Annotated in this window: 48 protein-coding genes and 6 pseudogenes; 18 read left to right on the top strand and 36 right to left on the bottom strand. The window is 37.6% G+C overall.

Features of this window, described 5'->3' with window-relative positions:
* The first annotated feature begins 17 nt into the window (after window positions 1-17).
* Window positions 18-110 (top strand): IS3 family transposase, encoded by a 93-nt coding sequence (locus ACFX4X_RS17850; protein WP_375540555.1) that lies wholly within the window; start codon window positions 18-20, stop codon window positions 108-110.
* 80 nt (window positions 111-190) lie between these two features.
* On the opposite strand, the gene ACFX4X_RS17845 is transcribed toward ACFX4X_RS17850, so the two are convergent.
* Complete coding sequence (locus ACFX4X_RS17845; RefSeq protein WP_002094998.1) at window positions 191-499, bottom strand: cupin domain-containing protein; 309 nt, start codon at window positions 497-499, stop codon at window positions 191-193.
* A 90-nt stretch (window positions 500-589) separates the two neighbouring features.
* Here ACFX4X_RS17845 and ACFX4X_RS17840 point away from each other — a divergent pair, with 90 nt between their 5' ends.
* A complete protein-coding gene (locus tag ACFX4X_RS17840; protein ID WP_377385080.1) occupies window positions 590-1,483 on the top strand; it encodes a LysR family transcriptional regulator in 894 nt (297 codons plus the stop codon).
* Between the two features lie 824 nt (window positions 1,484-2,307).
* Here the strand turns inward: ACFX4X_RS17840 and ACFX4X_RS17835 are convergent.
* On the bottom strand, window positions 2,308-2,550 hold the full coding sequence (locus ACFX4X_RS17835) for a hypothetical protein (RefSeq protein ID WP_377385078.1): 243 nt from the start codon (window positions 2,548-2,550) through the stop codon (window positions 2,308-2,310).
* Window positions 2,551-3,184: 634 nt separating this feature from the next.
* On the opposite strand from ACFX4X_RS17835, the pseudogene ACFX4X_RS17830 reads away from it, so the two are divergent.
* Window positions 3,185-3,471 (top strand): annotated as a pseudogene (locus tag ACFX4X_RS17830) (D-Ala-D-Ala carboxypeptidase VanY); the annotation flags it as partial.
* Between the two features lie 96 nt (window positions 3,472-3,567).
* A complete protein-coding gene (locus tag ACFX4X_RS17825; RefSeq protein WP_377385076.1) occupies window positions 3,568-4,065 on the top strand; it encodes a VanZ family protein in 498 nt (165 codons plus the stop codon).
* A 420-nt stretch (window positions 4,066-4,485) separates the two neighbouring features.
* On the opposite strand, the gene ACFX4X_RS17820 is transcribed toward ACFX4X_RS17825, so the two are convergent.
* The 12 genes and pseudogenes from ACFX4X_RS17820 to ACFX4X_RS17765 form a co-directional block, all read right to left on the bottom strand.
* Window positions 4,486-4,902: a hypothetical protein gene (locus ACFX4X_RS17820; protein WP_284471056.1), complete on the bottom strand. Its 417-nt coding sequence runs from the start codon at window positions 4,900-4,902 to the stop codon at window positions 4,486-4,488.
* An 827-nt stretch (window positions 4,903-5,729) separates the two neighbouring features.
* A complete protein-coding gene (locus ACFX4X_RS17815) occupies window positions 5,730-6,509 on the bottom strand; it encodes a sulfite exporter TauE/SafE family protein (protein WP_284471057.1) in 780 nt (259 codons plus the stop codon).
* 50 nt (window positions 6,510-6,559) lie between these two features.
* Window positions 6,560-6,787 carry a sulfurtransferase TusA family protein gene (locus ACFX4X_RS17810; protein WP_089363273.1) on the bottom strand — a complete coding sequence of 76 codons (228 nt, stop codon included), beginning with the start codon at window positions 6,785-6,787 and terminating at the stop codon, window positions 6,560-6,562.
* Window positions 6,788-6,824: 37 nt separating this feature from the next.
* Window positions 6,825-7,952: an MBL fold metallo-hydrolase gene (locus ACFX4X_RS17805; RefSeq protein ID WP_377385073.1), complete on the bottom strand. Its 1,128-nt coding sequence runs from the start codon at window positions 7,950-7,952 to the stop codon at window positions 6,825-6,827.
* A gap of 43 nt (window positions 7,953-7,995) precedes the next feature.
* A pseudogene (locus ACFX4X_RS17800) lies at window positions 7,996-8,390 on the bottom strand (DsrE/DsrF/DrsH-like family protein).
* Window positions 8,391-8,417: 27 nt separating this feature from the next.
* Window positions 8,418-8,990, bottom strand: coding sequence for a sulfurtransferase TusA family protein (locus ACFX4X_RS17795; protein ID WP_284471059.1), 573 nt, complete (start codon window positions 8,988-8,990; stop codon window positions 8,418-8,420).
* Window positions 8,991-9,044: 54 nt separating this feature from the next.
* The gene (locus ACFX4X_RS17790) at window positions 9,045-9,341 is read right to left on the bottom strand and encodes a rhodanese-like domain-containing protein (protein WP_377385071.1); all 297 of its coding nucleotides are present in this window, start codon (window positions 9,339-9,341) and stop codon (window positions 9,045-9,047) included.
* 18 nt (window positions 9,342-9,359) lie between these two features.
* On the bottom strand, window positions 9,360-9,728 hold the full coding sequence (locus tag ACFX4X_RS17785; RefSeq protein ID WP_284471060.1) for a rhodanese-like domain-containing protein: 369 nt from the start codon (window positions 9,726-9,728) through the stop codon (window positions 9,360-9,362).
* A 27-nt stretch (window positions 9,729-9,755) separates the two neighbouring features.
* Window positions 9,756-10,235, bottom strand: a complete 480-nt coding sequence (locus ACFX4X_RS17780) for a DsrE/DsrF/DrsH-like family protein (protein WP_061462784.1) — start codon at window positions 10,233-10,235, stop codon at window positions 9,756-9,758.
* Window positions 10,236-10,379: 144 nt separating this feature from the next.
* Window positions 10,380-10,553: pseudogene (locus ACFX4X_RS17775) on the bottom strand (YdhR family protein); the annotation flags it as partial.
* Between the two features lie 35 nt (window positions 10,554-10,588).
* On the bottom strand, window positions 10,589-10,849 hold the full coding sequence (locus tag ACFX4X_RS17770; RefSeq protein ID WP_284471062.1) for a metal-sensitive transcriptional regulator: 261 nt from the start codon (window positions 10,847-10,849) through the stop codon (window positions 10,589-10,591).
* Window positions 10,850-11,455: 606 nt separating this feature from the next.
* Window positions 11,456-12,190, bottom strand: coding sequence for a polysaccharide deacetylase family protein (locus tag ACFX4X_RS17765; protein ID WP_377385068.1), 735 nt, complete (start codon window positions 12,188-12,190; stop codon window positions 11,456-11,458).
* Window positions 12,191-12,569: 379 nt separating this feature from the next.
* Here ACFX4X_RS17765 and ACFX4X_RS17760 point away from each other — a divergent pair, with 379 nt between their 5' ends.
* The 3 genes from ACFX4X_RS17760 (at window position 12,570) to ACFX4X_RS17750 (ending at window position 16,266) form a co-directional block, all read left to right on the top strand.
* Complete coding sequence (locus ACFX4X_RS17760) at window positions 12,570-13,757, top strand: DUF2515 domain-containing protein (protein WP_377385066.1); 1,188 nt, start codon at window positions 12,570-12,572, stop codon at window positions 13,755-13,757.
* Window positions 13,669-14,130, top strand: a complete 462-nt coding sequence (locus ACFX4X_RS17755; RefSeq protein WP_284471064.1) for a CBO0543 family protein — start codon at window positions 13,669-13,671, stop codon at window positions 14,128-14,130. Before ACFX4X_RS17760 ends, ACFX4X_RS17755 begins: the two co-directional genes overlap by 89 nt.
* 345 nt (window positions 14,131-14,475) lie before the next feature.
* Window positions 14,476-16,266, top strand: a complete 1,791-nt coding sequence (locus ACFX4X_RS17750) for a S9 family peptidase (protein ID WP_377385064.1) — start codon at window positions 14,476-14,478, stop codon at window positions 16,264-16,266.
* A 270-nt stretch (window positions 16,267-16,536) separates the two neighbouring features.
* On the opposite strand, the gene ACFX4X_RS17745 is transcribed toward ACFX4X_RS17750, so the two are convergent.
* The 8 genes and pseudogenes from ACFX4X_RS17745 to ACFX4X_RS17710 form a co-directional block, all read right to left on the bottom strand.
* Window positions 16,537-16,938, bottom strand: coding sequence for a YybH family protein (locus tag ACFX4X_RS17745; RefSeq protein WP_377385062.1), 402 nt, complete (start codon window positions 16,936-16,938; stop codon window positions 16,537-16,539).
* A 346-nt stretch (window positions 16,939-17,284) separates the two neighbouring features.
* Window positions 17,285-17,485: pseudogene (locus ACFX4X_RS17740) on the bottom strand (IS110 family RNA-guided transposase); the annotation flags it as partial.
* A gap of 148 nt (window positions 17,486-17,633) precedes the next feature.
* Complete coding sequence (locus ACFX4X_RS17735) at window positions 17,634-18,125, bottom strand: GNAT family N-acetyltransferase (protein ID WP_377385088.1); 492 nt, start codon at window positions 18,123-18,125, stop codon at window positions 17,634-17,636.
* A gap of 570 nt (window positions 18,126-18,695) precedes the next feature.
* A complete protein-coding gene (gene menC, locus ACFX4X_RS17730; RefSeq protein ID WP_284471068.1) occupies window positions 18,696-19,811 on the bottom strand; it encodes an o-succinylbenzoate synthase in 1,116 nt (371 codons plus the stop codon).
* A 110-nt stretch (window positions 19,812-19,921) separates the two neighbouring features.
* The gene (locus ACFX4X_RS17725; protein ID WP_377385060.1) at window positions 19,922-20,758 is read right to left on the bottom strand and encodes a GNAT family N-acetyltransferase; all 837 of its coding nucleotides are present in this window, start codon (window positions 20,756-20,758) and stop codon (window positions 19,922-19,924) included.
* A 153-nt stretch (window positions 20,759-20,911) separates the two neighbouring features.
* Window positions 20,912-22,396, bottom strand: a complete 1,485-nt coding sequence (locus tag ACFX4X_RS17720) for an amino acid permease (protein ID WP_089363260.1) — start codon at window positions 22,394-22,396, stop codon at window positions 20,912-20,914.
* A gap of 93 nt (window positions 22,397-22,489) precedes the next feature.
* Window positions 22,490-22,683: pseudogene (locus tag ACFX4X_RS17715) on the bottom strand (M20/M25/M40 family metallo-hydrolase); the annotation flags it as partial.
* Window positions 22,684-22,802: 119 nt separating this feature from the next.
* Window positions 22,803-23,657, bottom strand: a complete 855-nt coding sequence (locus tag ACFX4X_RS17710) for a MurR/RpiR family transcriptional regulator (protein WP_061462761.1) — start codon at window positions 23,655-23,657, stop codon at window positions 22,803-22,805.
* Window positions 23,658-24,171: 514 nt separating this feature from the next.
* Between ACFX4X_RS17710 and ACFX4X_RS17705 the strand changes: the two genes are divergently transcribed.
* The gene (locus ACFX4X_RS17705) at window positions 24,172-24,588 is read left to right on the top strand and encodes a PaaI family thioesterase (RefSeq protein WP_061462759.1); all 417 of its coding nucleotides are present in this window, start codon (window positions 24,172-24,174) and stop codon (window positions 24,586-24,588) included.
* Between the two features lie 894 nt (window positions 24,589-25,482).
* Here the strand turns inward: ACFX4X_RS17705 and ACFX4X_RS17700 are convergent.
* The 4 genes from ACFX4X_RS17700 to ACFX4X_RS17685 form a co-directional block, all read right to left on the bottom strand.
* The gene (locus ACFX4X_RS17700) at window positions 25,483-26,919 is read right to left on the bottom strand and encodes an amino acid permease (protein WP_377385058.1); all 1,437 of its coding nucleotides are present in this window, start codon (window positions 26,917-26,919) and stop codon (window positions 25,483-25,485) included.
* Between the two features lie 93 nt (window positions 26,920-27,012).
* A complete protein-coding gene (locus ACFX4X_RS17695; protein ID WP_377385056.1) occupies window positions 27,013-28,467 on the bottom strand; it encodes an aldehyde dehydrogenase family protein in 1,455 nt (484 codons plus the stop codon).
* A 54-nt stretch (window positions 28,468-28,521) separates the two neighbouring features.
* A complete protein-coding gene (locus ACFX4X_RS17690) occupies window positions 28,522-29,562 on the bottom strand; it encodes a homoserine dehydrogenase (RefSeq protein WP_377385054.1) in 1,041 nt (346 codons plus the stop codon).
* Window positions 29,552-30,814, bottom strand: coding sequence for a cystathionine gamma-synthase family protein (locus ACFX4X_RS17685; RefSeq protein ID WP_377385052.1), 1,263 nt, complete (start codon window positions 30,812-30,814; stop codon window positions 29,552-29,554). Before ACFX4X_RS17685 ends, ACFX4X_RS17690 begins: the two co-directional genes overlap by 11 nt.
* A 781-nt stretch (window positions 30,815-31,595) precedes the next feature.
* Between ACFX4X_RS17685 and ACFX4X_RS17680 the strand changes: the two genes are divergently transcribed.
* Entirely contained in the window at window positions 31,596-32,240 is a 645-nt protein-coding gene (locus ACFX4X_RS17680; protein ID WP_377385086.1) for a GntR family transcriptional regulator, read from the top strand.
* 864 nt (window positions 32,241-33,104) lie between these two features.
* On the opposite strand, the gene ACFX4X_RS17675 is transcribed toward ACFX4X_RS17680, so the two are convergent.
* The 3 genes from ACFX4X_RS17675 to ACFX4X_RS17665 all read right to left on the bottom strand — a co-directional run bounded on the left by ACFX4X_RS17675 (window position 33,105) and on the right by ACFX4X_RS17665 (window position 37,133).
* Window positions 33,105-33,533, bottom strand: coding sequence for a hypothetical protein (locus tag ACFX4X_RS17675; RefSeq protein WP_377385050.1), 429 nt, complete (start codon window positions 33,531-33,533; stop codon window positions 33,105-33,107).
* Window positions 33,534-34,439: 906 nt separating this feature from the next.
* A complete protein-coding gene (glsA, locus tag ACFX4X_RS17670; protein WP_377385084.1) occupies window positions 34,440-35,381 on the bottom strand; it encodes a glutaminase A in 942 nt (313 codons plus the stop codon).
* Between the two features lie 156 nt (window positions 35,382-35,537).
* Entirely contained in the window at window positions 35,538-37,133 is a 1,596-nt protein-coding gene (locus ACFX4X_RS17665) for an FMN-binding glutamate synthase family protein (RefSeq protein WP_089363253.1), read from the bottom strand.
* A gap of 167 nt (window positions 37,134-37,300) precedes the next feature.
* On the opposite strand from ACFX4X_RS17665, the gene ACFX4X_RS17660 reads away from it, so the two are divergent.
* From ACFX4X_RS17660 to ACFX4X_RS17650, 3 genes are all read left to right on the top strand, one after another.
* Window positions 37,301-38,935 (top strand): acetolactate synthase large subunit, encoded by a 1,635-nt coding sequence (locus ACFX4X_RS17660; RefSeq protein WP_284471077.1) that lies wholly within the window; start codon window positions 37,301-37,303, stop codon window positions 38,933-38,935.
* Between the two features lie 26 nt (window positions 38,936-38,961).
* Window positions 38,962-40,395 carry an aldehyde dehydrogenase family protein gene (locus tag ACFX4X_RS17655; RefSeq protein WP_377385048.1) on the top strand — a complete coding sequence of 478 codons (1,434 nt, stop codon included), beginning with the start codon at window positions 38,962-38,964 and terminating at the stop codon, window positions 40,393-40,395.
* A gap of 305 nt (window positions 40,396-40,700) precedes the next feature.
* Window positions 40,701-40,904, top strand: a complete 204-nt coding sequence (locus ACFX4X_RS17650) for a DUF554 family protein (RefSeq protein WP_284471079.1) — start codon at window positions 40,701-40,703, stop codon at window positions 40,902-40,904.
* 241 nt (window positions 40,905-41,145) lie between these two features.
* On the opposite strand, the gene ACFX4X_RS17645 is transcribed toward ACFX4X_RS17650, so the two are convergent.
* Window positions 41,146-41,712 (bottom strand): hypothetical protein, encoded by a 567-nt coding sequence (locus ACFX4X_RS17645; RefSeq protein ID WP_377385046.1) that lies wholly within the window; start codon window positions 41,710-41,712, stop codon window positions 41,146-41,148.
* A gap of 883 nt (window positions 41,713-42,595) precedes the next feature.
* On the opposite strand from ACFX4X_RS17645, the gene ACFX4X_RS17640 reads away from it, so the two are divergent.
* The 3 genes and pseudogenes from ACFX4X_RS17640 to ACFX4X_RS17630 all read left to right on the top strand — a co-directional run bounded on the left by ACFX4X_RS17640 (window position 42,596) and on the right by ACFX4X_RS17630 (window position 44,700).
* Entirely contained in the window at window positions 42,596-43,342 is a 747-nt protein-coding gene (locus ACFX4X_RS17640; protein ID WP_377385044.1) for a hypothetical protein, read from the top strand.
* A gap of 57 nt (window positions 43,343-43,399) precedes the next feature.
* Window positions 43,400-43,647 (top strand): annotated as a pseudogene (locus ACFX4X_RS17635) (glutamate synthase); the annotation flags it as partial.
* Between the two features lie 645 nt (window positions 43,648-44,292).
* Entirely contained in the window at window positions 44,293-44,700 is a 408-nt protein-coding gene (locus ACFX4X_RS17630; RefSeq protein WP_061462741.1) for an Hsp20/alpha crystallin family protein, read from the top strand.
* 72 nt (window positions 44,701-44,772) lie between these two features.
* Here ACFX4X_RS17630 and ACFX4X_RS17625 read toward each other — a convergent pair whose 3' ends face one another.
* The 6 genes from ACFX4X_RS17625 to ACFX4X_RS17600 form a co-directional block, all read right to left on the bottom strand.
* Window positions 44,773-47,904, bottom strand: coding sequence for an AAA family ATPase (locus ACFX4X_RS17625; protein ID WP_377385042.1), 3,132 nt, complete (start codon window positions 47,902-47,904; stop codon window positions 44,773-44,775).
* Window positions 47,901-49,046, bottom strand: a complete 1,146-nt coding sequence (locus ACFX4X_RS17620; protein WP_377385040.1) for an exonuclease SbcCD subunit D — start codon at window positions 49,044-49,046, stop codon at window positions 47,901-47,903. The genes ACFX4X_RS17625 and ACFX4X_RS17620 overlap by 4 nt, the downstream gene beginning before the upstream one ends.
* Before the next feature lie 162 nt (window positions 49,047-49,208).
* On the bottom strand, window positions 49,209-49,637 hold the full coding sequence (locus tag ACFX4X_RS17615; RefSeq protein WP_089363245.1) for a DUF2621 domain-containing protein: 429 nt from the start codon (window positions 49,635-49,637) through the stop codon (window positions 49,209-49,211).
* A gap of 80 nt (window positions 49,638-49,717) precedes the next feature.
* Window positions 49,718-50,023: a DUF3219 family protein gene (locus ACFX4X_RS17610; protein ID WP_377385038.1), complete on the bottom strand. Its 306-nt coding sequence runs from the start codon at window positions 50,021-50,023 to the stop codon at window positions 49,718-49,720.
* A gap of 155 nt (window positions 50,024-50,178) precedes the next feature.
* Entirely contained in the window at window positions 50,179-50,655 is a 477-nt protein-coding gene (locus tag ACFX4X_RS17605) for a CcdC family protein (protein ID WP_377385037.1), read from the bottom strand.
* A gap of 385 nt (window positions 50,656-51,040) precedes the next feature.
* Window positions 51,041-51,748, bottom strand: coding sequence for a cytochrome c biogenesis protein CcdA (locus tag ACFX4X_RS17600; protein WP_284471086.1), 708 nt, complete (start codon window positions 51,746-51,748; stop codon window positions 51,041-51,043).
* Between the two features lie 264 nt (window positions 51,749-52,012).
* Here ACFX4X_RS17600 and ACFX4X_RS17595 point away from each other — a divergent pair, with 264 nt between their 5' ends.
* The 3 genes from ACFX4X_RS17595 (at window position 52,013) to ACFX4X_RS17585 (ending at window position 54,068) form a co-directional block, all read left to right on the top strand.
* Window positions 52,013-52,186, top strand: coding sequence for an aspartyl-phosphate phosphatase Spo0E family protein (locus ACFX4X_RS17595; protein ID WP_076368851.1), 174 nt, complete (start codon window positions 52,013-52,015; stop codon window positions 52,184-52,186).
* Window positions 52,187-52,771: 585 nt separating this feature from the next.
* Window positions 52,772-53,512: a polysaccharide deacetylase family protein gene (locus ACFX4X_RS17590; protein WP_377385082.1), complete on the top strand. Its 741-nt coding sequence runs from the start codon at window positions 52,772-52,774 to the stop codon at window positions 53,510-53,512.
* A 157-nt stretch (window positions 53,513-53,669) separates the two neighbouring features.
* Window positions 53,670-54,068: a DoxX family protein gene (locus tag ACFX4X_RS17585; RefSeq protein WP_377385034.1), complete on the top strand. Its 399-nt coding sequence runs from the start codon at window positions 53,670-53,672 to the stop codon at window positions 54,066-54,068.
* Window positions 54,069-54,261: the final 193 nt, after the last annotated feature.

Here is a 54,261-nt window from a genome sequence, read left to right as displayed (position 1 = left end):
TCGAATTTGGAGACTATGTGAACTGGTTTAATAAGTTGCGAATTCATGGAACTTTAGGCTACGTAAGCCCTCTAGAATTTAAAAAGTTGTCCCTTAAAAAGGTTGTTTGATTTAGTGTTGACAATCCAGTTTGCATGAAAACAATAAAAATTAATTATTTCCTACACAAAAAAACAGAAACAGAAAAACACTATCCTGCATTACGTTCCATTACAAGAACCAAACAACCCTTTTCAGACCATGGTTCATGTTCTGTATTAGGTCCATAACAGAGATAAGAACCTGCTCCATACTCAACATCATTGCTGATAAGAGCCCCATCTAATACGAATAATTCCTCGGTATCCTTATGCGTATGTTGAGGGAATTTTGCCCCCGGTGCAAATCGCACGACATAACGCAGTTCACCATTCTCATCTCGTAATGGAATTTGTTCTATACCATCCATAACAAATTTCCACTCACTGTTTGTGATATCAACGGAAAATAAATCTTTCATGTTATCATCTCCTTCTATACAAATAGTAATTTACGATGATATATTAGTCAATATGAACAAAAATGAACTATTCTTCAGGAGGAATGAATTATGGAAATTCGTTTGTTACAGACATTTCAAGCTGTTGTCCAATGTGGTAGTCAGATAAAAGCAGCAAATCAGCTACAATACGCACAATCTACCATCACCCTACACATCAATCAATTAGAAGAAAAACTCGGCATCGAACTGTTTGAGCGTAAAGGAAAACAAATGGTGCTAACCGAAGCCGGAAGACTTGTGAAAGAACAGGCAGATATTTTATTAAATCAAGTGGATGTAATCACCGAAACCGCAAAAGAATTTTCAATCGGTCAGAAAGGACTTATTCGGATTGGAGCAATTGATTCCATTGGCAAAACAAATTTGATTTCCGTACTAACAACGTTTATGAAAGAACATCCACAAATTTGTCTTTCCATCGAAAGTGGCGTAACCCAACAATTTAGTCAACGGATTATCGCTAACGAACTTGATATTGCCTTATGTCCCCCTCCATCACCAGAATTAAATCTTGAATTTTATCCGCTATTTGAAGAAAAGCTTTGTTTGATACTGCCAATCGACCATCCATTATCTACACAAGAAAAAATTTACATGTGTGATTTGGAAGATGAAAATTTCATTTTAACTGGACAATTGTGTGTTTATCGGCGAAAAATAGAGCATGTTTTTCTTCATCATGGCTTTCATTTACACTCTAATTACGATGCAGCAAACATGGAGATGGTTTTAAATCTTGTATTACAAGGGTTTGGTATTGCTATGCTACCTAGCAATTTCGTTGCCAATTCACACCAATACGCTATTCGTGACATCGATGATATTTCATTCGCTTTACCTGTTGGATTAATCCGCAAAAAAAATAAAGTCCTCAGCCCTGCTACAGAAAAATTGGTAGCTAACATATTTTCATCCTGCAAAACAAGCACAAAAACCAGCTAATGTTTGTCAAGCAGATCTGCCTTGGTACCTAAAAGATTTTTTGTTATAATGTTTATGGAAATGACAAATAAACCTCCATCGACGTGGAGGTTTATGGAATTTATTGATTATGTGCGATAGGGCTCGCCTCGGGTAAGGATGGCATAAACGTGATGTAGAAGCTAAGTGGGCGCAGGCGATCACGGCCACCTTGTAGGGCTTGCCCTCTTTCTTTGAAGTTCCCCGTGTATTCACCACATCTTCCTTCAAATAAGTTCCGTTAGGAATTGTTTGCTTCTTCGCAGATAACGAACGCCTAGTATTCATCCTCCTTAATCTGTTCGGTCCTTCCTTATCTTCTCGAGTAGACAAGTACTATGACCTCTGTTGACTTCTGATGATTCAGCTGTCACCAAGTGTACTTGGCTGTCATCAGACCTCCCCGGGTAAGAGTGCAATCTTTCCCTCCATCTATCTGCTTCATTTACTCTGTACCACCTTAGGCAGTAAGGACTTTGTTTTGTTTCGCAAACTCATCCAATGATACCTAGCCTTATATGAATTTCGTGTTCCTCAGACCGAAGGTTTGCCGCTTGCTTCCTTCAGATTCCACGTCAACGTGGACACCCTCGCATTAAGTTAACCACTACTACTGCCTTCATAGTTCGGGACTTTCACCCTATAGATTGCACCCATGCCGTGCCCACGAAAAAGCTGCCTTAAAGACAGCTCTGATCTTCAGCTAACGCACCTGATAGTTTAAGTACAATATTTCACAAACTTTCGCATTAATATTAGATGTATAATTAGTAAATGAAATACCAGTAAAACACATTCAAACCGTATTAATAAATATCCCCATAATCACAAGACCAATAAGGATAGCTGCAAGTGATAATATTAAAGCAAGACCTTACTAATTCACCACCAGTACCAAAAAAAGTATCAAGTATTCCTAAAACTAAAAAAATCACCTTATTTGAAGTTTTAGATTCATCTGCCTTAAAATCTTTATAGCCATAAATCAATAGGGATATAAAAGAAACCAGACCTATAAAAAAGAGAATGAACCCACCGAACATTTTCATAAAAAATTTCCCCTTCGTTACAAGTTTAACCAGAAATCTAACGGAAATATATTATATCTTTAATATAATACATTATCTGTTATTCCTAATCGTTGTGAAGGGGGTAATTCTTTTATTATCTTCTTATTTCTCTTTATTAAACTAAAGCACCCGTAAGTTTATTAAGAAAAGCGATTCTTATTTTATCTACGTGATTACATATTTCACTGGCGATATGTCAAAATCCATCAATTATTGGTGTTGGTTTTGAATAAAGTTTGATTAAAAATTTTCTGTAAACCCACAAGCTATGGCTAATAAAAGGAAACCATTTTGAAAAAAGATTAATCATAATGGTTTCCTTTCTTTTTGAATGGACTCTCCAGTTTTCTAAAAAAGTTTAATCAAAGTATCACAACTTTATTCAAAACTTCGCATCTTTCTTACAAACATCGCAATTTTATTTTAAAGACACAATTACCAATGGCGGATTCTTAAGAAGATTAATAATAAAATCCAAGTGAAAATTTAAGAAAAATTTAATATTTACCCCACTTTTTATTTTAAAAGTTTTTCCTATCCTATAAACAAGTGACATCAAGGAGGAGACTAAAAATGAAAAAGCGGGGATTTTGGTGCATTATTTCTAGTTTTTATTTTTAATATATTACCGATATCCCAAGATAAAGTAGGGGATTGAAAATATGAACAAAATGATAATACAGCTACTGAAAATTCCTAAAAGATTGAGATTACGAAGAGCAGATCTATCAAGGGAATCTGCTTTTGTTAAACAGTGAATATGCTGTTCAACAAGCTGGTATAAAATCGGATATCATAAATTTATTTACACACAAAGATTTAACAACCGGATACCAGTTACTTAATAGTGAAATAAAATTATCAGAAGAAATAGCTGAAAACCTATCGGAGATGATAGCGTAGTGTAAAGTAGGAATAAAGCTTAGATTAAAAATTTGAAAAAGAATTAGGAATTGAGGATTTATATGGAAAAATCAAAATAAAATAACTGCTGGCTTGTTGGCCGTATATTTATTTACATTAACATGGATTATAGTCTTTAAAATGCAATTTTCATTTCAAGGCTTGCCGGATTTTAGGGAAATCAACTTAATCCCTTTTGCTGGTTCAGCTAATATTAATAATCAAATAGATTTTAATGAAATAATCTATAATGTACTTGCATTTATCCCATTTGGAATTTATATCAGTATGCTAAAACCAATTGGGTCTTTCTTGAAAAAGATTGCAGTAATAGCAGGAGTTAGTTTGTTATTTGAAGTATTGCAATTCCTCTTTGCTATAGGAGCTAGCGATATAACTGACTTTATGGGAAATACATTAGGTGGAATTATTGGAGTTGGAGTTTATATTGTATTTTGTAAGCTGTTTAGTACAAAAGCAAATAAAATCCTTAATGTTTTAGCTTCAATCGGAACGATATGCATTGTTGCATTATTGCTGTTATTAATATATCTCAGGATTAGTGGTGTTATTATTTATAAAGTTTCCTAAGTAATTGGAGAATTGCTGTTCATGAAAATTAACAGAGGGTATACTATCAATGACTTTGATAAAGCAGGTTCTTTATTTATAAACAAGAATGACAAATATCACAAGCCACCTATTTTGAGGGTGGCTTTTTTACCAAGGCCATAAATCCATACGACTAATAAAATCATTGCTAATAAGACCTGCGCAGCCAATAACTTCACCAGAGTCCTCCATTAAACACCAAATAGGAAACGGACTATCCGTTGTTATGCTGTGTGTAATACAGTTCTCATATACTTTCATAGTGTTTTCGTTTGCCCATTTGCACTGAAAATATTTTATTGCTTTTTCTTTATACTCTGGATGTTCTCTAACACTAATAATTTGCGCTTCTTTTTCTTGTTTTAGTTTAAAGTCGGGTCTCCATTTTCTTAGAGTACATTAATTTATTAGCATTTTATCTAATTCACGAACTTTATCATATGACTCCAATAGTTGTTCAGGTATTAATGTTCTCCCATATTCCCAAGCATTAGTTTCTATTTCAGATTTTAGCTTTTCTTTTTCTTCTTCGTTACCATACATCAAAATCCTTAAATCATGTTTGTTTTTCTTAAAATCTAAATAATAACCAATCATACGATAAAGAATAATTTTAACAAAGTCTTCCTCTGTCTCTTTAATTCTAATTTTCCCTTTATAACCGTTAACTTGAAGGTAATTGAATTTTATAGTATTGGTCGATACGTTATAACTCATAGGTGCACTTAGATTATTGTCAAACTCATGAATAATATCCAAATTGTGCTCATTTAATGTGTTATTAATTATCTTTTCGATATCGCTTATATAAATCATTTAACTATCACTTCCCTTTTAAAGACTCTTCATTATAGTAGTAGATTAAGTTATTCTTCCTTTATCAATATAATAAACTGTTGAGATATTAAAATCACATAGTAAAAAATAAAGGAAATATTTACTATATAATACTAAAGTGGAGGGTAAGTCCTACGAGAAGTGTGATTAATCCCTAATAGAACCCCTAAAGGAATTTGCTTTAAATTACTCTTTCATACTTTCCTCCCTCTATTTATTTCACTTTAAAACTTACTATCATTGGTTGTAATTCTTCTTGAAATTGTTCTACCATCATTTCAGGTGAAGGCATTTTATTATACTTTTCAATCCAAGAAACGTAATGAAGTGCTACATTATGCGCAATATCAAAGTAGGGGACAGGTTCGTTGTAACCACACACTCTCTGTGAGCTGGAAATTTATCTCTGAAGTCTTACATCGTTTGCCGTTATTTTACATATTCTTCATGCGTCATGCTCAGAGCTTCCAAGAAGTATTCCCGTGCATGGTATTTGGTAGTAAAGGTAATCCAACACATTATAGTAAATTGGGTTTTACCGAAGAATATGATTATGCACCTTTTAAAGAAAAGCCAAAAATACGGTCTTATTTTTAACCTCAATCGTTAGCTGAATAAGCAAAAGACTTATCCAAAGTTCCTTGAAATATTAATTATTACCAATTATTGTCCCGTAATACGTTTTACTCCTTCTCTATCCAGAAAAAAGGCCCAAACCCCTGTGATATCAAAGATTTGAGCCTTTGTTAGTTGATGACCTGTGAGGGATTCGAACCCACGACCCCTTCCCTGTCAAGGAACGTGCCTCAATACAAAATCCCTATCCATGTTTTCACAGCCGTCGCTAGAATCAATAGAGCCAATATGACTTGCAGGACTTTTACATTCATCTTTTTACCGGCCATCGCCCCAAGCGGAGATGCTATTAAACTAGCAACAACCATGATCAATGCCGGATAGAAATCAACTTGCCCTGTTGAGATTTTCCCTGCTGTTGCACCAATGGATGAAATGAATGTGATTGCTAATGAAGACGCGATCGTAACCCTGGTTGGAATTCTTAAAACGATGAGCATGATGGGAACTAATAGAAAGCTCCCTCCAGCCCCGACTATTCCAGACCCTAATCCAACGATTAATGCAAGTATGGCCGCAAGCCATTTGTTAAAGGTAACTTGATCCAAGGGAATGTCATCTATGCCTTTCTTCGGAATGAACATCATGACAGCCGCTATCAAAGCCAAAATGCCATAGACGATATTCACTCCGTCTTCCGACATCGATTGTGATCCAAAGCTTCCAACCACGCTTCCGATTAGAACGCTGATCCCCATATAGAAAATGAGCGTTTTATTTAAATGTCCGCTCTTACGATAGCTCCATACACCTCCGATGGAAGCGAATAAGACTTGTACAGCACTTATCCCTGTTACATCATGGGCACTAAATGCCACTAAACCGAAGATGGGGGGAATAAACAGAAGCATTGGATAATTTATAATCGAGCCCCCGATGCCGAGCATTCCAGAAACATATGAACCTATAAAACCAATTAAAAAGATGGTAATGATAAAGATGATATCCATTGTACCTGCCTCCCTTAAAAGAAGGGAACCCTAATGGTTCCCTTCTCTTATCAGCCTTTCCTGATCCAAAATTTCAGTATATCATTTTCTTCTGCCGTTTCCACTAGTTCATGACCACCGGATCTTGACCAAGCAGCTAAGTCGGCTTTAGCTCCTTTATCGGTTACATGTATTTCCAGCACTTGTCCGGTTTGCAAATCATTCATCGCTTTTTTCGTCTTAACAATCGGCATTGGACATGCAAGTCCCCTAGCATCTAACACTTTATCTGAAATCATTTTTCATCTCTCCTATTGGCTTCATTTTTTATCAGGTTTAGCGAACCGCACAACGATTTGGTCCGATTTCCATTTCGCGCTGTTTTTCATCATCGGGCTCGATTTTCCCCATATTGGTTTCGCGAATGTCTTGATAAGCGTTCGGTTGAGGTGGTAAATTACCTGTTACCAGCTCTCTGAATTCTATTTCATCGGCAATGTTCATTCCATGATTTTCAGCAAACAGCGTTCCCAACTTTTTAGCGACACTTCCGTCTTCATTCAATTCATCAATGATCATGAAATGTGATGGCAATACGATTAACTCGTCCGATAGTTCCCTATAACGTGTATACAGTGTTTCTCTCAAGTCCCCTACCCAATCTTCAGCCAATCCCGCTAGGTCCGGTCTGCCAATGGAATCGATGAATAGTATATCTCCGGAAAGCAGGTATTTTCCATCGACCACAAAAGATGTGGAGCCAATGGTGTGGCCAGGGGAGTATAATGCTTCGATATCAATCGCTGAATGACCGATCTTTATCACTTTACCGCTTTCTAATGGCTGATATTCAAAAGTTACCTCAGCTGCATCTTTTGGCGGCAGCCAGTAATCTGCTTTTGTCCTTTCCGCTATTCGTCTTCCTCCTGAAATGTGATCGGCATGTAGGTGTGTATCTAGAACATGTGTAATTTTCACTCCGATACCATCGGCGAAATCAAGGTAGGCATCAATCATTCTTGTGGAATCAATAACGGCTGCTTCACCATTGGAAACGACCATGTATGATAAACAGCCTTTACCAAGTCGCACAAATTGGTAAATTTCTCCGACATTGGTCAACTCGCCGATTTTCACCGGTTCCAAATGTTCACTCCATGTTTTCATTCCACCCTTTAAGTAAGAAACATCCAATCCAGCTTCAAAAAGCATCTCAGCTACCATAACGGATGAGCCTTCCTTTGCACATACAACCAGGATTTCCTTATGTGCCGGAATTTGATCGATGATTTCTTCAACGCCATCCAGTAAATCGAAGTAAGGGATATTAAGGAATTCAAAATTCTCCCCTTCCATTTTCCAATCGTTAAAATCACTTTCATTTCGAACATCCAAAATGAATAAGTCCGTTTTATTGATTACTTTCTTTGAAACCTCCGCCGCTGTCATTGGATTAACTGCCATTCTTTATACCCCCTATAGTATTTAACATTTCAATTTTTTTACATTAAAAGGATAAGGTTACATCAGCATCCTTAGCGAACTCTAAAAATGTGACCGCTCCACCCACTTCGATGCCGTCAACGAAAGCTTCTTTTTCCAACCCCTTAACATCCATAGTCATTTGACACCCAATAAACTTAACGTTCATTTCCTGGGCCATAGTAACTAACTCTGGAATGGAAGGAACATTAGCCTTTTTAAATCCTTCGGCAAAATGATCTTTACCTTCAGGCATTGGCAGTTGTACATTTGCTTCTTTATGAATTAAGTTTAAGCCTTCGAAAGTAAAGAAAATGGCCACTTCTTGATCCGTTGCTGCCGCTGCCGTTGCGATGTTAACACTTTATATGCGTCAAATAACCCACCATTACTTGCGATTATAGCCACTTCTTTAGACATGATATATTCCTCCATTTTAAGTCTCTGTTATTCATTCACTGATTTTTGGGTAGGACCATTCCACTGGCTCATGCCTGGTTCAACATTAAATACCTGTTCAAATCCAGCTGCTGTCAGTTTTTGTGCAGCCAGATCACTTCGGCTGCCAGTACGGCAAATCACGAAAATCTCGGACTCTTTATCCAATTCACGCATACGTTGTTCCAATTCACCCATCGGGAGGGATTTAGCTGTTGGAATATGATTGAAAGCATACTCTGCCGCTTCTCGTACATCAAGGATGATTGTGTTTTGATTTTCTTCGATTTTTTGAAGAAGGCCGTCATTTGAAATGACTTTTTGATGCTTCTTCTCTTGTTGCTCTTCTCCGCCTGCTTTCCGAAGATAATGTTTTAGCGTGGTCCCCCCTTCAACCGTACCCAAATATTGATGACCTGTACTTTCGGCCCAGGCTTTCATATCGGCAGTTGACCCTTTATCAGTCGCTTGAACTTCAAGCACTTCCCCTGCTGCCAGGCCGTGCATGGCTTTTTTCGTTTTTACGATTGGCATTGGGCAAGCTAAACCTTTAGCATCCAAAACGAAATTTGTTTTAATCATTTTATTTCCTCCTTGTGTTTTTTATAGAGATGGGGGTATATTTAGCTTTAAAAATTATTCTATGGGACCTTCCCATTCATTCATGCCGCCCACCATGTTCAACACTTTATATCCATGATCCTCAAGTAACTGCGCTGCCCTTGAACTTCTGCCCCCTGACCGGCAGACCATGATATACTCTTTTGATTTATCCAGATCCTGCATTCTAAATTCCACTAGGCCCAACAGGATGTTCAAAGCATTTGGTATTTTCCCTGCCTTTACTTCATCCACCTCCCGCACATCAATAATATGGACTGGCGAGTTTCCCTTCAATAATGCACTCACTTCATTCGGTAAAATTTCTTTCATCTTTATAATATCCTCCTTTTATTCGCGCCAAGAATTCATGCCGCCTTTTACGTTGGTGACTTCATTAAATCCGAGTTTTTTCAAAGCTTTACATGCATTACTGCTCCGCATCCCGCTTTGGCAAATCACAACAACTTCTTTATCTTTTGAAAGTCCTTGTGCCCTTTTGCCAAGTTCGTTTAAAGGTATATTTTTAAAGACCTTAATATGATTGCCCCTAAATTCATTAGGAGTACGGACATCAATGAATTGCTTACTTCCTTTGTTATTCAACGCCGCTTTTAACTCAGCCGCATTTATATTTTTTATCCCCTTTGCCGGAACAAATCGCTGATATAAAAACCAAACGATGACACCCAATATGATGATATTAAATATAGTTCCCATTTGAACTCATCCCTCCGGTACCCCAATTTATATAAATAAGTTTACATTTCCATCCTCTGCTTCGGCTAAATAAGCCGCTACACCTGCATATTCTATTCCATCCATTAATTCCTCTTGCTGCAAGCCCAATAAATCCATCGTCATCGTACAGGCAATCAGTTTCACATCTTGTTCTTGGGCCAACTCAATTAAATTCGGGAGTGACATGGCATTATGTTTTTTCATCACGTGCTTGATCATTTTCGGCCCCATTCCAGCAAAGTTCATGTTGGATAGACCCATTTTATCAGAACCACGGGGCATCATTTTTGCAAACATTTTTTCAAGAAAGCCTTTTTTTAATGACAGCGGCTCATCTTTCCTTAAAGCATTCAATCCCCAGAATGTATGGAAGATGGTCACTTCATGATCGTAGGCTGCAGCACCATTTGCGATGATATAAGCAGCCATTGCCTTATCATAATCACCACTAAATAAAATGATCGTCGTTCTTCTCTTTTCAGTCATATATTTTTCCCCCTAAGCCTATTTCAATTACCTGTATAGGTATATAATTCGTTAAAAAAACATTCATTTCTATATACCCTGTAGGGTATATAATATGACGAAAAATACTGTTGGTCAACCTTCTTTAAATAGAATTTTCTATCCTTCATAAAACAGATATATGCCACCAGCTTCCTTTGCTTCCCGTTCTTCGGTCCAAATCTTCCAGATCACACCTTCTTCATCATTGATGCTTTTAGCTAAGCCAGCAAACCCTTCCACCATCTCGTGACCAAATGGCCCTTCCATTTTAAAATCAACTTGTAAAATATAAGCCATGAATAACTCTCTCCTTTTTTAGGTCAGGTGCTCTTTTACCTGCTTTTAATCAATAATTCAACAGCTTCCTTGACAAGATGTTCAGTGCCTTCACCTTTTTCGACATTTTCCCGAACGCATTGTTCTAGATTGGCACTTACGATAACACCCATGCTCCTATCGATGGCATTACGTGCAGCAGCTAACTGAGTGATGATTTCCCTGCAATCTTTCCCCTGCTCCATCATTCCAATAACTCCCTTGATTTGTCCTTCAATCCGCTTCAAGCGATTAAGGACACTTTTATCATATTCCATATTCTGCCCACCCATCTATTTACAAACACAATCACTGAATCACATAACTGGTTACCATAATTCCTTTTCCAATTAAGAAACGCAGCCCCAAGTTCACTTCCAATTTATAAGAAGCAATTACATGAATGTTTTCATGTGGGATTTCTTCATTAAAACATTTCAAATAGGCATAAGAGATATTCAAAAGCTCTTCATCACATTGTCACACTTATGATTAGAAGCCCTAATATCCAAAAAATCCTGTACTTCATTCAAAAAACTCTTAACAGGAACATACCGTTTATACAAAAACGGGACCAAAATAAGTAAAAATATTACAATAAATAAAATTTGTGCTTTTTACTCTTAGTTTACTCACTCCTAACTTATGAGTTCATAATATACCTATAGGGGTATATTGTCAAACTAAATAATTTCACAAAGTATATATACAAAAGAGTACCCGTGTACGTGTAAAGGCACAATAAATTATTTAAAATGCAAGTTAAAAACATACATAACACCGTTCAAAATTTTATGAACGGTGTTAACTCCTCTAATTTCCCCATTTTTTTGATGTTTCCCCTTGTTTCTGTGCCCATTTTCTAAATAAAGCAATTACCTGCTTCATTCTCTGTCAACTATCTTTGAAAAGTCATTAAGAGTACTTGAATACTTGATATAGGTTCGTGGTAAAAGATAGAGTTCATCTTTAATACCCTTCTCAATAAATGGTCCAGGAGTTGTCGTAAGTCCAAACAAATAGTATTTCTTCGTTTCTGCTACGACTTTATCGTTGAAATTCCCGTAAGGATACGCAAGAACATTAACTGGTTTGCCCGTTATTTTTTGAATTTTATCTTTGGACCCTTTCAGTTCATATTCATAATTTTTTATTTTCGTCAAATCGGGATGTGTAGCAGTATGAGACTGGATTGAGATTATCCCCGAATCAGCCATCAGTTTTAAATCCGATTTCGATAATCTGTTGGAACGACCGATAAAGTCAGAAATAACAAAAATGGTGCCAGTTGGTTTAAAACGTTCGGTTTTCAGTTTTTGAAAGATTGCGAATGCATTCAGATTGTTTTTGTACCCGTCATCAAAGGTAATGAAAATGGGTTTGTTTACTTTATTAATGTCTTGCCATCGATCAAAAGTTAATAATGTGAAGCCATGGTCTCGCAAATACAACATTTGTTTCTCGAAATTCTTCGGGGTTACATATAACTCCTTAGAACCCTGCCCATTAAACTCGTCAATCGAATGATAAATCAAGATGGGCACTTCTAGTTGCTTACCGAAAGCATGAGATGCGAACACAAACGTGAGAAATAAGGAAATCAATACAATATTTTTCATAGAACCCCTTCCTGAAGTACTTTGTTTTCACATATGGTCCCACAAAGTCCTAGAAAAAATCAGAATCACCTTGAAAGATTACATGTCACACATACCAATCCATCTATTCCCTTCGCGTCCACTTTGAATCCTTTAAATACTCATGATTTTTCATAGTACAAATAACATTAAAATGTGCGCGCTACCTCTTGTACGATAAAACGATCATCATTTGTTCTTAACATCCGTAATAAACTGATGGTAGCTGCATTGTTAAAATACCTTTAAAAAATCCTTACTAGAAGGTTAAAAGATTAAAAAAATTTGATCATCTGATGGTTATCACGAAAACCTATTGGGACTTAAAAGAAGAACATTCGTGTTTATGGGAGGAAGTAGGATGCAACACAACGATAGGAAAAGGGAATGGAACGGCTTTTCCAAAACGATTCCCTATTCTCTTTTAGATGTAAAAGATGAATTAAAGAAAAAAGGTAAAAAACAGACTTCTGTTAAACCGCGGGAATTAACGGGAGAAGAGACAATGTTAATACATGAAATAAAAGAACGAACAAGACAACACAACAGTAATAATGTGACCCGAACACATGCCTATTTTCAGTTTTATCTCCGTTACCCAGAAATACACTGGGCACTACTTGGACATATGGTATCGCGTAATGGCGGTTGGAATATGACGGATTTAAAAGGGGAGTTATATACAAGACTTTTATCGGAAAAAGATCAACTTATCTTCTTTTCTTTTCTGGAACGAGGGAACTGGTTAATCTTCCAAGATGTGTACCCACAATTTTTGTTGTATGAACAAAGTGTCAAAAGATCAAAAAGACTGTTTCATCTTCTACCATTTTTCAATGTATCAACTTTTATGGAAACGTTGTGGAACCATTTTTGGAGAAAGGGCGACCACTATATGTTAGCCATTGCCACCGTTATTAATGAACAAAGCTATTTAGAAAAAAGTGTCTTTCAAAATACCCATTTTAAAAAGACGGTACTAAATAGTATTGGATTCAAACTTTATGATTTTTTTCGCTTTAACCATATTCTTTTTCCATTCTATAAGGATGAAACCAAACAAAAAACATCGCTAGTCGGGAATACAATGACGCATTTCACCTCCCTACATGAGCGAATATTGCTGGGCAAGCGATTATACTCACAGCTGTTTAGGAGTGAGAACATCTTATCAGGAGTAGTAGAATGGGCACATGATCATCCACATACCGGTTCGCGAAAAGACTACTGGTCGCATTTGTTTAATGATGTAAACGAATCATTCCCCCGTGCGTTTTATAAACGTCGAACAAAAAAGTGCCAATTAAGAAAAGGTGCGGATCGTTTATACAGTCCGCGATTAATATACACATGGAAAGATATTAATCATGAAGAGGAAGAAAGCAAAGACTGGTTTGAGGACTGGAAAATCATGGACTACTTAATCGATAAGGAAGAAAATACAGATGGGGAGGTTTATGATGAGTACTGCAAAACGCTTGAAAAAATTGAACTTGCCATTCTGGCAAAAAAAAACGTCCTACTCCGAGAAGAAGCAGAAGACGAGTAACCTTCGGGCTTTTGTTGCCACCATAGTTCTCTCTTGTTTCATCGGGACTTATTTAGACTTACTGTTTGTCGGTAAACAAATGTATGCCTTTCCAGCAAGACCATTCCCAGATATATTTACAATCAATGTTGCTTTTACATTATTGATATTGCCAATCTTTACTACGCTCTTTTTATGGATCGCAAAAACGTTGACTAAATTTTCAAGAATCCTGTTTATCGTTTTGATTGGACTTTGTATAGGTGTTTCCGAACCGTTTGCTGAGAATTTAGGATTGTTTACTCATAGCGAAGCATGGCATCATTCTTATTCCCTTTTCGGCTACATGATCTTCATGCTCCTTATTTGGAATTTTTATCGATGGTTTCAATAACAGGCGACTGTATTATAAGTATTTAAAAAACAAAGGGTGTCACAAAAATTCCAATAAACTTTTTTTGACACCAAATATGCTAGCAGGGTTTCCCTTCTGGACTGATGATTAAAAACTAAAATAGCTCACTCTTTTGAAAGAAATATGGAGAAACATTTTTAAACTTTTCAGAAAATCTTGTTCGCAACGATTTTGGCACCCATAGCCAAGATATTAAGTGCATGATATATAATGCATCTAAATATAATGGTTGTGAGACGTAATTAGATCATTTTGACTCAGCTTTTTTATTATTTGGGCTATACCAATACCTCTCTTTTTTCAGCATATTTTAAGGAGGAATGTATGAAAGAAATTGGCATCAAATCATATTTGTGTGTTGGTACTGTCAGTAACCCTATTTATGATCCTAAAAGTAATAAGATAATCTTTATTGCTGATTATTCTGGTTTACCGCAGGTTTGGACAAAGGATTTCGATATAAGAGAACCAACCCAAACTTCTTTTACTAATGAACGAATCACTTTTTTTAAATACTTAAACAGTTCATCACAGCGCGGCCTATTTATCGGAATGGATGTTGGCGGTAATGAGAAGCAACAACTGTTTTTACTCAAGAGTGATGGTGTACTGATTCCGCTTACCAACTCACCTGAACATAAACATGAATATGGGGGTCACTCACCTGATGGAAAATGGATTGCCTGGTCAAGCAATCGTCGACATCCTGCCTTTTTCGATATCTATATTCAAAATGTCGAAACATTAGAAATACAAATGGTTTTGTCAAAGGATGGTCTCTATTCCTCCATCATGTGGTCTCCTGATGGTAAATCGTTATTGATTCGGAAAACAAATTCCCAGTTGGATAACGATTTAGGTTTACTGAATCTATGCACAGGAGAAATGAACTGGTTAACAGATCATCAGGGTGAAGCAAGCTATAAAAACCCTCATTTCAGCAAGGATGGAGATCATCTCTATTTATTAACAAATCAAGATAGGGAATTTTTTGGGCTCGCGATCATTGATCTTTCAACAAAAAATATCACCTGGCTGGAGGTGGGACAGTGGGACTTTGAAGGCCTCGCTATGAGTAAAGATCAATCCAAGTTAGCTTTTTCAATTAATGAAGGAGGTATTTCAAGAGGCATTCTTTTAGATCTAAAATCAAGTGCCCTTTATACATGGCAGACACCAATGGGGGTGTTAACTAGCCTAACTTTTTCACCCGACAATCAAAAGTTAGCCTACGTTTTCAATGGGCCTGCCTATCCTTCTGATATATGGCAGGTTGATCTAAGAAAAATGAAGACAGAACGGCTTACTCAATCTCTTCAGTCAAAGCTTTTGGAAAATAAATTAATTGAACCTACTCTTATTTCATTTAAGTCTTTTGACAATCTCCAAGTACCTGCATTTTATTTCAAGCCAAATACCCAGACAGAAAAAATTCCAGTTATTCTATATGTTCATGGGGGTCCTGAAAGCCAAATTCGGGCGGTTTTCAATCCAGTTCTGCAGTATTTTCTAAGCCTTGGATATGCAGTAATTACTCCCAACGTTCGCGGAAGTACAGGATATGGAAAAACATATACTCATCTTGATGATGTTCGTAAACGAATGGACTCCGTAAGAGATCTTGTTTCATTAGTAGATTGGTTAAAGAAAGAAGGAAGCACTGATCCTAATAGAGTTGCCATTATGGGAGGGAGCTATGGAGGCTTTATGGTTCTTGCAGCCATTTCCCATTACCCGGAATTATGGTCTGCTGCAATTGATCTCGTTGGGATTTCAAGTTTCAGAACTTTTCTTAAAAAAACCAGTCCGTGGCGACGTAAACTTCGTGAAGCTGAATATGGAACTATTGAAAAGGACGGAAACTTTTATGATTTGATTGATCCATTGAATCAAACTGACCGGATTACCAGTCCACTGATGGTACTCCACGGGTGTAATGATCCACGGGTCCCAATAGAAGAATCTGAACAAATTGTAAATAAATTAATGGCACGAAATCATCCTGTACATTTTATCCACTTTAAAAATGAAGGTCATTCCATCGTAAAACTAAATAATAAAATTACTGCCTATACAGCAATAGCACATTTCCTTAATCAATATATTGGTAAATAATTTATGAGTCTTTTATATTTTGAAGGGTGATTAAAAGGAATTGGAACCCATTAGGAAAAATGGTCTTAGTTTCTCAAATAATTAGGCAAAAGTGATCTATTGGCACTGTACTACCCATATTAACTGTATTTGTAAGTTTCCTCATACGACTTCGGAAAGAACGCGCTGGGCTTCTTTTGGGTTGCTAAAACGCAATTAGTAAACGATATTTATTTTATTGATTCTCTTAGTAAAAAATGAAAAGCCACCTAATTCGGCAGCTTTCAGAAATTACACTAATTCTTCAATTATTTCAGCACCATAAGAGTTGTCGATTATGCAGCGCCAGGTACCAATGGAATCCTTCCTAAATACATATGTCGCGGTTCTTTCCATAGAGAATTCGGAATCGTCTTTTTGATTGGCACTAAGCTGGGCTTTTGCCACAACCAATGCCGTATCACCCGTTTCGATTATTGCCATCTTTTCTTGTTTGACGATTAAACTATGATTAAAGTAATCAGCGATATCAACGAATGCCCGACGTATTTCATCTTTCCCTTTTGCGAATGTTCCAGGTTTGACAACTAAAGTTGCATCCTCTGAATAGAAATCCATCAATTGATCGAAGTCCTCGTTATTTATTGCCCTATCTGCATTTTTTATAACTTGTTCCAGTTCGTGCTTTTCCATATTCACCCTCCAATTAAGCCTCTCGAAAATGAGGCCGGCTTTATACTAATGAATATTCGACTGCCTTGTTGAGGTATCCTGCTCATAAAGTGAATAAGAAAAGTATGCAAAGTAATAATCAGAGTAAGAATGAAATATAAAGGTCCCATCTCTTCTATGATCAAGATTCAACTCACGACAACCGCCATAATGACCATTATTCATTCCTCCTTCAAAAGAAAAAGTTATACGAGGTTCTCAAAATAAACTGTGTTGTGGCAATCCTCCTGTCAACCTACATGCAGTTAGGTAAAGAAGGGGTTGGTTCCATTCCCACGATTGCTGCCTCCAGTTTATTTAATCCTTAAAGCTTATCCATCCATTTTAATAAACTAGCGAATCTATCTTCATTATTTTCAAATGCAAATGGATCTCCGGCTACAATTCCACGGAAATTTACTGCTCTAGCCATATGTAATCATTGGGCAATATCCACTCCACCCACACGGTGTTTATCGAAAATTCTCTCTATTAGTTGGTTTTGTTTATCTTGCATTTTAAATTTCATATTGGGGTTCCGCTTAAGGTTTTGAGTTAGAGTGGTGTCTTAATATCTTACAGAGGAGCCCTATTTTTTCAAAGTTGCAAAATACCAAACCATAGGAATGCTAACGCATCCATTCATTCAATAAGGATTAATAATGGTTTAATAAGCTTTAAAATATTTGAAAGGATTGAATTAAACATTCTTCATTATCAACATTCTGTTTCTTTTCTTCAAAGGCTATATTAAGTTTACTATAAACACTTTTCCAAAATAGAATAGCAGGTTTGTTACTAATTAATTCAAGCACATAATATTTCCCCTTTTTTTGTTCAAACAATTCTTTTAACAAAGTTATTGTGAAACCTTTTCTTCGATATTTCTTCAACATGAAAATATCATTAATACTGTAATCATAGTCTTTTTCTAAAAAAGGTCTTTCCAATAGTAATAAGAATCCAACAATTGTTGTATCCTTTTTTAGTAAATAAGGGGATAAACCTTCTCTCTCCCAAATTAAATCAAATGAATCAAATTCAAAGGAACCATTAGATGAAATCTCTAAACTGCCGGTATACTCTGAGAGGTCGTATAAATAAAGTGAATACAAGTTCTGTAAAATATGCTTTTTATCTTTAGAAATTGGAATTAATGATACAGTCATTGGTATACCTCTCTTACATATTTTTTCTAATTTAATAAATTCTACTTTTAAATAATTTGTCCTTCTTCCACCAAAACCAAAATCAAGCATTCATTTCGGTTTATCATTTTTATAAAAACTACAATGAGAGGTATATCATACATTACGATTTCTGCAATCAAAAAACTCAGGTTTTAGAATTCGGAACTTTTCACCTAAGAACTTTGTGGGATAAAAAACGCCATATACGCGAATATAAGACGTTTTTTATGCTGAGCAGGGGTAAAGGGTTTAGAATGTGTAATTCTAAACCCTTTTTCTATTCATATCATTCTTTAACACCGTTCACTTTATGTAATAAAATGAACGTCCGCAAGCTATAAACACACTTTCACGAATGTTAAACAAGACGATTTTGATAGATTTTTATCCGTTCGCAAAAGTGTACTTTTACGAACGGGCTATTGATTAAGTTTGATGCTTTCGGAAAAACCCAGTGGATGAAATAAGAGTTCAAAAAATTAAGGGCCTGCTTCCCTTTTGGGAAATGGCCTTTACAATAAGGAGATAGATGTTGTCTACCGACCTATTCTAACTTAAATTAAATGTTTGACTGTTTATCGTATACTTATTGATTTTTCCCAAACTTGGTTCATAGCCAATTCCGGGCAATTCTGGAACCGTGATCGTTCCGTTTTCTACGGTAACTTCAGGGTCAATAATATCTTCTGCCCAGTAGAGGGAGGAAGCTGCTGTATCTCCAGGAAGGGTAAAGTTTGGCAGGGAAGTAATTGCAATATTATGCGCTCTTCCAATGCCTGATTCCAGCATCCCCCCACACCATAGTGGAATTTCATGTTTAAGACATAAATCATGGATTTTCTTAGATTCAGTCAAGCCTCCGACGCGGCCAATCTTAATATTAATAATTTTACAGCTGCCTAATTTAATAGCTTTTCTAGCATCTTCTAATGAGTGAATGCTCTCATCCAGGCAAATAGGTGTTTTTAACCTTGACTGTAAATCTGCATGGTCAATGATATCGTTATAGGCAAGCGGCTGTTCAATCATCATTAAATTAAAATCATCCAAGGCGGATAACCGGTTTATATCTTGTAAGGTATAAGCTGAATTTGCATCTGCCATTAGAGGGATTTCTGGATATACTTTTCGGACCTTGTCTATTAATTCAACATCCCAGCCCGGTTTTATTTTAAGTTTAAACCGTTTATAGCCTACACCGAGACAAGCTTCAATCATATCTAGAGTCGAATCAATCGAGTCCTTAATTCCGATGCTTACCCCCACTTCAATTTTCTTTTTTGTTCCACCTAACACACTCGAGAGAGAAGCATTTTTCTTTTTCGCATACAAATCCCAAACAGCACCCTCTAAAGCGGCTTTTGCCATATAATTGCCGCGAATATGGGCGAAATATTTTTCAGAGATTTCATCAGGATGCTGGATTTCATTTTTTAGAATAATTGGAATTAGATAATCTTCGAGTATATGCCAGTTTGTTTTTAAGGTCTCTTCATTATACAGGGGGTCGAGCATCGCAACCGATTCAGCCCAACCGGAAATGCCATCATCGCTTTTTGCTTCTACAAGGATAAAATCCCTATCGTATTCCGTCCCAAAGCTAGTTGTAAAAGGTTCAAGCAAGTCTAGCTTAAGATGCCTTAAAATAACTTGTTTAATTTTCACTTGGAAATTCTCCTTTTGTGATAAACCTGTAAAAGACACAGTCTTACCAATTTTTTATTAAATAGGCTGACAGCAGCCTGAAATTACGGGCTCTTATTAAATCTACCTGCTTATTTCTTTGTTAGTACATAAAACTGAACTGGAATTTCTGTCGTTGAATTCTTTATAAAATCTGTTACCTGCCATCCTTGCTGAAATAAATCGGTAAAAACGTCCCTGGATTTCATTCGCCATTCATTGGCCGCTTGAATATTTGTGGCTCTTATTGTTCGGAAATCCTTTGGAATGGCCACAAAAGCTGTATCACATTCTGGTTCAGGCAGCCCAAGAGTGAAAGAAGGAACAGGCAATCCCTTTTCAATGGTATCCCATTGAATAAGCGAGTTCTCCATTACTAATACTAAGTCCAGCGCGATTCCGCTTCCTCTAGAATCCGTTATCTCCTTCTTGCCAATATGCCATTCGACAAGAAAGCGGTCAGAAGGAACTCCACTGTTTAATAGATCTTCCATTTCACCATAGCAGTTTGCGATATATGTAGAACAGACCCCACCAAGCTTGCCTATATTTAAATACCCATTAATACTTTCTAACGGATCGTATGTCCAGGTAATAAGGGAATAGCCGAGCTTTATCGCTTCTTCACGTTGTGCTAGTTTTAGCTTCTCCCCTATTCCTTTGTTGCGAAATTGCTCATCTATGCCTAGAATATGTGAACAAAGATAGGCTGATTTACCATTGAAACCTGGAAAGCTGTATTGAAATCCAATCAGCTGATCCTTGCAATAAGCTCCTAAAACCAAACCACCGTTTTTCACTGCTGTTATGGTTTGGTGTGAGGGAATTGAATCAGCATCCCCCCAAATGTTACATTCTAGCTTTCTTACGTCCTCAAGTTCTTCAATTCGATGAAGGGGACGAATTATAATTTCCTGTGTTTTCGTCATGGTCAACCTCCTAAGAAAATCCCAAGCGCCTTGATTGCCCAAACAACCATAAGCTGGTCAGGGTAGTTAAACGGCTGATCGCTTGTCGGGCTAGGCACTTTACCCCTTATTTAAAATAAAATGTAGTACTTCCCTATCTTTTTGACAAAGAAATCATTCCCGATTACTGAAATCAGCTTCTTGCAATGGAATCATTTTTGTTCTCTTTACGATTTTATAGCCTAGAAAAGCCAGGAGAAATAAAGGAAGCCCTATATAAGAAATTAATATTCCATACCAGTCAATCTCAGAGCCGAAAAAAGCAGAATAATTTTGTCCCAGGATAGCCGTAACACATAAAATTGTGGCTAATATTGGACCGAATGGATACCATTTTGATACATAAGGCAAATCTTTCAAATCTCTTCCTTGTGCAATAAACGCTTTCCGGAATCGATAATGTGTAATCGAAATTCCTAACCAGGATATAAAGCCGGATAGTCCTGCAGCATTTAATAACCAAGTATAAATAGTGCCTTCACCGAAAAGAGAGGTTAGAAAAGCTGCCATCCCAACGATGGTAGAAAAATACACAGCGTTCACTGGAATCCCGCCTGCATTCACTTTTCTTAGAAACGAAGGGGCTTTTCCTTCTTTCGCCAGCACCCAAAGGACGCGAGAAGCTCCGTACATGGCGGAATTTCCAGCTGAAAGAACAGAAGTAAGAATTACCACATTCATAACGGAGGCAGCGATAGCAAGCCCTGCGTTTTGAAAAACTAGAGTGAAGGGACTTACCGCAATATCTTCAATATCCGAGCTTAACAAACGCGGATCGTTATAGCTGATTAGAAATCCAATCACAATGATCGCCAATACATAAAACAAGAGCAGTCTCCAGAAGATTTGCTTAATAGCCTTGGGAATATTTTTTCTCGGGTTTTCACTCTCCCCGGCTGCAATTCCTACTAACTCGGTGCCTTGAAAAGCAAATCCAACCACCATAAAGACACTTATTATGGATAAAAAGCCACCTTTAAACGGTGCTTCCTCTTTGGTGAAATTTTCAAAACCTACTGCATGACCGCCCATTATTCCAAAAATCATTAATAATCCTACTGCTATAAAAATGATAATCGTTAAAACTTTTATAATGGCAAACCAGAATTCTGATTCTCCATATCCTTTTACCGATAAGATATTCAGTCCAAATATGATTGCAAGAAATAATGCGCTCCAAATGATGCCCGGGACAGAAGGGAGCCAAAATTTCATGATCAGGGAGGAAGCTGCTAATTCCAGAGCGACTACAATTGCATTGTTATACCAATAGTTCCATCCGATCGCAAATCCCAAAGCCGGATCGACAAACCTTGATGTATATGTGCTAAAAGAGCCTGTAATAGGAATAAAGGCGGCCATTTCCGCTAAGCTTGTCATCAGAAAGAAAACCATGATCCCGGCAATAATATAGGCAGCTACAGCTCCTCCAGGACCCGCAGTATGAATGATGGAACCGCTTGCTAAAAATAGCCCTGTTCCAATGGTTCCGCCGATTGCAATCATGGAAAGATGCCTTGGTTTGAGTTTGCGCTCCAGTTGTTTTCCATCAGAAGCTGCTTGGACATCCGTTTGTGATGCGAGTGCGGTATTTTTCATGAAACACCTCTTCATTAAATTTTTATAGTGAAAACTTCTCTTCTTCCGCCGCCAGTATTACTGTGTTAATTATGCGCCATCATTGATCATTTAAAGAGCGCCTTCTCCTTTTTCTTCCGCAGGCTGAAATATAAATCGGAGAGTAAGTTTAGGCCGGATTCCGCTGAGGCAATGGCCAACGCTAAATATAAATATAAAACGATTGTGCTATGTGGATCGTGTCCACATGACTGATTGGCCGTTGCAACTCCATTTACTTCCTGAACAAGCGCATCCATTTCAGCCCTCTATGCCACAACCCTTTTTGAGAGGCCTGGGATCCAATAATTCTTGATGATGATCAATATATTGAATTGGGTTCATATTGATTTACCTCCTTTAAATGAATTTTAACTTTATTAAAAACTCATTCATTAAACACTTCATAACTTGAATATAGCCTTTCTAATTTTTGCTGATGGGTATGAATTCGTTTTGCGTCTTTTTCATGTATGCCTGCAATAACCAAGTCCAATAAGCTAATGACGGAAGCGATTGAATTGGTTCCGGTTTCTGCATTTTCTTCAGTTGTCAGTGCAATATCAGAGATACGACCAACAGGTGACAGGAGGCGGTCTGTAACTACAATTAAACAAACCCCTTGTTCTTTTGCGCACTCCGCAACTTTTACTATTTCATTCGCATATCTTGGAAAGGAAAAAACAATTAATACTGACTTGTTAGTGAGGTTACAGAACTTTTCATAGAAGTCACCTGTTGGCGAACATAAACTTACATTTTCCCTTAATGAACTTAGCGTATAGGAGAACCAATAGGCGGCGGCATGGGAAATCCGATGTCCTGCAATTAATATTTGGTCAGCCTGTATCAGGACATCGACTGCTTTCCATATATCCTGAACGTTCGTATGATCTAATAGATGTCTTAAAATATGAACTTCATTTTCTATCACTTTGGTAAATGGATCTTGATTGTCATCAATGCGGAGATTGGTATCCCTATTGGGTATATCTATTTGATTTTGGTGCAGTAGCTGTTTTTGAATTCTTGCCTGCATTTTACTAAACCCTTCAAATCCTAATGAATAGGAAAACCGAATGACCGTTGTTTCACTAACCTCCGCTTTTTGCCCAATTTGAAAAGCAGTTTTAAAGGCGGCTTCATCCAAATTTTCAATTAGGTAAGCGGCAACTTTTTTTTGACCTCCCGATAAATGGTGGAATTTTTCTTTCACTAATAATTTAAAAGATGGCTGTTCCATAGCATATCTCCTCTCTTGGTGAATTAAATACTTCTTTTTAAAAAAATGTTGAATCAAATACTTTATGTACACATTATCATAATAAAATTAGAAAAAGAAGTATTTTTTGATTTTTTAGATAATTATAAATATCAGATCTAAGCAGCAAACTTTTCATTCAGATAATATTTAAATTGGTCTACAAAAAATGACTATAAGAAGAAATTCCTTCTCATAGTCAAATAGAGATTAGGAGATCATTGAATATTTACATTGATGGGATATGTGTCTTCTAATCGGCTAGGTGTAAAAAGCAAACTTAATAAAACTAAGGTAAAAGCCGTAATTTGCCTTCCTATACTGTAAAATTCTTTTAGAGTTTTAATCAGTGATTAATAAGTTTCAATCAAAAGTGATTCGTATTATTCTCCAATTACTTTATTTGTAAATTTAACAACTTCAATGTCATTTAACACCATTGGATATGTTAGAATATTCTGTATTGTAGTATTAACTTATTTAAGGGGGCAATTTTATGGAGAAATCATTTGAAGGAAACGCACTTTTACAAGTTTTAACAGAGGGAAAACAGCCTCCGAATTGTGATTTAACGTTACAGATTAAAGCAAATTATGCCCAGGAAGGAATTGCAAGGGGTGTATGGAAAGTGGATGAAAAATTTATAAACGGAAACGGTGTAGCAATGGGTGGATTTGTCACTTCTGCGGCAGATATTATAATGGCTTATGCTATTTCTTCTAAATTAAGTATCGGACAATCCTTCGCATCTATTGATTTACATACTACCTTTCATCGGCCAGTAAGATTAGGAGACGTACAGGTTGAAGCAAAAGTAGATCGAATCGGAAAAAAAACAGCTTATCTACTCGCTGATTTATTTCAAGATGATAAAAAAGTGGCAAGCGTTGTGTCATCAGTTATGATTCTTTAAACTGGCTAATAAAAGCATGTTGCACAAAAAGCCCTTTGTAACATGCTTCCCTTTTACTAATCTAAACTAGCATTAAAATCGGCTTACAAATTTCTGATAGGTATTTAGATGTTATGCTTATAGCCTTGGGGAAAAGGAATAATAGAAGGTCATAAAACAGTAAGATACGATGTAAACAAAATCATTTATAAAAACAAAATATAGTGTTTATAATTGCTTTTTTAAAAAATTCGGAGATTGAAATTAGTGTGGAAAGTAGGGCACTCGCCTTTCCCGAAAGAGTCCCACACCCGTTCCAATCAACTTGAAATGATTACGTTAGATCAACTGGTGCCTGAGAACCATTTGGTTCGTAAAATGGAGGCCGACATATATTTCTCTTTCATTTAATAATGGTGAAAGACATACAAAAGTACGGAAAGTAAAGATCATCAAAAAGTAGTGTCTCGTCACATTTGGCAAGAATACGTGGACGAACTAAAAGAAATTGCTTGTCTTAGAAAAGCATCTTTCGTAAAAATCCGCTGCAAGTTACCAGTCCCTTAAAGACCTCACTCTCAGTTTTCACCAAACTGCCCGACAGTTCCAAAGAGCCTTACTATCGCTAAAATCATCAGTATTCATTGAGTTTTTCAATATAGCCCAAAATTGGACAAATGGCTTGTCTGTTAACTAAGTTAAACAGATTTTGAGTAGAGTCTAAGCGATGAATATGGACAAAAAAGGCCCGACCTTCCTGCGAGAGAGAGAGGTCTGACCAGAGTAGAGTCAATTGAAATTCTTATTTGGTTAATAGCTTAACAAACCAGAGATTTTGTAATTCTTTCTATTCTTTCTCATTTTTCGCAATAGACCTATTAGTATCGGTAATAGGTTTCTAATGCCAGCCCCTCTCTACTTAATATTCTCAACATATTGATCTGATTCACCATAAGAATCTATTTGATTCTTATTTCCCCGATTTTTTATATAGTAGAGAAGATAGCATAAAGCAATGAATGGTATTCCACAATACAGGGCAATCCGTTGGCTCGGATCGAAAGCAAGACCTACAATAGAAGCGAAACATAAAACAAAAGCGGCTATGGGCACATAAGGGTAAAGTGGTGTACGAAATTTTAAATCTTTAATATCGCCACCCTTTTTAAGATAATGTTTACGGAACACATACTGTGATAATGCAATTCCCATCCATACTGCAACAACCGCAAATCCAGATATAGCCACAAGCACCATATAAACTGTATCCGGTGCAACTACACTAGAGAATAATGACAAGCAGGCTACTGCCATACTTACAATCAAAGCATTAAACGGAACTCCTTTTGACGTTACCCTTCCTAAGAAAGGATTTATCATCTTCTCGTTTGAAAGAGACCATAACATACGGGTAGATGCATAGAGACCGGAATTTGCTACTGACAGTAAAGCTGTAATAATAACAAAGTTCATGATATCAGCTGCATAAGGTATCCCTATGCTATCAAAAACCATAACGAACGGACTTTCAATCACCCCCGCTTCTTTCCAGGAGATTAATCCAGATAGCACAAATATGGCACCAACAAAGAAAAACATAGTTCGCCAAATTACATTTCTAATGGTTAGTGGAATGTCTTTTTCCGGGTTTTCACTTTCTCCAGCAGTAATGCCGATAAGCTCTGTTCCTGAAAAGGCGAAATTCACGGAAATCATGGTTATAAATATCGGAAGGAGTCCATTTGGAAAAAGGCCCCCTTCCCCGGTAAAATTAGAAAGCATCGGAGCAGCTGCACTCCCGTTCATAGGAATGAAGCCAAACATCGCTGCTCCACCTAATATGATAAAGAAAATAATAGTAATTACTTTAATGCCGGCAAACCAAAATTCAGTTTCCGCGAAAAATTTTACAGAAAAGGCGTTCAGCAGAAAAAGTATAATCGCGAAGAGTGCGCTCCACATCCAGACGGAAGTTTCAGGGAACCATCTCTTCATCAGTAGACCGGATGCAGTAAATTCCGAACCTACCGTAACTACCCATGTAAGCCAGTACAGCCAACCAATGGTAAATCCGGTAGCAGGACCCACAAACCTCGTAGCATATGTTTGAAACGAACCGGTTACCGGCATAGCTACAGTTAATTCGCCAAGGCATAGCATGACTAGATACATGATAAGCCCACCAACCAAATAAGCGAGAATCGTTCCTCCCGGTCCAGCTTGATTAATCGTATTACCTGTACTTAGAAAAAGACCCGTTCCAATTACCCCACCTAGCGAAATCATGAACAAGTGCCTGCTTTTCATTGAACGCTTCAACAGATTTTGATCGGTACTATTGGCGTCTAGCATCCAGTCTCCTCCTTTATATATATGATGCAGTACAATACGATTGACCTCGGGTCGATGCCTATAAAGCTATCAATATCACATGAACCTTTTCTATCATCTTTTGCTCGAAACTTTAAAACAAACCACTTTTATTTCAGTCATTTCTTGAAGTGCAAACTTTATTCCTTCACGGCCTAAACCAGAACCCTTCACTCCCCCAAAAGGCATAGCATCTATACGATAATCAGAGCTGTCATTTACCATAACCCCGCCTACATCCAATTCACGTATAGCTCCAAACGCCATATTTAAGTCACGAGTGAATATACCTGCTTGCAAGCCGAAATCCACATTGTTAGATTGGAAAATGGCGGTATCCAGATCGGGCACACTGTGAATGGTAACAACTGGTCCGAAAACTTCTTCAGTTGCCAGCTTACAATCTGCTGGAACATTCTCTAAAACAGTTGGATAGTAAAAAGAACCTTGACGTTTGCCGCCACACAGCAATTTTGCGCCTTTCCCAACAGCTTCATTAACCCAACTCTCAACTCGCTTTGCTTCTTTCTCTGAAATCATAGGCCCCATGTCGGTTTCCTCTGAGAGTTTATTGCCTACTCGATACTGTTGAGTACGGTTAACAAACTTTCCAACAAAGTCCCTATAAATATCTTCTTGAACATATAATCTTTGCACTCCCAGGCAATTTTGACCTGCTGCCCAAAAGGCGCCGGATACTGTCGATTCAACCGCTTCTTCTAAGTCAGCGTCTTCCAGAACGATAACCGGTGAGTTCGATCCCAGCTCCAAATTCATCTTTTTCAAACCTGCCTTTTGCATGATCGCTTGGCCAGTGGCGAGACCTCCTGTGAAAGAAATCATTCGTATGGCTGAATGAGTAATCAGACTCTCGCCCATATCACTCGGATACCCCGTAATGACGGACAATACTTTAGGCGGTAAACCTGCTTTTTCAAAGGCTTCTGCCAATAAAAGAGCACTTAAAGGTGTAGCGGGTGCCGGTTTTACGATGATGGCATTTCCAGAAGCAATAGCAGGTCCCACTTTATGGGCAACAAGATTTAATGGATCGTTGAAAGGCGTTATAGCTACAATAATCCCAACAGGGAAACGATAATAATAACCCATGCGATCTTCACTTCCCGGCATTTGGTCAAAGGAAATCGTTTCGCCATTAATTCGCCTTGCTTCTTCTGCGCTAATTCGAAGTGTTTCGATACAACGCACCACTTCTTTTCTCGCCTCTTTAATGGTCTTACTTCCCTCACGAGCGATGGTCATTGCATATTTTTCCTTATGCTCATAGATCCAATCGGCAGCACGATTTAGAATGGCGATTCTTTCATGTGTTGGCATGTCCGCGGCTATTTTCGCTCCTTTTTTTGCCTCTTCAATGGAATGAAGTACATCCTTCTCATTAGCAGCAGGAACGATTGCAATTAAACTATTATCCTGTGGATCGAGCACTTCAATTATTTTTTCGCCGGATACCCATTTTCCAGCAAGAAACATCTTATTTTTCCTTGTAAGCGCTTCAATAAGTGTCATCGATAATCACCCCGTATAAGTAATTTTCCAGCTTATAACTTGTGGTATATAAGATCATAATTGCCCACGGCTCATATTGATTAAATCAATCAGAATAGAGAATCCTGTTTCTTTGCGACCAGCTCCGGCACCAATCAACGTAATCGGACCGGCCAAGTCACAGTTATACGTAATAGCGTTTTGTGCTCCCAAAACCCCAGCTAGAGGATCAGTAAGAGGTATAGCTTCAGGACCTACCTTTGCAATTACTTTATCACCATCCTTTTTACATTCAGCAATAAGCTTCCACCTTTTCCCTGCAGACTTTGCCCATTGAATGTCTTGCTGTGTAAGATGACTAATTCCTACACATTCTACTTCCTCTCGTTTCATCGGAATATTCATCACAACATTAGCAAGAATAGTAGCTTTATACTGAGAATCATAACCCTCTACATCGCTAGTAGGATCTGCCTCTGCATAGCCAAGAGCTTGTGCCTCAAATAATGCATCCTTATAGCTCAATCCTTCTTCCATTTTGGTCAAAATATAATTAGTCGTTCCATTTAAAATCCCCCGCAATTCAAAAATGTTATTTCCCGCCAATGAGACGAGAGGCATTTTCAATGCTGGTGTTCCACTCATAACAGTACCTTCGAAGCCCCATCGCACATCATTCTTTTTGGCCAACTCAGCTAGTTCTTGGTAAGCTAAAGAAACGGGACCTTTATTACTCATTACTACGTTCTTTTTACTTTCAAATGCCGTCTTACAATGATCGATAGCAGGTTGTCCTGTCTTTACATCCGTGAAAGTGATCTCTACGATGGTATCCGCATTACTCTCAAGGATTGTCTTAAAGCTGTCCCACCCCCTTATCAACCCAGGGGTTTCAGGGTAACTCTCCAGCTTTCCAGTTTCCTTTACAACTTGTAATACTTGAGAGATATCCAACCCTTCAGGGTGATAAAGAGAGCCCTTCATGACATCGGAAATTGCAACAATTTTAGCATCAAAGCCAAGTTCACTGCGTAAAGACTCACCTTTATCTTGTAAAATTTCTGCCAATCCTTGGCCGACTACACCAAATCCAAGCAAAGCAATTTTATGTGTCATATCCCATACCTCTTCCATTATTAATATCTTTATTTGCAGCTACCGTTACTGGTAGTTGTGATTCCAAATGGGCAAAAGCTTGTTCCAAATCAGAAATAAGATCTTCCGTATCCTCAATTCCTGCGGAGATACGAACCAAACCTTCCGGGATACCAAGAGCTTGACGTTCTTCAAGAGTACATTCCACATGACTGGTCGTTCTTGCGGGTCCATATATAGTTTCAACAGCTCCAAGATTCCCGGCTTTATTTGCATATTGTAATTTTGGCAATAAAATTTTTATTGCATCCATCTCACCTTTCAATACAAAACTTAAAATTCCGCCGAAACCCCTCATCTGTTTCTTTGCAATATGGTGATGAGGATGTGTTTCTAATCCAGGATAATTAACCGCTTCTACAAGCTTTTGCTTTTGCAGATACTTTGCGATTTCCATTGCACTCTTTTCTTGCTGGCGTACTCGAAGTTTTAACGTTTTCATCCCTCTTAAAATAAGATAGGCTGACCAAGGATCCATCGTCGCTCCATTGATTTCTCGATAATGATAGACTTTTTTCATCAGTTCTTTGGTACCGCATGCAACACCTCCTAATGCATCGGCATGTCCGCTTAAGAATTTAGTTGCACTATGAATTACAATGTCAACTCCTAATTGAATTGGATTTTGATTAATGGGAGTAGCAAAAGTATTGTCTATGATAACCAATGCCCCCACCGATTTTCCGGCTCTTACCATTCTCTCAATATCAGTGATCTTCATCGTCGGATTGGTTGGAGACTCCAAATATAAAACCTTGCAGCCTTTGGCCACTTCAGCCTCGATTTCTTCATGATTTCCTGTGTTGCATAACTGCACATCTACATCGAGATTCGGTAAGAATTCGGTAAAGATTTTATTGGTTCCCCCATAAGTGTCTTTAACCGATATAACCCGGTCCCCCGGTCTTAAAAATGTATATAGTGTGCTGCTTATAGCGGCCATTCCTGATGAGAAACCAATTGCCTCCTCAGCTCCCTCGAGGATTCTCACTTTTTCCTCCAGAGCTTGAACAGTGGGATTTGTCATGCGATTGTAGATATACCCAGGCTTTTTTCCAATGGCCACTTCATGCCACTCGTCTATGTCCTCGTAATTGTAGGCAACACTTAGCACCACAGGAACTTGAGTTGCATTGTAAGCAAGAGATTCTTTTTCTCCTGCCCATACAGCCTTTGTACCGGCTTGTATATCTTTAAAGTTTTGCTCACTCATGTTCTTTCACCTCTAATTTTCATAGTTTTGTCAACCACATCTCTTTTTTGTTCGGATTTATATAATATATTGTATATTGTATTTTTATAGCTTCCTTTGCCGTACTAGTTTTCGCTTCTTTTTTATGTGCTTACATTTTTTTTGCCATTTTTATTATGAACGTGCTTTTGTTAGCAACTAATAACACAACATGTTTTAGTATATTGTATATTGTATATTGTATATTAATTACCCCCTCCTTTTCTTTATACTAGTCACCACTTCCTTTTTTTCACCTGCTTAAATTTATTCTTTGCCAATTTTAATATGAAGGTGCTTTTGTTAGAAGAGCTATTAACTCAGCATATTTTCTTGTTATATTGTATAATATGCTGAATAATCAGAAATATCATTCGTATTAAGACATATGATACACTGGACTCTTCCCCTTTTCAATATATTTTTATTAGTTTACTCTTAAAAATACTTTCAATTAACACGTATAGTTTTAATGATGTTCAATATTCTATATCCTTGTAGAAGTCTTAAAACCCAAACTACAATTGTTCCCACACTCCGTGGTTCTCTCAATTCGTTTAAGATCTGAATTTCTATGGCAGCATCGCCTCATGTGGACTTAGAGACTGATTGGGATCAGGTAATAGTGAGCTGCGATAATTACTAAACAGTAGAGCTATTGAAGAATTTAGAAGCCTATGCTATACAAAAATTAAGAATTTTCAATTTTATATTGTATATTGTATAATAAATGTATCAATTTTTAGCATAGGGGAGAAGGACTATCAAAAAGAGATACCAATCACTTAAAGACCATGTATATAATCATATTGCTGAAGAAATTCAGAATGGAACATTGCTTCCTAATCATAAGGTAAATGAAGTAGCACTAAGCGAGAAGTTAGAAGTAAGCAGAACCCCTGTAAGGGAAGCTTTGATACAATTAGCTTCAGAAAATTTACTTGAGTATTTTCCTCGAAAGGGATTTATCGTTAAAGAACTTGATACAAAGAAGAAGCTTGATGTTTTTCAAGTTGTTGGTGTGCTGGACGCCCTAGCAGCCTCATTATCTATAGCGCATATTACAGAGAGTGATATTGAACTAATGGAAGAGCTGGTTAAAAAAATTGACCTGTCAATTTCACAAAAAAATTATTCGGATTATCAGCAAATCCAAAATCAATTCCATAAAGTATATATTGATAAATGTAAAAACGATACATTAATAGACCTTCTTAATTCTTTACAAAACAGTTTTGTTAGACAAATCTATTTGAGCAAAGACGAAGAAAAACTTTTTGCCGTATTAGAACAAATGAATGAGCATCATAAAAAAATGATCACTTACTTTAAAAAAGAAGACAAAGAAAATTTAGAGCAACTTATTAAAAATGAGCATTGGAAAATAACACATATTGATATGATATAGGATAGATGGTTTTGGTACAAAAATGATTTACCTGAAGGAAAAGTCGTAACTTTCCTATCAACTTACAGATTTCCGTTTAATCCCAATTAATTTATGGATAAATTTCCTTTGTTTTTGGGCAGATTTGACCCTTTAATGAATCTGTCCTTTTTTGATAATGTGCAAAAGGGTTTAGATTGTTTAATTTTTAATTTATTACTTGCACTATAGAACCAATACCCTTTTTAGCAAAACAATTAAATTTTTCGGTTTATTGCCATTAGTATCTTTTCATACCCCACTTTTTATTTACAAATGTCCATACCGAATTTCCGGTTTTTCTTCTTCAACTACCTCAGTTTAATATGATTTTCTCACAAATACTCGCTTAATCTCAGGATTTCATCGCCCTTGAATTTATGTTCACTATTAAATGGAGTGTTTTCAGGACATGAAGATTTCCTTAAGGCATAGTGAAAAAAAACCTACGAACCTTATATTCAAGGAAGCAGGCTTTCTTTATATTAATTTTTTCTATAGCAAGTAACGTGGAACGCCTGTATCTTTCACTGTGTCATTTACACCGATTACGTTTGTTTCACGCTCTTTAAATCTTAAAACATCCACATCCATGTGCTCCCTTTTCAGTAAAACCCACTTAGTTCTATTCAACTGATTCGGACACTTTGGTTATTAAGTATTTATGTATGACACTCATTGGTTAACCTCATCAGCTCTGCTCTAACCCGTTCACCTAAACAATAGAAATGAGCGAGTCCTGTTTTGGCCACAGGTGCATGTAGATTGTACAAGAGCTCCCAGAAGAAAAATTGGAGGCATCAGCCACTCTTTCTTTTGATGCTAATGACGGAACAACCAAACGATTTACTTAAAGATATCCATTCCAGCTTTAAAAAATGAGTTTAATCCATTAGCCACTGATTGAACCGTATTCGCATTATTTAGTAGTGACCGTTTATTCTCCGCAGATGGATTCGCTTGTGCTTGTAGAAATGAGGCTTCCAGAGTTGACAACTTTTGTCTCAATTCATTGATTTGCCCTTGTACTGACTCCTTAGTAACAATTGCAATAGCGTCTCTGAAGTATTGTTTACCTTCTGGCTTTATCGTTGCTTTGCTTATCTTCCCAGTCGTACTCTTTTTGATATCTATGAGGTTTTTGTTCACAAGTATCACTAACTCGGCCCTTATCACTTCAAGACTTTTATTGTATTTTTCAGCAATTTTACTTACACACCTTTCTCTATTGCATTCCTCAAGGAAAAAGAGTATTTGCTTTTGTAGATCGTTCATATTTGTTTCTCCTTTTAACTTTCTTTCATTTGTGAGAATTATTAAGCTTCTTTCTGCCGGTTCTTTGAAGTTTGTATGCCATTAACCCCAAAAACACAGATATTGTTATTTAATGTAGTATTTTCTCTTAAAAAGTAGCTTTAATTTATCACAGGAACCACAGAATCTAATATAAAACTACAGAAACCAACAAATACTTTTTAAATATTCAAAAAAATAATACAAAAATTGGAATTATACAAAATCATATGATATGACGACATGGCCTTTATCGGATATACCCAGGATAAACAATTTTCTGGTACCCTTAGATTGTTCTTAAAGAATGGCGATCTGTAAGATTGATGAAACATTTTTTAAGTATAAAGCGATACGTGGGCTTATTCGTGCATCACGTGGGAGCTACCGAATACTAGATCGAATGCTATCCAGTATCAATAAAGAAGTCATCTATTTTATTCATTTATTAGTCTACAAAAAACTTACTCACTAACTATTCCTTCTTGAACACTCTTAATCTATCCATTTTGCCCGCGAGAAAAAGGTTGCCGCAGCATTAAGAACCAGATTAAATATGAAAGCAACTTGTTGCAGGGCCCAACATCTCCATCAAGCTAAAAACAGATTTGTTATCTCTGCAATGGACAAATTTTATTATAATATGAAATGAAGCCGGGGGGCGGTTACCTTAGTAACAGATAACCTTAAACGTTCGCTAAAGCATGAAGGATTCAATATGAAAATGCGTAGTTTGAAACTACATTCAATATCCCAAAACTGAGTTTGATAAGGGAAGTCATTTCGAAATCATACATATTCTAAAAAGATAACTATACGGCTTCTATGAGAATATTCAAACATGACCTGTAGGACTATCTGTAATAAATGTGCAACAGGAAACCTTGTTTAAGTATTAAACATACTTAATGAATACTTTTTCGCCATCATTTCCAAGAGTTTTACCCCGGCAACGCTGTTCCCCTTCTCATCCAGCGCTGCACCATAAATTCCAATTCCGCATTTTCCAGGGACAGCCCCCATGATTCCTCCTGACACGCCGCTTTTGGCCGGAATGCCAACATTAATGGCAAATTCACCTGAGGCATTATACATGCCGCAGGTAACCATGAATGTCTTGCAAATACGAGCAATGTCTCCGGGGATGATTTGCTTTCCCGTCAACTGATCTTTCCCATTCATGGCCAGCACACAGCCTATCCTCGCCAAATCCTGACTGTCCATTTCAATGGCACACTGCTTCGAATACAATTCGATTAAGTCCTCCACATCTTCGTTTATTACATTATGCTGCTTTAAAAAATAGCTTAACGACCGATTTAAGTCTGCTGTATTGTATTCTGAACTGGCAACTGCTTCATTAAAATCGATAATAGGATTTTGGGTCAACTCCCGGATAAAATATAAAATACGCTTAAACCTCTCATTTACATTGTCACCTGAAACCATGTGGGTCACAGTCAATGCTCCTGCATTGATCATCGGGTTTAACGGCTTGGATGGCTTGTTTGTCTCTAACTTGGCAATGGAATTAAAAGGATCACCGGTAGGTTCTTTTCCTACATAAGAAAAGACATAGTCCTCTCCTTTTTCCATTAATACCATAGCAAGTGTCAATACTTTTGAAATGCTTTGGAGGGTCATTTTGACACTTACATCCCCCGCACAATATCTTTTTCCGTCAGGATAGTAAATAGCCACAGATAAATCTCCAGGATTCGCCTTTTCAAGAGCCGGTATATAGTTTGCCACGTTTCCCTTAACGGTAATTTTTTTTGCCTCATCAACAAGTTGCTGCAATTCTACATTGGACCTGCATTGACATCCCATATTTTTCACAATTTACCCTCCCTTAAAGGCGAATTCTTGGTAGATAGTGGACTGATTATTTTACAACATCCCATTGTTATTTTTCACAAAACCAGGAAGCAGATAATAAACAGAAAGTAAAGTTAATATTAATAGGAGAAAAGAATAATCAGGATTTCACCCTATTTGCTGCCTGATTTCCTGAATGATGGTTTCCAGTGATGTCACGACGCCTTTTTCATCCTTATAACTAATATGCTTAGGTTGAAAATGAACCGGTGAATCCAAACCTGCTGCTGCTGAAATTCGAAATAGTCCTTTTCGAAGTGTCACGAGAAAGTTGACGACGCGGTATTTCTTTTCGTCAATTACGAGAGCCCTTTGCAATTCTGGGTCTGTTGTGGCTACCCCAACTGGACAGGCATTAGATTGACATTTCAATGTTTGGATACATCCTATGGCAATCATGAATCCACGAGCTATATTGACAAGATCAGCCCCCATCGCCAAAGCAATCGCAATCCGGTCAGGGGTGAACAGTTTACCTGAAGCAATAATTTTAACCCGGTCGCGTACCCCATATTTTTGAAGGGTGGAGACAACAATTGGCAGGGCTGATTTAATCGGCAAACCGACACTATCAATCAATTCTTGATAAGAAGCTCCTGTTCCGCCTTCCCCTCCATCCACAGTGATAAAGTCCGGACCTTTGCCGGTTTCCTTCATATATTTGGCTAATTCCTCTACGCTATCATTACTTCCTACAACCATCTTCATTCCAACAGGTTTACCCGTATGGCTGCGGATTCTTTCAATGAATTCACACATTGTCGGTACATCATTGAACTGATGAAAACGATTGGGGCTATCAATCGATTTGAATGGTTCCACTTTGCGAATTTCGGCAATTTCTGGAGTAACTTTTTCAGCATCGATATGTCCCCCGCGTGTTTTGGCACCTTGAGCGAGCTTAACCTCAAATGCTTTTATTTGAGGAATTTCACTTTTCCGCTTTAACTCGTCCCAATCCATTTCGCCATGCTTATCGCGCACTCCGAACATGGCTGGGCCAATCTGCATAATAATATCGACGCCACCCTTTAAATGATAAGAAGAGAGTCCGCCTTCCCCAGTATTCATCCATGTGCCTTTCGCTAAAGCCAATCCTTCTGATAAAGCTGTGATGGCATTATGTCCTAATGAACCATAGCTCATCGCCGACATCCCAATTAAACCTTTTAATCTAAATGGATGTTTTGTATTTGGGCCAATGATTACGGCATCATGGTCATGTAATAAGTAGGCAGACGATTCCTCATCCTCCCATTTTTCCTTTCGCTGCATAAGAAGCGGATCTCTCAATAAGATATATCTTTTAGTTATCACCTTTGTTTCTCTATCGAATTTTTCTTCTTCGGTTAATTTGGGGAACATAGCATTCCGAACAAAAAGGCCTTCTTCATCAAAATCACGTTTTGAACCAAACCCGATTACATCCCGCATATATTTTGAGCTTTTTACAATATGTTCATAATCATCTCTTGAAAATGGCTTCCCTTCAGTATCCTCGTTAAATAAATATTGCCGAAATTCCGGTCCGATTTTTTCTAAAAAATAGCGGACCCTCCCTAGTACTGGATAATTCCGTAGTATAGCGTGATGCTTCTGATTTCGGTCTAATATTAATAAATAGACTAGAAAAATGACAAGTGCTATTACAACAAGTGCAATAGTAATAAATGAAATGATAATTAAACGACTTGCGATATCCATTTTACCCCTCCTAGTAATGATTATATTGTATTTAATTTACTCTAACTTGAATCTCTTTATACAAGGGAGCGAATATTATTGAAAAGATTTTTAATACTCAATTACATAATTTCATGTAGGCAAAGCCAACATATAGGGAAGAAATCAATGGTCGAGGAGGGAATAGTATGAAGGCATCTGATTTGTTTATAAGATGTTTAGAGAATGAAGGTGTTCAGTATATTTTCGGGATACCTGGTGAGGAAAATACGGATCTTGTTGATTCTCTAATAAGCTCTGATATTAAATTTATCTTAGTCCACCATGAACAAGCTGCAGCATTTATGGCAGACATCTATGGGCGGCTAACTGGAAAGCCTGGCGTTTGTTTGAGTACATTGGGACCGGGTGCAACCAATTTATTAACAGGGATAGGAAGTGCTTATCTGGATTATTCCCCTGTTGTTGCGATTACTGGTCAGGCGGGGCTTGATCGAATTCATAAGGAGTCGCATCAATATGTGGACATTATTGGAGTTTTTAAGGAAGTAACGAAATGGAATCAACAAATTAAGGTGCCTCATACGATTCCGGAAATTATCCGTAAAGCATTTAAGACTGCAGTCATTGAAAAGCCGGGTGCTGTTCATATCGAGCTCCCGGAAGATGTGGCAATGATGGATACAGAAGGTGAGCCACTTCCGGTTACACCAATGCCTAGATCCAATCCAGCCGAAGGAGAAATCAAAAAAGCTGTAGAATTAATAAATCGCGCTAAAAAGCCTATTATTCTAGCTGGTAATGGCGTAATCCGCGATGGAGCTACGGAGTCCTTACGTAAATTTGCTGAAGAGAAACAAATTCCTGTTGTGAATTCGTTCATGGCCAAAGGAGTTTTACCTTCTAACCATCCGTTGACCCTTTTTACAGTAGGGATGCAAGCAAGGGATTATGTTCTATGCGGGTTTGATTTAGCCGATCTTATTATCACCGTCGGCTATGATTTCGTCGAATATTTGCCAAAGTATTGGAACGATGAGGCAATGAATCAGATTATTCATATTGATGCTCGACCGGCTGAGGTTGATGCTTATTACCCCGTTCAAGCTGAATTGGTCGGGAACGTAACAGAGTCACTTGAAGCCTTGACCACTGATGTAGTTAAAAAAGAGCTTTGGCCAGAAGTGAAAAGATTAAGGTCTCAAATTATTGAAAAATTTCATTCTTCAGATGATGTATCAGGAAGCCCTATCATCCCTCAGCGGATTATCGCTGATTTGAAAAAGGCGGAAAAGGGAAATGCCATTGTCATTTCTGATGTGGGTGCACATAAATTATGGATGGCCCGGATGTATCAACCGGAAAAGCCTAATCACACTATCATTTCTAATGGTTTTGCATCGATGGGGATTGCCATTCCCGGTGCGATTGCGGCAAAACTGGCAAAACCTGATAAACCTGTCATTGCGGTTACAGGGGATGGCGGATTTCTAATGAATGGGGTTGAATTGGCAACTGCAAAACGTCTGGGCCTTGCCTTCGTGATAGTCATTTTCCATGATTCAAAATACGGCCTAATTGAGTGGAAGCAATTGAATAAATTTGATCGTACGAATGCGATTGAATTTACCGACCCAGACTTTTTAAGCTTCGCAAAAAGTTTTGGTGTTAAAGGAGTGAAAGTAACCCATTCCGATGAATTGCTTCATGCATTAGAAGAAGCGATTTCGAGTCAGGAAATTGTCTTGATTGATGTGGATGTCGATTATTCGGAAAATGTAAAGCTCTCGAAAACACTGGGTGATTATATTTGTAAATTATAAAACATGTAGTATTGGAGGAATGTCAGATGAAGAAAAAGTGGCAATTGTGGATTGGTGGTAAATGGCGGGAAGCTAAATCGTATGAGCCGTTATTTAATCCCCATTCAAATGAAGAAATTGCACAAATCGGACAGGCTGAGCCTGCGGATGCCATTGAAGCAATAGTTGAGGCAAATGCAGCTTTTCAGAAATACCGATCCTACCCGGCGCATGCTCGAGCCGAAATTTTAGTGAAAGCTGCAGCAATTATGGAAGAACGCAGTGAAGAGCTTGCGAAAATCGTTTCTCTAGAGGCGGCGAAAACGATTCGAAATGCTCGTGAGGAAATGAATCGTACGGTTCAGACCTATCGTTTTGCTGCAGAAGCGGCAAAGAACAATTATGGGGAACAAATTCCGATGGATGCAGCAGTGGGTGGGGTAAACCGTTTTGGCTTCACAATTCGTACCCCGATTGGCGTCGTAACGGCAATTACCCCATTTAACTTTCCATTTAATCTTGTCGCCCATAAAGTTGGTCCAGCTATTGCGGCTGGTAATTCGATCGTGTTAAAACCTGCCGAACAAACCCCTTTGAGTGCACTGGTTCTTGCCGATATCTTTCAAGAAGCAGGGCTTCCGGAGGGAGTTTTGAACATCATTCCGGGTAAGGGAGATGTTTTAAGTGAAGCGTTGACAACCCATCCACATGTAAAAAAAGTGACTTTCACAGGCAGTGTAGAGGTCGGACACCTTATCCAGCAGCAGGCAGGCTTCCGTAAGCTTACCCTTGAACTCGGATCCAATTCGCCTTTCATCATTGATGAAGGAGTCGACATCGATAAAATTATTCAACGAAGTGTGATGGGTTCATTTACGAATAATGGGCAGGTGTGCATCTCGATCCAAAGAATTTATGTCCACAAATCACTATACCAACAATTTTTAGAACGATTCGTCAGTGCAACAAAACAGCTTGTCATCGGTTCCCCCCTGGAGGAAAATACAAATATTACAGCGGTTATTTCAAAAAAAGAATTGGAGCGGTTACAAAGTTGGATTGACGAGGCAGTACAGGAAGGAGCAAAAATCGAGTGCGGCGGTACAGTGGAAGGCAATGTACTAGTGCCTACCGTCTTAACCAATGTAAATCGTGACTCAAAGGTATTTCGTTTCGAAGTATTTGGTCCGATCGTCTGTATTTTCCCATTCGAAACGCTGGATGATGCCATCAAGGATGCAAACGATTCACGTTACGGATTGAACTCAGGAGTGATGACACCAAGTATAGAACGTGCTTTCTATGCGGCAGAACGCTTGGAAACAGGTGGAGTCGTCATCAATGATATCCCAACTTATCGGATTGATAATATGCCTTATGGCGGCTGGAAGGACAGCGGTGTTGGTCGAGAAGGCGTCAAATATGCGATGAATGAGATGATGGAACAGAAGTTTATTAGCTTTAAAATAAGGGACGAATGATAGCAAGACCCTTTAGTGCTTGTTTGTATCGGCACGAATCGCTCGACCGGAATTGCAAGCGGGCATTTGTTGGTACAACTTGATAAGTCAACTTTCTCCATTTTCACTGTATGGAACCTAAGAAAATTCAATTTAGCTATAGTTTAAAATGAACTACCTTATTTAGAAAACATAGGTCACAAAATGGTTAAGAATGGCATAACAAAACCACCTTTCAGATGAATACTTGATTAAGGTGGTTTTATATGCTTGGTAATAGGAAATTCATTGTCTTGACATGGGTTTGAAGGGTAACGACTTTTTTAATGATTGATGGTTTTACTAGCATGGTTTTAGCTAGTACTTTAGGTGTTGGCGTAACCTTTTCCGAAATGTTTCTCTACCAAGGTGAAATAATCTATCCAAATGTAATTAAAAAATACTTGTCAGAACCTTTACTTGCAGAACTAACCGCTACATGTGGAGCACCCAACTTTGTTATTGGTGAAAATATGTTAGGAATTAAGTAAATTCGTGTAGCTTTTAAGATTATTACCCAAATTCTAATTACCCAATCCTTCTTTGACCACCACTTCTTTGTGAAAACTTTCAATTTGAATATTCTAGCGAGGTCTTTACCTAAATATATTTAATACCCATTAATATGCTCGCGGTGAAATGGTTCAAATAGGTTAAATTTGTAAATTAAATTTCTATTATTCACATTGGGATTATTTGATTTGGATTCTCAAAAAATTGGATAAAACATCATCAAACTAACCTTCGCAGCATAGGACTTATGAGATCCATGGTGAATAGACCGTAATCAATGACAACCATTTTATTATTCTTAGTAAATCCGACATTATCTAAACGCAAATCTATTGGAATGATACCGTACCTCAGGAATTTCAATTCCAACTTGATCAGTTTCGTATATTCCATGATTGACACTTGCGTGTCCACCTTCTTCATGATAACCCAGCCCATCCCATACTCTTTAACCGGACATAGATACTTTTTGACTTCCTTCTTACAGTTATTATATATATAGGCCTCATTTGCATTGCTTATTAAGCCTACTTCTGATAATGCAATTTTTAATATATAGCCATTATTTAAATCATAGACAACTCGGTTTAAACCATACCCAATCATTTTATGCTTGATTTTTAGCGTTTTACTAGCAGTAAACACTATTTGTCTTGCGGTTTTATAAAATTGGTATGTCCACATTTGAGATATCCAAGACTCAATGGCTTTTATCTCTTGCTGGGACAGCATTTTACTTTTATTCGGCTGATGTATCCTTTCCTTACCATTGTTAATTGGCCACATTCCATATACGTCTCCTTTTTTAAAAAAATTTGTGACTAAAGAGATGGATTTCCAGGTAGATGAAAAAACAAGTACATAGAAGAATCAATAATAAACAAAAGATTTAGTTCTGGCTGTTTATATTGGAAACTCAAAGCAAAAATTAAATCCAGGAAGTAAAGACCTTTCTATTTGTTCGTTTCTAAGCCATTTTCATCATCCATTGATCCATTACCTAGCATGTCCTCAGTTTCTCAGGATTTTCCCTTGTAATATGATATGACTTTAATATAAAATCGCTTGTACTATAGCTGAGAAATCTCGCGAAAACACACCAAGGATGGAGAGATCAAGACAGAAAGACCATGGTACCCCAGATGAATAGCCACGGCTTTTTTCTTTTTTTTTCCACCAGATTATGTTGTGCCAGACCATCTTGACGTCAGATGCCCTGGAATCCGGATTCCTCCAAAAAAAAGCCTAAAATCGCTGACGGCACGGGAAGAATAGTTCCTGATCGGCAAGTTTACGCATAGATTAATAAAGCCGTTGCTCATGAAGACTTTTGCTTCCGCTAAGAAGATGGCCCGTTATGTCCCCTACTTATCTCAAAAAGCCCCTTGTTGGTTTTTCTCTCCTTTTTACATTGTTTTCGCTTTTGATAAAAAGATATAACGCCCCAGTAGTCTAATTAAAGAATAATGCCTTAATAAAAAGAGAAATAATTATATAGCAACATGAATGCAGTTAAATTTTCTATACAAACTATATCGATTTTCGGCAACAAGATGGGTGTTCTTCCTTCATTTGTGAAAAAAAGGTATATTATAGTTTATGACATCGATAGTTTAAGGAGTGATCAAATATTCGTAAAAGATGGACCATTTCAATAATTGCTGGATTATTGCTTATTTTTTCAAGTGTTATAGCCTTCAATTATTTCGGCAGCGATAATAAAACCGAAAAACGGAAAAATGCAGCAGCCAAGGAGTCCAAAATTCCTGAGGTACAGGAATATGGCGGGACCCATCTTGAAAGAGTCGGCGATAAGGTCCGCCAAAAAGATTGGGGAACACTCACATTACTAGAAACAAAGTATATAAATGAGTCATTTGAATTGGCTCCCATGGCCATCACAGTCAAGGATATCCGCATGATTCAATTTTCTTCACTCACAGATGAAGTAAAGGAGGAGCTCAAATCCTATACGGGATTGAGTTTTGAAGAAGCCTATTCGATATACTATAAAGAGAATTTAACCATGGAGGAAATCGATCAGCAGTCTGCCTGGTCTAAAACGGATATTGGCAAAGAGGTAACTTATCTTGAAATAACTTATTCTGTGGAAAATAAAGGGCCCAAGGAACTGCAGTTCTTCAGCATGGAACATGTTACTTTCAATGATGACCTTACATATAATGTGCCTTCTAAAAATTTCATCCACTCCGGGGATACATTTATGGGGACAAAAAAAGTAAGTCGATTAGATTACCAACCAGGAGAAACAAGAAAAGGCACAATTGGCTTATTAGTCGATTCCGAAGAAAAAATCGAAGGGCTCAAGTCCTTTTCATTCACTACCGACGATATAGCAGATGGTGAGTCTCACGAATTATTGGTGGATGGGACTTCATTTGATGTTCACCTATAAGGAAAGTAGTTTTATCGAGAGAACACGAATACTTGCAGCGGGATTGGGGGACGAATCATATTGGAGAAAGCAATAATTATCGGAGGAAGCATCGCAGGGAAACAGCTGCCAAGCCCTATCACATACTTTTCGAGAATTAATCATCTTGGAAGCAGGTGAAAGATGGACGGGAAAAGCCGCTAGGCAAAAGAGTGCCATAAAGCTACCATCCTCATGTTTTATTAAAAGGAGGAGAAGCAGCAATTGAGGAATTGTTTCCACACTTCTTTGATCAATTAATAGCGCCCCCCTCCACCTTTTTCAACCTAAAGTAAGGTTTGCTATTTTGACCAATCAGAAGAAAAAGAGTAAGAAGTCGACATCCTATGAAAAGCTAATCTACAAATATCGTGATCTCTTTCAATCATTAAATGTAAGCAATCGGGCGCTTTAAAGAGCGTCTTTTTGGGTTATGGCGCCTTTACAGCAACAACAGCAATTTCCACTATTTCGGGAAGTGATAAGAGGGCGTATTTTCTTCATTAAGATTCCAATACGAGGCGGCGGTGAGTTATTTAAAAATTACATTCCTTATGATATTTATAACGGTACTAACAAGGATTGAGCTTGTTCATTTCGACAGCAGTAAAGCCTAGTTTTGAATATTAAGATGGAGGTGACGCGTTATAGATCAAAATGATCATGTAAATAAAGAGATGACCAGCTCATTTAGAATTGGTCATCACTGTTAGCTTCCTTCTACTTTATGATTCCCGTTAATACACACACAGCCCTCGTTCCTGTGCTTTGGTTACTTTTCTAAAAATCGTTGGATACTTTTTATACATTGATATTCCTGCATTTTTTGAACCACGTTTTCCTGTATATTTCCATCATCCATTTTCACTTTATCAATCACCACATTCATAATTCAACATATAATACAACAAAGGAAAACCGGGGGTATCAACATGCAAGACAATCAACATGGATTGCAAATGAATGAGGTTGAAAAGTTTGATGAATGGGTAAAAAAGTTTTTTCTGGATCCGGAAACTTGTGCGTTGGATCATCAACTTTTTTCAATTGATATATACGAAAGTGACGATGAGTATATGGTGGAAGCGGTTTTGGAAAATCATGATGTGAAAGATATTAAAGTTTGTTTACGTGATAATGAGCTATCGATCATCGTTGATGATACTCATAAGCCATTACTTGAAAAAAAAGCGGATACAATACCCACACAGAGAAAAATCCCTTTCCCCTTTTCGATTTGCTCACGAAGAATTACCGCTGAATTCTCAAATCCAATATTGGTGATTCGCATCCATAAGTTTTCCCCCGGAAAAACAGCTGATGATATTAACATAGAGTAGTTCATTCCTAATAATTAAAAAGAATGGCATAGGGAGCCACATTCACTCCTTAGCCATTCTTTTTTTCTTGATTTATCCAGCAAAATAGAAGGACGTACGACTCCCTTTTTGTGTCGAGATGACTTGGAGCTGGGCATCTATTCTTTCTTTTAATTCTGGAACATGAGAAATTATCCCGACTAATCTCCCGGTGCTTTGTATATCCATTAACGCTTCAATCGCATGATCAAGAGATTCAGGGTCGAGGGTACCGAAACCTTCATCGATGAACATCGTTTCGAGTGAGATCCCGCCTGCATTCTGCTGGACAACATCCGCAAGGCCCAAAGCAAGTGCAAGAGATGCCTTAAAGCTCTCTCCTCCCGAAAGGGTTTTGACATGCCTCTCCTGTCCTGTATATTGGTCATACACGGATAACTCCAGACCACTCTGGATATTCCTGCGTGTAGGATCCAGCTTTCGCAGCAGCTGATATCTGCCGCTTGTCATTTTCAGTAATCTTGAATTGGCTTCTTTTAGGATATCATCCAAAAAGGCTGCCAATACATACCGTTCAAAAGTTATTTTGAAGGAGTTTTGACCTTTGGAAATCTCAGACAGATGACCGACGATACTGTACCTTTCATCCAGATTTTTCTGATCTTCCCTGATATGCGCCAATTTCCTTTCGATTTCTTCATTAGTCCGTTTTTCGGCATGTAATTCATTCTGATTTTGGCGTAGCGACTCCAATTCTGCATCTATGAAATCAAATGTCTTTTTCAATCCTTCAAGGTCCGGTTTGACTACATCTTTTAACTTCATTTCCAAATCATGAAACAGACTTAAAACACTTTGCCAATTTTGATTATACTGCATAACCTGGTCCTCTAAACTCCCAAGAGCCGCTTCCGACTTTTTGGCTGCTGTATATTCTTTATAATTGGAAAAGCCTTGATTGGTCATATCCGTAATTAACTTTTCCCGTTCCTCTTTCAATTCTTGATTTAATGCCTCTATATTTCCACTTAGGGATTCTTTTTTTGCATTGATTGCCGATTCTTTTTCTTTCACCATTTGAAGGTTTTTTTGTGCATCTTCCAAAGCAATTTGTAAGCGTTTTTGCGTTTTTACAGCCATTTGGCAGGCTGCATTATATTCTTCCTCTGTCCGTATACCGTCTGGCAGGGAATCGGTTAAACCTGTCAGTTTTGTAGAGTTTTCAATATACCTGGTTTTCCCTTGGTCCTCTTTAATTTCTAAAGAAGCAAGATTCTCCTTTAACTGGGATGCTTTCGCTTTTAATTCCAGCAACCTGCTTTCAAGATCATTAAATAATGACTTTTTTCGTACCAATTCTTTTAACTGCTCTTGCAGCACTTTTCCTTTTTGTATAAACTGTTTCAAATGATCATCAATGTCTTCAAACCTAAACTCCGGCATGTCATTTTGTAAGTCCATCATCTTTTCCTTTGAAGACTCGGCCAGTGCATCATACTTTGATTTTGCTTGGTAATATTCACTTTCGGCTTGGCTTTTTTGTTGTTCTGCAGTTTTCAGCCTGTTTTCTTGCTCTTTCAGTTCCATATCCGTTGGCATATCCTCATGCATTTGCGCTGGTTTTGGATGACTTAGCGAACCGCACACAGGACAATTTTCCCCTGAGTGCAGCATGGACGCAAGCATACCCGCTTGGCCTGATCGCCAGTTTTGATTCAGGGCTTCCAGTTTTTCCTTTTCCTGAATCTGAATTCTTTGAATCTCTTTGAACCGAATATTCTTTTCTTCCAGAACCCGCTTCGTATTCTGAACTTCGGAAAGAACTTCTTGAAGCTTTTTTATTTTCATTAACGATTGATCATTTCTTTCCGCTTCGATTTCCTTTTCACGATGAAGAGCCGCCGCTTTTTCCGCTTCTGTTTTTTCATGAGTGACTCTCTCTGCTTCCTCTTCGATTGCCAGATGTTCCGAAACATTTTTTTCTCGAAGTCCTTTACTAGTTCGCCACTCTTTTTCATCTAACGTAACTTGTGCTTTTAAGCTTGCAAAAGTCATGACAGCCTCTTTTACCTGCTCAAGCTGATGAACATTCCGTACGGCCTGCTCCCTCTGGTTTTCCTTCAACATTTCCTGTTCATAGGAATCCTGCTTCTCAATGCGTTCAGCCTGTAATTTCTCGGCCTGTACACTTAACTTTTGAAGTTCAGCATTCGCATCTTGGACTTGTTTGCCAATTCGCAAATAATATTGTTCTTGCTTTTCAAGCGTAGCCGCTTTATGTGCCATTTTAATTTGGTCTTTCACGAGTTCCATTTCAGGCTGCTTTGCTTCAAGGTTCTCCTTTTCTTTTCGAAGTTTTTCTTTTTCCGAAAATCTATTGATTAAATCAGCCGCTTTTGAAAGCTCTTGATTTACTTGATCACGAGCTTTTTGCTTTTCCTGTATTTGTTTATTTACATCCTCTTTTTTTTCTGCCGCTGCCAAAATGACTTCCTGTAACAGTGGTAAGATCAGCTGTTCGTTAGGCACTTCCGCTTCCAATTGTGCCTGCAATTCTACATGATTACCAGGCTGGATGCCTTTCATTAATTCAATTCTCCTCTGAGCGCTTTTTTCACTTTGCTTTCTAAGGATGGAAGCCTCTTCTTTTAATTTTTCTTCGATTCGTTTATAAAGTTCAGTATGAAATAATTTTTGGAGAATCTGTTCTTTATCTTTGCTGTCGGAAGTTAACAGTTTTCGGAATTCATTTTGTGGAATCATCAGGATTTGCCGGAATTGATTGGCATCAAGTCCAATGAGTAATTTGATTTTTTCCTCAACCTCACGCACATTCGCACCAAGCAATTTTTTTCCTTCAGCCAATATCTCATATAATTCAGCCTTTGCTCCAACCGTTGTCGTTCCTTCTCCTGCTTTTTTCTTTCGTTCCTGCTGCGGTGACCGGGTCACCCAATATGTTTTCCCACGCAGGGTAAATTGCAGCGAGACTTCCGTCATCACATCATCTTCGGCAAACTGACTTCGTAAATCTTGCCCGCTTCGGTCTTCACCACTGGCTTTTCCATAAATCGCAAAACTGATCCCATCAAATATCGTTGTTTTCCCTGCGCCTGTCTTTCCCGAGATGACAAACATGGTCCGTTCTCCAAGGGAATTAAAATCGATGGTTTCCCTCCCTGCATATGGTCCGAATGCCTGCATCGTTAAAATATGGGGTCTCATTTCAAAGCCTCCTCTTTCTTCACGGCTTCAATTACCGAAACCATCAAATCTTGCTTTTGAGAATCAAAGTCCCGATCTGTCATTTCTTGATAAAACGTTTCGAACAGGTCCAATTCTGATTTCCGTTCATCTTTTACAGAAGAGAAGGATTTTTTTCTTCTAAGGTCGGTCAAATCCCATTTTCGTTCCAGATGTAGTACATTCGGGTAAATCTGGCGCAAACGATTAATCGGATCGATGAGTGACCCCTCGTCATTTAATGTTATTTTCAAGTAGTCATCCTTTTTTTGCAATTGATAAAAAGCGGGATCTAGTAACTCTTCCATCGTTCCGGATATTTCCCTCATATCCAGCTTGGGCGCCAAAGATCGATAGCGTATATCGAAGCTACCATCTTCTTGCATATCGACAATGGAAAGCGACTTATTTTGCTTGGCCTCAGAAAAAGAGTATTTTAATAGTGATCCAGAGTAAAACACCTTAGGATGACGTATCGCGTCAGGACTATGTAAATGTCCAAGTGCCGTATAATCGAACGCATCGAATAAGTCTGATGAAACACATCCGGAACCACCTACTGACAAAACTCGCTCTGAATCGCTCGTTTTTCCGCCTAATACAAAAGCATGTCCTACGAAGACATTCGGTTCATCCTTATTGAAAGTCTCTGCAATCATTCCGGTTATCCGCTTCATCGCTTCTTGATGGGAATGGATACTTTCATCTTCAAAAAGATGGCGAACCGTTCCAGGTTCTGCATATGGAACACAATAAAAATTCACTCCCTTAATGCGAACCGGCTCAAATATTTTTGTCAATTTCCCATGAATGTATAACTGACTATGACGATACCATGATGAACCGAATGCAAGCCTTTCCGCAGAATCATGGTTTCCCGATATTGCAACGATTGGTGTATTCATTTTCACATTAATCGTATAAAGGATTTCATCAAGAAGCTCCACAGCTTCAGTCGGTGGAACCGAACGATCATAAAGATCACCGGCAATCACAACCGCATCAGGTTTTTCTTCTTCAACAATTTCTATGAATTGCAAAAGGGCATGCCTTTGGTCATCTGTCATATGTACCCCGTGTACGATTTTCCCTAAATGCCAATCAGCCGTATGGATAAATTTCATAGTTTCACTCCGTCCTCACTTTTACTTACTATTATTATATCAAAAATTTAAAGAATAGCATGGCTTGGGTACAAACGTTCTAATTATTACCACACTGTCCCATTCTTTTCAATTATTCAGAATAAAAAAAGGCAAACTCAAAAGAGTCTGCCCTTTTCATCATTAGCTGAATAAGTGTTCATATGGACCCATATTCACTTTTCTTTCAGCTAATTTTTTTTGTAAAAATTTATGGTCACGTTTTGGTGTGGCAATGATATAGCCGCGTATCACTAGATCTTCCGTAATATCGCCCGCTTTTTCCTTTAACGCCAACTCTCCGATTTTCCCCGCAATTTTATGGCGTGCAACATCACGAAAAAGTTCCGGTACAGGGCTCACTAAATCTTCGAGTAATTCCTTTTGTTGATTTGACCATAAGTGCTTTGTTTGGTCCAAATAGTATTCTTCCCAATCCATATCGGATTTCCCGTCTTCTTTGGGGAATCTTTTCAGGAACTTTCGAAACATGAAAAAGCCACCTATGCTCATCAAAATAATTAAAAGGGCTACCCAAAATAGAATAAACCATAAAAACCATCCACTAAGCAAAGTACCACCTCATATGTATAGAATGATCGTTACTATTATTATAGACAGTAACCCATATCTTTACAAGACTGGCAATGTAATCATTCCGGATCGTTCACTTCCAGCAAGACCAGTGAAAAATCCCCTACGGCATTTTCTTCATAAAGATTCGTGACCGAAGTCGCATAGTTAAAGATCTCTGCTCGAAATTCCTCGTTTGACTGAGGAATCTTTAAATCAAATACCATTTGATAAAGCAGTGTTGTAATATCATGATATTCACTATTTGTAACCTTGAAATTAAAACTGGCTTTTCTGATTTCTCTACCTTCAGAATCCTTTACATTTTCAGTAAGAAAATCAGTAACATGCAGTGGAACATCATTTAAAATGACCTCATCTACCATTTTATCAACATCTCCTTTAAATGTGGTTAAAGCCATGTTATCACTAGGGTTCTTCCTGCGCCAATGATTCAGCCTTGAAAAGCTCAAAAAACCTGAGTCATTATGATATCGACTCAGGTTTCCTGGATTATCCCTTTGATCCTATTTTACATGTATCACACCATATTACTTCCACTTAAACTGGCAGCTTTGACTTTTTTGTATTGATATAGCATGGCAATTCTCCATGGAACGATCATAGCAAATGCAAGTAAGAAAAACATACCACTCAAGACGCCGACTTCAATCGTGCTTCCCAGCATCAGTTTCGCCACCAGCCGTATCACCATGAGACCAATCAATATGAATATAAACGCTTTAGAGCGCAGGATATAAATTTTTTCATCTCTAACTTCGAATTTGGATGTTTTAATTAATAGGATGGAAAACAACATCCCTGCAACAAGAGCCTCCAATAATTCGTATCGAGTGACCCGGAACATTGGAAAAATAAACATCAAAACACCCGTACTCATAAACAGCGGCGGTAAGATGATTTTCTTTTCGTTCACTGGTTTTTTCGTTTCCTTCATCCGTAACATGAAAACACCCATAGCCATCACAATCGCTATACCTGTTGATAAATATATCATCAAACCATCCCTTTTAATTAAAAATAGGTAAGTACCATTAAAAATTATATATGACTTCAATGAATAAACAAAGTATATATTACCTATTTGAGATAAACAAGGAGCGTGTTTTTAATTTAGCGACCTATTGATGGCATTTAATACCCTGCTCTCGACAAAAGGCTTGACGATAAAAGTCTTTCGCCCAAGCTTCAACACCATTTTTCTGCTGACCCATCGAGAATATAATTATATCCTTTGCAGCCCAAATTTTCTTCTTAATTTCTTCATGATTGGCATGGTAATATCCATCGTCACCAGGTCGAATCAAATTTCGAACAGCACAATAAAACCTAATCAAGGAAACTCCCATTAGAATAATTTTGAAAAAATAACTTATTATGGACTAAAACCCCGTAAAGCCACCGAATAGTCTAGACAGGACTGCTATTATTTTGGTCATCCAATTAAAAAACAAAATCACACCCATTACAATCATTAAATATCCGCCAATCTTCATGATGTATTGGCTGTACTTTTTGATCCATTTCAATTTTCCGACAAAGAAGGATAATATGAAAAACGGGATGGCAAAGCCTAATATATAGGCAGTCATATAACTCATGGCAGCGCTAGAATTAGTCGCACCCAAAGAGATGACAGCACCCAATAGTGGGCCAGCACAAGGCGTCCATCCAGCCGCAAAAGCAAGTCCGATAAGAATCGAACCTATATATCCGCTAGGTCGGTTTTTAAATTCAAAACGACTATCCTTCATCAAGGATTTCGGCTGAAAGATTCCTACAATGAATAATCCAAAAATAATAATCAGGATCGCACCAATCTGACGAATCAATTCTTTGTAATCCGAGAAAGCAGAACCTAAAAAGGTCGTACTAAAACCAATTGCAATAAAAACTAGAGAAAATCCAAGAAGGAAGAATAAAGTATGCAGCATACTTCTACTTTGGAGCATGGCGTTCTCGGATTTGATTTCACCAACACTCATACCAGTGATATAAGATAAAAAGGCTGGATAGAGCGGTAAGCAGCATGGCGAAATAAAACTCAAGAAGCCCGCCCCAAAAGCTAAAAACATATTAATATCATTCAAATGAGCTCACTCCTATGTATGTCAACCTATAAACATTGTAACAAATAAGATAAAAAAATACATTTATGGAACTGTGAATATTTAATGACAACTAAATGCCAAACATTTAAAGGAGAAGGAGGCCACAGCTTAATTTTCATTAAGTTAACTTATTTGAATTCATTAGTCCGAGCCGATATAATTGTTATATTCATACAAATTTTACAACAGAACACATAAATAAAGGGTACCATGAAAAAATGTTGGGGCCAGAAAGGAAATATAATGGCTAAAAAGAATGAATTTCTCGAACAGATTGAATTAAAGAGAAATGAACTTATCAAGATTGTCGCTAAAGATGGTTTAAACTCCCATGTTGCCGTTGAATATAGCCAGCAACTTGATCAATTATTAAATAAATATAATGAACTTTTTTATAAAACTGGTACAGGTTTTTAATCCCGTTCATCTCCCATTGATAACCACCCATGTTATTATATGATTTATTTTAACGGTCAATCTCTCCTTTTTCGATTCTTTCTCCATTCGAATACATAAGAATAACCTTTTCTTTCTATATAAAAAACAGGCAAACGCTACGGGCGCACTGCCTGTTTTTCATTAAAAGGATGCACATTTCAACATTAACATCTTGTGTCGGTTCATAGTTTGTCACAACAAGAACAATAGGAAATCCAGCTAAGATGGAATTACTGACATTGATTATCAGGTAATATTGGATCCATCTAAGGTATCCTATATGAATTTATTTAATAAATGGCGTTTTAAAGCCTCATATACGCCGATGAAAGGGAAAACTTAAATTGAATACCATCAATAAAAGGGACACAATCAAATTGCAAATGTTCATTATTTAAATATCTTTAAGTAACAAACAGTTTTAAACCTTTTCATCCTCCGCCTACAATCAACAATATTAAACAGGCTCCTATTCTTGGCCGGCGCCTTAATAAATAAAATTGAACTCCATATACTATGTCCTATATACATGTACAGGAGGGCATTCGTTTGAAGACTTTAATTATGGCTTTATCAGTTTTCATCCTTTTTTCATCATTTGACACTCCAATTATTCATGCCATTACTTCAAGTCGAGAGGTATATGAAAAAACAGGTAATGTTATTTGGGAGGGCAATACGAAAGAAAAAATCGTAGCCATAACTTTCGACGACGGGCCACATCCTTCGTATACACCTCAAATCCTCGATATATTGGCTAAATATAACGCCAAAGCTACCTTTTTTGTTTCTGGTAATAAAGTGAAAAGTAACCCTGGCATTTTAATGAGAGAAATAAAAGAAGGTCATGAAATTGCCAATCACACCTATCATCATTATTTTGATAAAAATATGACCGCTGATTTATTATCTTCTGAATTAGATAAAACAGCTAAAGTGATTTGGGATATTGCCAAATACAAACCTATGCTATATCGTCCTGTAGGTGGACTTTATAACGATATAATCATCAATACAGCTGTAAAAAAAGGATATATGGTTGTACTGTGGTCCTGGCATCAGGATCCCCAAGACTGGAAAAGACCTGCTCCAAATAAAATTTCCAATCATATCATTAAGTCGTTACGAGCTGGCGATATCATTCTCCTGCACGATTGGAGCGACCGTCCCCAAACGGTGGAGGCGTTAGAATCGACATTGGATTATTTATATAAAAACGGCTATGAATGTGTTACGGTGTCTGATTTATTGTTTCGCTCCAAGGTGAGTTCACCCGATTTTTTCAGAACCTTTCCTGTTGAATGAGCCATAAGAGTTAAATTTATGTTTGACAAATCACTCAAAAAATATTATCTTTAATTAAAGATAATTTAATTAGAGATAATATTTGCGATATTTTTTTAAAAATAAATCTCGAATTAAATATATCTAAATTCAATATAAATTCCAGGAGGAATCATAAATGATTGGTATAGGTTTATTAGTTATACGTTTAGCAATCGGATTATCGTTTGTTGGTCATGGGGCTCAAAAATTGTTTGGATGGTTTGGCGGTCATGGCTTGAAAGGCACTGGAGGCTGGTTTGACTCGATTGGGATGAAGCCAGGAGTTACCATGGCCCTATTCGCTGGTCTATCAGAGCTTATTGGCGGAGCCTTATTTGCTTTAGGTTTCCTTACACCCTTTGCAGGTATATTAATTGCGCTTACAATGCTCGTTGCGATCGTTAAAGTCCACGGAGCAAATGGCTACTGGGCAACTCAAAATGGGTATGAATATAATCTTGCCATTCTTGCAGTGGCGATTGGCGTTGCGATAACCGGAGCTGGACCATACTCACTTGATACCTTTCTATTTTAAGATGAAAAATTAATCATTACGAAAACATGGAGTGGATTCGCCCCACTCCGTGTTTTTTTCATCCCGGCATCCTCTTTGCAGGGGAAGTGGATGTCAACAAAAAGAAGACCTGATCATGAACTGCACCCCAATTGTTAGACACTATCTAACAATTGGAGGTGCTATTTTTTATGACAAAATATTCATTAGAGTT

It is taken from the genome of Peribacillus sp. YIM B13481 (genome assembly GCF_042787985.1).
In the GTDB taxonomy this organism is placed as follows: domain Bacteria; phylum Bacillota; class Bacilli; order Bacillales; family DSM-1321; genus Peribacillus; species Peribacillus simplex_A.
The sequence above is the reverse complement of the archived record's forward strand: the minus strand, read 5'-3'. Positions and strand labels throughout refer to the sequence as shown.

Coding starts and splice junctions, on each gene's coding strand:
- ACFX4X_RS17770 (WP_284471062.1), bottom strand. CDS start 10,849: ATGGAATATGATAAAAGTGTCCTTAATCGCTTGAAGCGGATTGAAGGA.
- ACFX4X_RS17845 (WP_002094998.1), bottom strand. CDS start 499: ATGAAAGATTTATTTTCCGTTGATATCACAAACAGTGAGTGGAAATTT.
- ACFX4X_RS17610 (WP_377385038.1), bottom strand. CDS start 50,023: ATGGTAGATGAGGTCATTTTAAATGATGTTCCACTGCATGTTACTGAT.
- ACFX4X_RS17685 (WP_377385052.1), bottom strand. CDS start 30,814: ATGAGTGAGCAAAACTTTAAAGATATACAAGCCGGTACAAAGGCTGTA.
- ACFX4X_RS17590 (WP_377385082.1), top strand. CDS start 52,772: ATGGCTTTATCAGTTTTCATCCTTTTTTCATCATTTGACACTCCAATT.
- ACFX4X_RS17810 (WP_089363273.1), bottom strand. CDS start 6,787: ATGATTTCAGATAAAGTGTTAGATGCTAGGGGACTTGCATGTCCAATG.
- ACFX4X_RS17690 (WP_377385054.1), bottom strand. CDS start 29,562: ATGACACATAAAATTGCTTTGCTTGGATTTGGTGTAGTCGGCCAAGGA.
- ACFX4X_RS17700 (WP_377385058.1), bottom strand. CDS start 26,919: ATGCTAGACGCCAATAGTACCGATCAAAATCTGTTGAAGCGTTCAATG.
- ACFX4X_RS17705 (WP_061462759.1), top strand. CDS start 24,172: ATGGAGAAATCATTTGAAGGAAACGCACTTTTACAAGTTTTAACAGAG.
- ACFX4X_RS17835 (WP_377385078.1), bottom strand. CDS start 2,550: ATGAAAATGTTCGGTGGGTTCATTCTCTTTTTTATAGGTCTGGTTTCT.
- ACFX4X_RS17745 (WP_377385062.1), bottom strand. CDS start 16,938: ATGGAAAAGCACGAACTGGAACAAGTTATAAAAAATGCAGATAGGGCA.
- ACFX4X_RS17815 (WP_284471057.1), bottom strand. CDS start 6,509: ATGGATATCATCTTTATCATTACCATCTTTTTAATTGGTTTTATAGGT.
- ACFX4X_RS17655 (WP_377385048.1), top strand. CDS start 38,962: ATGAAGAAAAAGTGGCAATTGTGGATTGGTGGTAAATGGCGGGAAGCT.
- ACFX4X_RS17650 (WP_284471079.1), top strand. CDS start 40,701: ATGATTGATGGTTTTACTAGCATGGTTTTAGCTAGTACTTTAGGTGTT.
- glsA (WP_377385084.1), bottom strand. CDS start 35,381: ATGGGATGTCAATGCAGGTCCAATGTAGAATTGCAGCAACTTGTTGAT.
- ACFX4X_RS17840 (WP_377385080.1), top strand. CDS start 590: ATGGAAATTCGTTTGTTACAGACATTTCAAGCTGTTGTCCAATGTGGT.
- ACFX4X_RS17675 (WP_377385050.1), bottom strand. CDS start 33,533: ATGAACGATCTACAAAAGCAAATACTCTTTTTCCTTGAGGAATGCAAT.
- ACFX4X_RS17595 (WP_076368851.1), top strand. CDS start 52,013: ATGGCTAAAAAGAATGAATTTCTCGAACAGATTGAATTAAAGAGAAAT.
- ACFX4X_RS17790 (WP_377385071.1), bottom strand. CDS start 9,341: ATGAAAGAAATTTTACCGAATGAAGTGAGTGCATTATTGAAGGGAAAC.
- ACFX4X_RS17805 (WP_377385073.1), bottom strand. CDS start 7,952: ATGGCAGTTAATCCAATGACAGCGGCGGAGGTTTCAAAGAAAGTAATC.
- ACFX4X_RS17625 (WP_377385042.1), bottom strand. CDS start 47,904: ATGAGACCCCATATTTTAACGATGCAGGCATTCGGACCATATGCAGGG.
- ACFX4X_RS17765 (WP_377385068.1), bottom strand. CDS start 12,190: ATGAAAAATATTGTATTGATTTCCTTATTTCTCACGTTTGTGTTCGCA.
- ACFX4X_RS17645 (WP_377385046.1), bottom strand. CDS start 41,712: ATGTGGCCAATTAACAATGGTAAGGAAAGGATACATCAGCCGAATAAA.
- ACFX4X_RS17665 (WP_089363253.1), bottom strand. CDS start 37,133: ATGGATATCGCAAGTCGTTTAATTATCATTTCATTTATTACTATTGCA.
- ACFX4X_RS17795 (WP_284471059.1), bottom strand. CDS start 8,990: ATGATTAAAACAAATTTCGTTTTGGATGCTAAAGGTTTAGCTTGCCCA.
- ACFX4X_RS17585 (WP_377385034.1), top strand. CDS start 53,670: ATGATTGGTATAGGTTTATTAGTTATACGTTTAGCAATCGGATTATCG.
- ACFX4X_RS17630 (WP_061462741.1), top strand. CDS start 44,293: ATGCAAGACAATCAACATGGATTGCAAATGAATGAGGTTGAAAAGTTT.
- ACFX4X_RS17755 (WP_284471064.1), top strand. CDS start 13,669: ATGAGTACTGCAAAACGCTTGAAAAAATTGAACTTGCCATTCTGGCAA.
- ACFX4X_RS17735 (WP_377385088.1), bottom strand. CDS start 18,125: ATGACTGTATCATTAATTCCAATTTCTAAAGATAAAAAGCATATTTTA.
- ACFX4X_RS17620 (WP_377385040.1), bottom strand. CDS start 49,046: ATGAAATTTATCCATACGGCTGATTGGCATTTAGGGAAAATCGTACAC.
- ACFX4X_RS17760 (WP_377385066.1), top strand. CDS start 12,570: ATGCAACACAACGATAGGAAAAGGGAATGGAACGGCTTTTCCAAAACG.
- ACFX4X_RS17750 (WP_377385064.1), top strand. CDS start 14,476: ATGAAAGAAATTGGCATCAAATCATATTTGTGTGTTGGTACTGTCAGT.
- ACFX4X_RS17820 (WP_284471056.1), bottom strand. CDS start 4,902: ATGATTTATATAAGCGATATCGAAAAGATAATTAATAACACATTAAAT.
- ACFX4X_RS17725 (WP_377385060.1), bottom strand. CDS start 20,758: ATGACGAAAACACAGGAAATTATAATTCGTCCCCTTCATCGAATTGAA.
- ACFX4X_RS17605 (WP_377385037.1), bottom strand. CDS start 50,655: ATGATATATTTATCAACAGGTATAGCGATTGTGATGGCTATGGGTGTT.
- ACFX4X_RS17780 (WP_061462784.1), bottom strand. CDS start 10,235: ATGACTGAAAAGAGAAGAACGACGATCATTTTATTTAGTGGTGATTAT.
- ACFX4X_RS17660 (WP_284471077.1), top strand. CDS start 37,301: ATGAAGGCATCTGATTTGTTTATAAGATGTTTAGAGAATGAAGGTGTT.
- ACFX4X_RS17695 (WP_377385056.1), bottom strand. CDS start 28,467: ATGACACTTATTGAAGCGCTTACAAGGAAAAATAAGATGTTTCTTGCT.
- ACFX4X_RS17710 (WP_061462761.1), bottom strand. CDS start 23,657: ATGGAACAGCCATCTTTTAAATTATTAGTGAAAGAAAAATTCCACCAT.
- ACFX4X_RS17720 (WP_089363260.1), bottom strand. CDS start 22,396: ATGAAAAATACCGCACTCGCATCACAAACGGATGTCCAAGCAGCTTCT.
- ACFX4X_RS17785 (WP_284471060.1), bottom strand. CDS start 9,728: ATGGGAACTATATTTAATATCATCATATTGGGTGTCATCGTTTGGTTT.